The organism is Aquibacillus koreensis (assembly GCF_025154055.1).
GTDB classification, from domain to species: domain Bacteria; phylum Bacillota; class Bacilli; order Bacillales; family Amphibacillaceae; genus Aquibacillus_C; species Aquibacillus_C koreensis.
The window spans coordinates 1-57,671 of the sequence record NZ_JAOALK010000056.1 but is presented as its reverse complement, the minus strand read 5'-3'; the positions used below and the strand labels follow the sequence as shown (position 1 = coordinate 57,671).

Genomic DNA, 57,671 nt, shown 5'->3' with positions numbered 1-57,671 from the left:
ACTGATAAGATGGAAGCACTCAAGATGTTATTATCTGGAACGAAATGTAAATTTTTGCAATTAAATCCAAAAGAACATGACGAGATGACATCTGTGATTTCGCATTTTCCGCATTTAATCGCTTCTTCTCTTGTGCACCAAGCAAAAACATGGCAGCAAACACACGCATACATACCAAAGCTTGCAGCTGGTGGGTTTAGAGATATCACCCGAATTGCATCCAGTAATCCTGCTATGTGGCAGGACATCTTTTTTCAAAATAGTAAAAAGATGCAGAAGTTATTAGAGGATTGGATCGAAGAAATGCAAGCGTTAAAAAATTTATTAGAAACAAATGATAAGGTTTCGATGTATCATTATTTAGAACAGGCGAAGGAATATCGCGATGGTCTAGATACGAAGAAGAAGGGGGCAATTCCTGCATTCTATGATCTCTATGTGGATATTGCTGACCAACCTGGTGCTTTGCTTAAAGTGATAGAGTTACTTGCAAATAAAGAAATTAGTATTAATAACATTGAAATATTAGAGATAAGAGAAGGTATAACTGGTGTTTTACGTTTAAGCTTTCAAAGCAAGAGGGATCAAGCAGCAGGTTATGAAATCTTAACAAAACAAGGATATGAAACGATGATTGAGGAGTAAAGGGGGTAACTAGTTACGATGAGTGAAAAGCTATTAGAATCTAAACAAACAGTTATTAAAGGGGAGTTACAGGTACCTGGAGATAAATCAATTTCACACCGTTCTATTATTTTTGGCTCGCTCGCCCAAGGGAAGACAGTTGTTACCAATTTTTTAGATGGTGAAGATTGTATGCGTACCATTGCTGCTTTTCAAGCGATGGGTGTATCGATTGAGAAGCATGGCCAAACAGTGGTTATTGAGGGGAATGGTGTGGAAAATTTACAGGAGCCTATTGAACCAATTAACTTAGGCAATTCTGGTACAACTGCTCGTCTACTATTAGGTGTTCTAGCTGGTTTACCGCATCATTTCACTTTATTTGGTGACGAATCCCTGACAAATAGACCGATGGACAGAGTAGTAATTCCTTTGCGACAAATGGGTGCTATGATTGACGGTCGAGAAAATGGAAAGTATTTACCTCTAGCAATGCGTGGTGGGAATTTATCCAGCATAGCATTCGAAACGCCTGTAAAGAGTGCCCAAGTGAAATCGGGAGTATTATTAGCAGGCTTGTTAGCAGAAGGTGAAACAACAGTAACAGAAAAAACAACAACAAGAGACCATACCGAGAATATGCTACAAGCTTTTGGTGGGAAAATAGACACGAATAACGGAAAGATTAGTATAACTGGTAAACAACAATTACAAGGAACAGAGATTCATGTGCCGGGAGATATATCTTCAGCTGCATTTTTCTTAGTTGCGAGTACCATTGTGTCTGGTAGTGAATTGACGATTAAAGATGTTGGTTTAAATCCAACTCGTACGGGGATTATTGATGTTTTAAAACAAATGGACGTTGATATTACTGTTGTGGAAGAGCGAACTATTGGAGGTGAACCAGTAGGCTCTATTACAGTAAGATCCTCTACTCCAAAGGGTATTATCATTGATGGAGAGATTATTCCTAGAATCATAGATGAGATTCCAATTATCGCTTTGTTAGCCACACAAGCAAATGGAAAAACAATTATACGAGACGCCGAAGAACTTCGATATAAAGAATCAGACAGAATTGCTTCTGTGGTAAACACGTTACAAGCCCTAGGTGCGGATATAGAAGCTACAAAAGATGGAATGATCATACATGGTAATCGTACATTATCAGGAGGTAAAGTTGACTCTTATGGTGACCACCGTATTGGAATGATGATTGCGATCGCTTCTTTAATAACAGAACAAGCAGTTACACTAGTTAATCCTGCCTGTATATCCATTTCTTACCCTAGTTTTTTTGAACATCTAAAAAAAGTATCTAGATAACTATCATAGATTCTTAAGTACCTTCATACCTTGTACAAATCCCAAGAGGAGTGGATTAGGTATGGAGGTATATTATTTTTCAAGTGACCATGTATATGAAGAAGGACAATGGACGGCCAAAGATATATTTGTATATGATAAAAAATTCACAACAACGCTAAATAGTAAAGAACGAGCAAAAGAGATGGACGTAAGATCTTTTTGGATTGGGCCAGGAAAAGTCTATCTAGATCTAGCTGAACCGGTGTACGATCAAAGTATCATTGAAAATACGATAACAAAGTATGTTCACCGCGGTTGTTCTTTATTAATATGTCAATTACCTTTAAATACAAACCACAGGTTTATCGAAAAATTTCAAGCGTTTAAAGAAAAACTCGCTTCTGTTTCACCTATCGATTTTATGATTGCCCCTCGAATTCCCGCATCAAGATTATCTACAGAACAAATTAAATTTTTTGGTCGAGAAAAAGTGCCTTTTATTCTAATTGATGAGCCAGATGAAAAAAGCTTGAAAAAGGTTAAATGGAGTTGGATACAGCAAACACAAAGCTTTTCTAAAACACCAATCAAGTATATGTCTGATCAATACAAGAAAAACTTTAAAGTTTGGGACAAAGTATGCAAGAAATATAGTATTGAAACATTTTATGATGAGCTAACAATCGAGCCACTCTCAAAAGAAATTTTACGTTTAACAGGTATTTCCCCGCATAAAGGAGAATTCTTACATCAAGGTTGTGCTGATTATAATTTATTTGACCTTTCTAGTATCCCATCAATTGAAGATCGATCAAATTTCAGATATCATAAAGCTATTCCAGTGATCGTTGTATCGAATGGTGTAGTAATAAAAACAAGTAATGTAGTGCAAGCAGATGCGGCTAAAGGAGAGTACACTACAGTTACTATTCCCAAGCACTTCTTGTAGTAGAAAGGGTGGCATGAATGGAAGAAATATACGAAGCAATTACGCTAATGGAACAAGATAAAACAGAAGAAGCAATTGGAGCTTTAGAAAAATTTTTACCAAAGGCAAGCGATGAGGAAAAGTTCACTGTAGCAGAATTATATATGCAGTGGGGCATGTTAGAGGAAGCGAAAATGGTCTTACTTCAGTTAATACAACAATTTCCAAATGAGTCTGAACTACAGTTAATGTTGGCAGAGATCCATATAGATCTAGAGGAAGATGAAGAAGCGATTGACCTATTAGCTGCTATTAAGCCTACTGATGAAGGTTACTTAGGGGCATTAATTCAATTGGCTGATTTATATCAAGCACAAGGACTGTACGAAGTTGCAGAACAAAAGTTATTAGACGCAAAGCATTTTGATCCGATGGAGCCACTAGTTGACTTTGCACTAGGGGAATTAGCATTTTCAAACGGAGAATATCAAAAGGCAATTCCTTATTATGAAAAAGTTATGGAGTCCCAACAGTTTGTCTCTGAAGTTGAAATTAGTGTACGTCTTGCAGAGGCATATGCTGCTACAGGGGAGTTTGAAAAAGCCCTAGATTATTATCAATCAACAGAAAGTGATGACCCAGAAAACCTATTTCGTTATGGATTCATTGCCTTTCGTGCTGATCGTATGGATATTGCGATTAAAGTGTGGGAGCAACTTTTAGAACTGGATCCACAATTTCAATCCGTTTATTTGTATCTTGCACGCGCTTATGAGGAAGAGGGTATGATTCAGGAAGCGTACGATACTGCTTTAAAAGGGTTAAAAGTGGATGAATTTAATAAGGAGTTATTTTTTACTGCTGGTAAGCTAGCTAATCGAATCGGCAATAAATTAGATAGCTACCGTTATGTAAAAGAGGCCGTCGCAATTGATCCTGGCTATAAAGAGGCCGTCCTATTTTTAGTTGAGAATTATAAACAAGACAATGATGCACTGGCCATCATTGATTTGTTAACCCATATAAATGAGATTGGCGAAGAAGATGACTATTATAAATGGGAGTTAGCACGAGCATATAATGAAATAGAATCATATGATGATGCATTAAACTTCTATGATGATGCATATAATACTTTCAAAGGTGATTTAGACTTTCTTTCAGAATATGGATATTTCCTTGTAGAAGAAGGGAGGATCAGTAAGGCAATAGAAGTTTTTTCAAAATACCTCACGATCGAACCTACAGATGTGGTGATTGAGGAATACCTCGGTCGGTTAAAACAAAATGAGGACAGCTTATAAAGAGGGTCTCTTTAAATAGGAGGGGACAAAGTTGAGTACGTCTGTTTCCATAAAGGATAAAAAAGAGTTTATAAGATGGTTTTTAAGTAATTATCAGTTGAAAAGAAGAGAAAGTGTATGGATTCTTAATTATTTAATAAATCATGATTCCTTGTTGAAAAAAGTTCACTTTGTAAGGGAAGCTCGTTATTGTCCACGTGGCATAGTTATTTCTACCCATTGTTCAAAGGATGTACCTTTTCGTTTTTATAAAAATCATATTGTCACAACAGATGCAGAGAAATCTTTTCACGATATTCGTTTAAATAGAAATGATCCTATTTATATACAACTAAGCTTTAAAAATTCTGTCCAATGTGCATCTTACGTAGCTGTCTTAGAGGATAACCCATTTTTGCCAGAAGATTTTTTTATTACAAATAAAGAAAAGCGGATTGCAAAAAGTGTGTTAGAAATCTCGCTATTTGAATATCAAAAAGAACGACTTCAAAACAAAATCGATGATGCCTTAGATCATCGAGACAAAGAGGCATTTAAAAAGTACTCTGAAGAACTATATCATTTAGAGCAGCACTTTGAAACTAGCAGAGAAAACACAAAATTAAATCAATAATATAATGGAATAAAGGTTTTAGTTATATAAAATGAGCGAATTTCCCTTATAAGGTGAAATTCGCTTTTTGTTATGATAAATTTAGTAGAACAAGAGAAATTGGAAGGCAGGTTTATTATACATGCAATGGACTAAAACAGATATAAATCAATACAAGGAAGTAACAGAATATGTGGACACGCTACTAGTCCCTTTATTGCCCATCAGCTTTCAAATGGATAGCAAAATAGAAAAAATAGTATTTCAAGGCGAATTGGTAAAAATATTTGCAAATGAATTAGAGAAGCGTTTTAAAGGTAGAATATTATTAACACCAGTTTTTACATATCTATCCGATGAAGAAATAAGTCAAGAGGCGAAAAGATTAAACAAATGGGTAGATTACGCCAAAGAAAATCCTTTTACACATATATTCTTTTTAACTTTCGATTCGAAGTGGAAGAAATGTGAACAGGAACTAAATGGAAACTTGTTATGGTTTCCTTCGATACAAAGTGGCGATTTGCAATCTGATCAAATTAGAGCACTAATTAAAGACCAAGTAAATGAGGTAATGGACTTAATTCGGTCGTATTGGTAAACAAAATAGTATGTTAAGTATTTAATTTATTGACCGAGCTTCTCGTTTGCGCTATCATGGTAATGTCCTAGTATACTGTGAGAGAATTTACCATGAAGTAATAACCACAAGCACAGAGGGGGGTAAAGGATGAGTGAAAAAAGAAATCAAGTATCCCGACGTCAATTTTTGAATTATACACTTACTGGTGTTGGGGGGTTTATGGCGGCTGGGATGCTTGCTCCGATGGTTCGATTTGCTATCGATCCAGTACTACAGCCACAGGGTAAAGGAGAATTTACAGCTGTAGCTCAAGTAGATGAAATAACAAGTGAACCACAGCGTGTTGATTGGACCATTGATCAAGTAGACGCATGGTATGAATCAGAAGTAACAAAAAGTGCATGGGTATATAAACAGGAAGATGGAAGTATTGTAGCACTTTCTCCGGTTTGTAAACATTTAGGTTGTGTAGTAGCATGGGCTGGAAACGATGACTATCCAGATCAATTCTTTTGTCCATGTCATGATGGAAGGTACTATAAAGATGGTGAAAATGTACCTGGAACTCCACCTAACGCAGCTCTAGATAGGTTCCAACAACGCATTGAAGATGGAACATTGTACCTAGGAAAAGCAATACCGAGAGAGGAGGCATAAAATATGATGCAAAAAATTTATGATTGGATTGATGAGCGTGTTGATATCACACCATTGTGGAGAGACATTGCTGATCATGAAGTTCCAGAACACGTAAACCCGGCCCATCATTTTTCTGCATTTGTATACTGTTTCGGTGGCTTAACATTCTTTGTAACCGTTATTCAAGTGCTCTCAGGTATGTTTCTAACTATGTATTATGTGCCTGATATTGAAAATGCATGGAGATCCGTTTACTACTTACAAACGGAAGTTGCCCATGGTCAAATTGTACGAGGTATGCACCACTGGGGTGCAAGTGTTGTAATAGTAATGTTGTTTCTACATACGTTACGTGTATTTTTCCAAGGAGCTTACAAAAAACCACGTGAACTAAACTGGATGGTGGGTGTATTAATTTTCTTCGTCATGCTTGGTTTAGGTTTAACAGGTTACTTGTTACCTTGGGATAATAAAGCATACTTTGCTACTTTGGTAACATTGGAGATTGCAGAAGGTGTGCCATTTATTGGTGAGGCAACCAAAACGTTGTTAGCAGGTGATCCGGAAATTGTTGGTGCGCAAACCTTAACAAGGTTCTTTGCAATCCACGTCTTCTTCTTACCAGCGGCTCTGTTTGGGTTAATGGCTGCTCACTTTATTATGATCCGTAAGCAAGGTATTTCAGGACCGCTTTAAGATTTAACTGATGAAAAAGGAGGGAAAGCTGTGAAAAAGGGTAAGGGAATGCAGTTTGTCGGCGATTCAAGGATTACTGCCGATAAAAAGAAGTTTATACCTAAAGATTATTCTGAGTACCCTGGTAAAACTGAAGCATTTTGGCCGAACTTTCTCTTAAAAGAGTGGTTAGTTGGTGCAGTCTTTCTAGTTGGATTTTTGTGCTTAACTATTGCACACCCAGCTCCATTAGAAGGACCTGCTGATCCTACGGACGCTGCTTATTTACCATTACCAGACTGGTATTTCTTATTCTTATATCAATTACTAAAGTATCAATTTGCAGGTGGAGATTTCTTTGTTTTAGGTGCTATTGTAATTCCAGGTTTAGCTTTTGGTGGACTTTTCCTAGCTCCATTCCTAGATAAGGGATCAAATAGAAGACCTGTTAAACGTCCTATTACAACATCGTTGATGATTTTAGGTGTTATTTCTGTATTTTGGTTAACGTATGAAGCTGCGGCTCATGTTGATTGGGAAGCAAAGGCAGCTGCAAATAAACCAATTCCACCAGGATCTATTCAAGTGGACACAGAAAGCGATGGTTACGCTGTCTACGAAGCAAACAGTTGTATCCAATGTCATGGTGGCAACCTTGAAGGTGCGTCTGGACCTTCTTTAATAGGCATTGACTATTCGGTTGATGAGATTAAAGATATTGCTGTAAATGGTATTGGTGACATGCCAGCTGGCCAGTTTGATGGAACTGAGGAAGAATTACAACAACTAGCAGAATTTATAGTTGCTGAAAATGAAGATCATTAATAAAGATGCCCCTCACCTCACAGGTGAGGGGTTATTCTATTATTGGAAAAATAGCGTTTCTAAACTATGGAACACTGATAGCGTGCATCATTTCTTAGTCATAGTAAATATAGGTGATTTAAAGTATAATGCCTAATATATCCAATAAACCCTCTTTGAAAGGAAAATGAACGTGATACATAGACTTAGACAACTATTAGTGAGTCGAGAATTTCTTATCCTGTTATTTTTAATAAACCTTGCTGGTACGATTTATGGGTACATTTGGTATGAATGGCAATTAGTAATAACGCCCGCGAAATTCTTGATATTTGTACCCGATAGCCCTACTGCTAGCTTATTTTTTACCATCTTTCTATTATTTTTTATCTTTCGTAAAAATGTCCCGTATATTGAGGCTTTAGCAATTGTTACCTTATTTAAATACGGTGTGTGGGCTGTTGTTATGAACATACTAACCCTTATTATAAACGGCTCCTTGTCTCCAACAGGTTATATGTTGATTGCTTCTCATGGTGCTATGGCAATTCAAGGCTTGCTATATGCTCCTTATTATAAAATAAAAATGAGGCATTTAGTTGTTGCTGGGATTTGGACATTACATAATGATGTGATTGATTATGTGTTTGAAATGATGCCGATTTATTCTACATTAACCACGTATATGAATGAGATTGGTTACTTTACTTTTTGGTTAAGTATTTTGTCCCTCGCAATTGCATATTTCCTTACAGTCAAAAGGAATAGTACGATTCACTATAATTTTTGAGATTTGGTCTAAACTTGTCTCCTCATTCATACATTTGTAAGAGAATGAATGGAAGAGGGGATCTCTATGGAACAAAAAAAGCATTATATTATTATTAGCATATTCATAATAGGGATACTATGGAGCATAGAGTCTCAATTTTTACATAGTACAACGGTAAGTGCACATCATTCTGATATTTCACAAACCATATATCAATATGATAGGTACGTGACCGAAGAACGATTTCAACAAGCTTATACGCTTTTATCAAATCATGAACATGAATTAAGCACATTATTTGAAAGATTAGATGACGATGTGAAGAGCGAATTGAATCAGTTAGTAACAAATAACTTAAATGTTGTCCGTGAACAATCATTCTCTAACCAGTATAAAAGCAGACAAGCGCAGACACTATTGTTAGCAGTGGATGCTATAGAAAATGCTAAAAATCCTCTATGGATGACGTGGAAATATAGGCTGCAAACAACATTAAATGAATATGTTGAAGCGGAAGAAGTATCAAAAGATCAAATCGATCAAGTAATAGAGGAATGGGAGATTATGAAGCCGGCATTACATGTCGCTTTAGAACCGGATCAATTTTCAGAGCTTACAGCTTCTTTTCAAACATTATCGGAATACGATCGTCTTTCAGGTGGGTCAGATGAATTAAAAACAGTATTTTACCAAACCCAACTTATTGAAAAACTAAGTGCAAGCAGCAAGGGTCGTCTGAATTTCATATGGCTTCTTTCTGTAGTAGGTGGTTGTATTACTGTTACATTATCTTATGTGACTTGGAAAAAGTATAAAGGGGAAAAGCAAAACGAACAAATGACAAATTAGTTGACTAACTTATATTTTTTGACTAAAATTGACCTTAGATAGACAAGGAATTTTAGATGGAGGAATGCACATGTTTGGTGGATTAGGTGGTTATCTTATCTACATCGCTCTATTGATGATTATCCCATTATGGGCACAGTCAAGGGTAAAAAGCACATACAAAAAATATGCAAAGGTTGCCACTTCTTCTTATATGACTGGTGCACAAGTCGCTAGGAAAATTCTTGATGATAATGGGCTATTTAGCGTAACAATAGAAGAAACAAAAGGAACGCTGTCCGATCATTATGACCCTAGAAAAAAAGTGGTGCGTTTATCGACTGATAATTATCATGGTCATTCTATGGCTGCTGCAGCAATTGCAGCTCATGAAGTAGGGCATGCGATACAGGATGCAGAAGCTTATTCATTTTTACGTTTTCGACATGCACTTTTCCCAATCGCTAGCTTAGGGGATAAGATGTCCTTTATCTTAATTATTGCTGGAGCGATAATGGGATTAATGAATTTAGTGTTAATCGGTGTGGTCTTCATGGCTTTTGCCGTATTATTCCAATTAGTCACATTGCCTGTTGAGTTTGATGCATCTAATCGGGCGATGGGCCAATTAGTTTCTAGTGGTGTCATTCGAAATAATGAGGAAAGACAAACGAAGAAAGTATTAAATGCTGCAGCTTTAACTTATGTAGCAGCTGCTATGGTTGCCGTTGCTGAGTTAATTAGATTCGTTCTGATGTTTGTAGCTAGTGAGGATTAAAATAACAAAAAAGAGCTATCTCTATTGAGATAGCTCTTTTGTTATTTGTTAATAAACATGATAGTTACTCTGATAATGGTTTTTTATTTTCATCTAACGTAAATCCTTCTCCTAGAACATCATGAACGGAAGATACAGCCACAAATGCATGTGGATCTATGCTACTAATAATACTTTTTAAACGTACAATTTCATTTCTTCCTACCACACAGTACAGTACATCTCTTTTTTCTCCTGTATAGCTTCCTCTTCCTTGCAAGACGGTAACGCCACGGTCCATGTCTTTCATAATCTTCTTAGCAATTAGATCACTTTGTGTTGAAATTATAGTAGCACCACGTGCTGAATAGGCTCCTTCTTGGATAAAGTCAATTACCCTAGCAGCAATGTAGACTGCTACAAGCGTGTACATACCTTCTACTAATTCTAAGTACAAAATGACGGAAGAAGCGATAACAACGGCATCAAATAAAAACATTGTTTTCCCCATACTCCATCCTACATATTTATGCACGATTCTTGCGATGATATCTACTCCCCCAGTTGTGCCTCCGAATTTAAAGATAATCCCAAGGCCAACACCAATAGATACACCAGCAAACAATGCTACTAGCGTCATATCTGATTGCATATGTAACTGAAACTGATGTATTTGGAAAATATATAAAAATAAGGAAACAGAGAGCGTGCCAATCAATGTGTAGTAAAATGTTGTCTTCCCTAATAGTCGCCAACCAATTATGAAAGTAGGAATGTTCAACACAATATTTGTAATAGCTGGATCCCAGTTTAAAATGAAATATAATAATAACGTAATACCAGTAAATCCGCCTTCGCCTAGATTGTTTTGCATATTAAAATGAACAATACCAAATGAGAACATAGCAGAACCTATTAAAATGAAAATAATGTTTTTTATCCGTAGTCCAAACAACATACCATCACCTTTACCTTTCTTTACCGTTACTTATTATAATCAACCTAGGATTTTCTAACAATCAAAAATTACTAAAACAACAATTTTAGTTTGTGTTAAAATACAAAATAACTTCCATCGCAGTTGATCCATACTGTGCAGTAACTATCCTACCCGCTAATCTATGGTCGATTTTGGCGGCTATTAGATCCGTTATTTGTCCGAAATCTTCGTTTATATTATTTTAGCGGCTACCAGATCCCTTATTTGCCCTTATTTCATTGATTACCTGGGCATTTTGCTAAAATAACGTACTGTATAGCCGCTTAGATTTTAAATTGGCCTAAAATAGGAAAATAAGATCCCTCATAGCCGCTCAGAAATCTAAGAGAATCTTGGCGGTCATGAGATCCCTTATTTTTGCAAAAATCCAAGATTTCCAAGTTTTCGCGGTCACCAGATCCGTTATTTGCCCTTATTTCATTGATTTCGATAACATTTTATTAAAATAGCGTAGTATGACCGTTCAGATTCAAAATTGGTCAAAAACAGGGAAATAAGGTCTCTCAAGGCCGCTTGCGTTATATGACTCTATTTTTGCGTTACGACGCAGTATATGCATAATACGCAATAGATGAAGTTTTGGTATGCAGAGTAATATTTTGCGTCTAGTATAGGATTTATAATTTGTCAAAATTTCTACTTTTAGCTAACATGAGAAGTGGTAATGTCGGCAAAATAAAGGAGTATATGACATGAACGATAAAAAATTATACAATACAAGAGAAATGCAAAGAAGAGTGGACGATTATATTTCTCAGTTTAAAGAAGGATATTTCTCACCTTTATCTATGTTAGCTAGATTTACCGAAGAAGTGGGGGAGCTCGCACGAGAAGTGAACCATCAGTATGGAGAGAAACCTAAAAAAGCTTCAGAAGAAGAAAACACCATAGAGGATGAACTTGGTGATTTATTATTTGTCGCGATGTCTTTCGCAAATTCATTAGATATTGATATTGCGCAAGCATTTGATAAATCCATGTCTAAAATTGAAACAAGAGATAAAAATCGTTGGACAAGAAAGACTGATTTGGAGGATGATAAGAATGACTGATACGATTAAAGTGATAGTTGCAGGACCAAGAGGGAGAATGGGTAGTGAGGCTTTACGCATGATTGAAAAGGAAGATAACCTAGAATTGGTGGCATGTATCGATCATAAGCATGATGGAAAGAAACTAAGCGAGTTAGACGGATTACCAGCATTTGACGTTACGATATACGCGGATATAAATACTTGTTTTGAATCCGTACAAGCGGACGTACTGGTTGATTTAACTACACCAGAGGTAGGATATTTACATACAAAGACAGCATTAGAATATGGTATTCGTCCAGTTGTTGGTACAACAGGCTTTACGAATGAGCAGTTGGAGGAGTTAACGGATCTAGCAGAAGAAAAAGGGTTAGGTACTGTGATTGCACCAAACTTTGCTGTAGGTGCCGTATTAATGATGCAATTTGCAAAAATGGCAGCGAAGTATTTTCCGGATGTAGAAATTATCGAAAAACACCATGATCAAAAACTAGATGCACCTTCAGGAACTGCTGTAAAGACAGCACAACTTATCCAAGATGTACGTGAGAGTAAGAAGCAAGGTCATCCAAACGAAAAAGAAACAATTCAAGGTGCTCGTGGAGCAGATATGGATGGGATGAAAATCCATAGTGTAAGACTACCAGGTTTAGTTGCTCACCAAGAGGTGATCTTTGGTTCTTCTGGTCAAAATTTAACGATCAAACATGATTCATTTGATCGTGCATCATTTATGTCGGGTGTTAAATTAGCAGTGGAACAGGTTATGAAATTAGATTTACTCGTTTATGGCTTGGAAAATTTACTGGACTAAGGGGAGAAGAACATGAATATTGCATTAATTGCTCATGATAAAAAGAAACCAGATATGATTAATTTTGCTATTGCATATACCGAAATCTTAAAGGGTCATCGTTTGTTTGCGACAGGTACTACTGGGAAGAAGATTAGTGAGGCGACAGGTTTAAATATACATCGTTTTCGATCAGGTCCACTTGGTGGAGATCAACAGATTGGTGCACTAATTGCTACAAATGAAATGGACTTAATCATCTTCTTAAGAGATCCATTAACTGCCCAACCACATGAACCAGATATTATTGCTTTAATGAGATTGTGTGATGTCTATCAAGTACCTCTAGCCACTAATTTAGGTGGAGCAGAAATCTTAATTAGAGCATTAGATGAAGGTTATTTTAATTGGCGAGATATTCTAAAAGAAAATGAAAAAAACGATAAAGGAAATGAATGATGAAAAAAATTGGAATTACCTGTTATCCAACTGTTGGGGGATCAGGTGTTATTGCTACAGAATTAGGAAAGCTATTAGCTAAGAAAGGACATCAAATTCATTTTATTACTTCTAGCGTTCCGTTTCGATTAAATAATGTATATTCAAACATCTTTTTCCATGAAGTTGAAGTAAATCATTATCCAGTTTTTCAATATCCTCCATATGATTTAGCATTAGCAAATAAGATGGCTGAAGTGATCGACACACATGAATTGGATATATTACATGTACATTATGCGATGCCGCATGCAGTCTGTGCTATTTTGGCCAAAGAAATGGCTCAACGTGATGTGAAAATAGTAACGACTCTACATGGGACAGACATTACTGTATTAGGAATTGATACAAGCTTAAAAAAGATGATTAAGCATGGAATTGAAAAATCCGATGCAGTAACAGCTGTTTCTAACAGTTTGGTAGGTCAAACAAAAGATATGCTTCAAGTGGATAAAGAGTTGGAAGTCATTTATAACTTTGTTGATGAAACAGAGTACTTTTATAAAAAAAATCACCTATTAAAACAACAATATAAAATTGAAGAGCATGAAAAGGTATTAGTTCATATATCAAATTTTAGAAAAGTAAAACGGGTGCAAGATGTTATTTATGCTTTTGAAAAGATCGAAAAGGAGATTCCTTCTAAGTTATTGCTAATTGGAGATGGACCGGAATACTCGGAGATGTTCCAATTAGTAAGGGATTTAAAGATCGAAAATAAAGTTCTATTTTTAGGAAAACAAAAGAATATAGCAGAGCTGTTATCTATATCTGATTTAATGCTTCTTTTATCAGAGAAAGAGAGCTTTGGTCTCGTTTTATTAGAAGCAATGGCATGTGGTGTACCATGCATTGGAACAAATGTTGGAGGAATACCTGAAGTAATAGAAGATAACAAAAATGGCTTTATTGTCGATTTAGGGGATATTGAGATGATTGTTGAAAGAGCTATTCATCTATTATCAAATCAACAAATTTGGTCTGCGTTTTCCAAAGATGCATTGAATCGTGTGAAAGATAATTTTAGTGCTCAGATGATAGTAAATCAATATGTGGATTTATATGATAAAACATTAGCTGGTGATTAATATGCAGGATCCGTTTGTACACGCAAAACAAATTCTAAAGACATTAGAACAGAATGGCCATAAGGCGTACATAGTAGGTGGAGCGGTTCGTGATCAATTTCTTGATCGTGAGATAGGAGATATTGATATTACGACCTCTGCAATCCCTAATGAAGTACAATCATTATTTGAAAAGGTGATACCGGTCGGGATCGAACACGGAACGGTAGTCGTAAGGTATAAAAATGAGTCTTATGAAGTAACAACATTTCGCGTGGAAGGAAATTATACTGATTTTCGTCATCCAGATCATGTGACATTTGTTGATCGAATTGAAGATGATTTAGCAAGGCGTGATTTTACGATCAATGCGATGGCTATGGATATTAATAATCATATAATTGATCCCTTCGATGGACAGGTAGATATAAATTCTAAAGTTATTCGTACAGTGGGAAATCCTGATGATCGATTTCAAGAAGATCCCCTAAGAATGCTTCGAGCATTACGTTTTTCTAGTCAACTCGGCTTTTCCATTGAGACAACAACACAAGCATCCCTAATGAAAAATATCCATTGGGTAGAACAATTAGCGACGGAACGTGTTGGAATAGAGATACAAAAGTTGTTTGCCGGTGACTTTTTTCAATCGGTTGTTTCTGTATTATTTCTAACAAAAGTAAGTCGTTATCTTCCAGTGTTGAAAGAGAATGACCATTTATTTGATGTTATAAAGCATATAAAAGAACCACTATTGGATATAAGTGAAATAATAGCCGTGTTTCACATTGCGAAGCCTGAGATACCTATTGAAACATGGGTAAGTCAATGGAAGCTATCCAATAAAACAAAAGGTGATATCAAAAACTTAGTAGGTGCATCGCAACAATATCGTGAAAGTAAGTTAACAAATTGGTTAGTTTATACTTTACCTGAACACCTTATTGATGGCTTTGTTCGAATAATAGACGTTCATATGGCAGTTAAGCTCGATAGTTCTAAGATTATGATCGTGAAACAGTCGCTTCCTATTCAGAAAAGACAAGACCTCGCTATAAATGGTCAAGAGCTTGTTCAGTTATTTCCAGACCGTAAAAAGGGTCCTTGGATTAATCAATATTTTTTTCAATTAGAAAAGGATGTCGTAGATGGAAAAGTACAGAATCAAAAAATAGAATTAAGTGAGTGGATTATGAAATGGAATCGACCAGGCAGCATTTAATCGAGTTATTACAGGAGAACGAACAATGTTATATTTCGGGACAGGAGCTTTCTACTAAGCTTCACATATCGCGCACGGCAGTATGGAAGCATATGAAAGAGCTTGAAAAAGACGGCTATGTCATTGATGCCAAACCACGAAAAGGATATAAGATTACTTCTGCACCAAATAAAATGAGTCAGAACACATTACAATGGGGTCTTCAAACCGAGTGGTTAGGTAAGAGTATTGTACATAAACCAACGATTGCATCCACACAAACCTTAGCAAAACAACTTGCAGCAACAGGCGCTGAACATGGCACAATAGTAATTGCTGATGAACAAACGGCTGGTCGAGGTAGAATGCAAAGAACATGGCATTCAAGAAAAGGTGAAGGAATTTGGATGAGCTTAATTTTAAGACCTGAGATCTTACCGAATAAGGCACCTCAGATAACCTTATTAGTAGCCACCGTAATAGCGGAGGTTCTAAGTAATTTTAATGTAAAGCCTTTGATTAAATGGCCCAATGATATATTAATTAATGATAAAAAGGTTTCCGGAATCCTTACTGAAATGCAAGCAGAGCAAGATCAAATAGAATTTATGGTGATTGGGATTGGACTCAATGTAAACCAATCAAAGGATATGTTCCCAGCGGATTTAAAGCCAATTGCAACATCATTGAAAATTCAATCCGGGCAAAAACTTGATCCAATTGTAATGACGCAACAAATATTGATGAAGTTTGAGGATGTTTATGAAAAATACATCAGTCACGGGTTTGACGTGCTTAAAGGGAACTGGTTAAAGTATGGATACAAATTAGGAGAGAAAGTTTATATCCAAACGGCTAAAAGACAATGGTATGGCGTTATTGAAGGAATAGAACCTGATGGAGCGCTGCGTATCAAAAATGATGATGGAAGTGTAGAAACCTTATATTCTGCTGAAATAAAGTGGTAAGGGGGATATTAATCCTATGAAAAACAGATTTGAATTACAAGAAATGAAGCAAAAAGGTGATAAGATAACAATGGTGACAGCTTACGATTATCCATCTGCGAAACTTGTGGAACAAGCTAGTGTTGACACAATTTTAGTGGGTGATTCTTTAGGTATGGTCGTACTAGGGTATGACTCTACGATACAAGTAACTGTTGACGATATGATCCACCATGCAAAAGCAGTAAAACGAGGTGCTCCAAACACGTTCACTGTTGTGGACATGCCGTTTATGTCTTATCATATCTCGCTTGAAAATGCATTGGAGAATGCGATGAAAATTTTTCAACAATCTGGAGCAAATGCATTAAAAGTTGAAGGTGCTTCCAGAGAGATTTTGACGCTTACAGAACGATTGACTGATGCCGGCATACCAGTTGTGGCGCATTTAGGTCTTACACCACAGTCCGTAAATGTACTAGGCGGATATAAAGTCCAGGGTAAAAATAAAGAAGCTGCTGAGAAGTTATTGACAGATTCAAAGAGATTAGAACAGAGTGGTGCTATTGCCTTAGTCTTAGAATGTATCCCGAAAGAACTTGCAGAAATCATTACTGCTTCATTAGAGATTCCGACGATTGGTATTGGAGCAGGGGCAGACTGTGACGGTCAAGTACTAGTGTACCATGATTTGCTACTTTACGGAGTAGAACGCTTACCTAAATTTGTAAAAGCCTATGGTCACGCGAATGATGGTTTTCTACAATCCTTAGAGAGTTTTGTTAAAGAGGTAAAGCGAAAAGAATTTCCAGGCGTAGAACATACATACACGATGAACTCTGATGTCTTAGCGGAGTTGAAGCAGGAGGATGAAGAATGGACATCGTAAGATCCGTTGCAGAAATGCAAAAAACTGCGAAGGAATGGAAAAGATCTGGAAAATCTGTTGGTTTTGTCCCAACCATGGGTTTTTTACATGAAGGACATGAAAGTTTAATGCAACAAGCACGTAGCAAACATGATCTAGTAGTTGTCAGTATATTTGTCAATCCATTGCAATTTGGCCCAAATGAAGACTTCGAACGTTATCCGAGGGATGAAGCTCACGATCGATTGGTTGCTGAGCGTAATCAAGTTGATCTACTTTTCATCCCTACTGTAGAAGAGATGTACCCTACCCATCAATCGATCGATATGCAGGTAACACAGAGAGTTAATGTTCTATGTGGCCGAACACGAGAAGGACACTTTTCAGGTGTTGTTACAGTGCTTACAAAACTATTTCATATTTGTTTACCTGATACGGTTTATTTTGGGTTGAAAGATGCACAACAAGTAGCTGTGGTTGATGCTCTAATTAATGACTTAAATTTCCCAGTAGAGTTACAACCTGTCGCTACGGTAAGAGAAGATGATGGACTTGCTAAAAGTAGTCGTAATGTGTATCTCTCAGAGCAGGAAAGAACGGAAGCACCTTATATATATAAAGCTTTACAAGATGCCAAAAAAATGGTTGTTGACGGGGAAAAAAATCCTGTTATTATTGTTAGAGAAGTAGAGCAATTTATTAATAAACATACAAATGGTAAAATAGATTATGTTGAATTATTAAGCTATCCAGACTTAACAACGATGAAAGTCATTAACCAACAGGTAATACTTGCTACTGTCGTTCAGTTCAAGCATGCAAGGTTAATTGATAATATAATTATACCACTGGCTTAATTTCTCAATAGATAATAGGGGGAACATGTTATGCTACGGACTATGATGAAAGCAAAACTTCATCGTGCTCGTGTAACCGAAGCAAACCTAAACTATGTTGGTAGTGTTACAATTGATGAGGAAATATTGGAACAAGTAGGTATACTGCCACATGAAAAAGTGCAGATCGTTAATAATAACAATGGTGCTAGATTGGAAACTTATGTGATTCCAGGTGAAAGGGGAAGCAAAGTTATCTGTCTGAATGGTGCTGCAGCAAGGTTAGTTCAAAAGGATGATATTGTTATTATTGTTTCCTATGCTATTATTTCAGAAGATGAACTAACATCATTCAAACCAAAAGTGGCGATCATGAATGAAGATAATGATATTGTTGAGCTAATCGACCAAGAACCGCCTTTAACCGTGCTTTAGTTTTTTGAGCATGTAAAAATAATAGAAGGAATGCATATAATATCTTACTTTTAACTCTTATCAATCATGGTTTGATAAGAGTTTTTGCATAAAATTTTGGTTAGCATTATTTAGTGAGCTAGCTAGATTTGCTAAGTTGTTACTTACTATTTGTTAATGGAGATGAAATTTTGAGAAAATTTGTTGTAGTTGATTTAGAGACAACTGGACATACCCCCTCAAAAGGGGACAAAATTATAGAAATAGGGATTGTTGTCGTAGAAGATGGAGAAATCAAAGAAAAGTATAATTCTCTTATCAATCCCAATGTAGAAATCCCTGTGTTTATCTCGAAGTTAACAGGGATTAATGACGATGATGTCAAAGGTGCGCCAACATTCGCACAAGTTGCTAACGAAATTATTCCCTTTTTTGAGCACGCCTATATTGTTGCTCATAATGTACCATTTGATTTAGGGTTTTTAAATTATGAATTACAATCGGCCGGATTTAAAGCAATTCATGCTGCAGTAATCGACACAGTAGAGCTTGCTCGAATATTATTACCCCAGGCACCTGGTTTTAAGCTAGGTCAATTATCCGAGTATTTATCGATAAAGCATCATGATCCGCATCGTGCGCTTTCTGACGCTTATGTTACAGCTAAATTACTACAACATTTATTTAATAAATTACATACACTTCCTTATGAAACGCTACATCAACTGCAACAAATGGAAACTGGTTTAAAAAGTGATTTACGTGTCATTTTAGAAGAGCAGATGGAGAAAAGATCTTTTGAAGATCAGTTTCGAGATGATCTAGAGATTTTTAGAGGAATTGCAATAAAGAAGGATGAGCAGAAACAACATAATAAACAAGCCCCTGGTATTTCGTATGGTGAATTACTCGATACTATCTATCCAAACGGACAAAGTCTTAGTCAATTAATGAAGTCCTATGAGTATCGTGAAGGCCAACGAGAAATGTCCGAGTTGATCTATGATGCATTTCAGATGAATCAACATGCATTAATTGAAGCGGAGACTGGAACAGGTAAATCGCTCGCATATTTAATACCTGCCATATATGAAGCAATAACTAATAGGGAAAGACTTGTTATTAGTACACATTTAACGCAGTTGCAAACGCAATTATTAGAAAAGGAAATTCCTTTGTTAAAACGTATTTTAGCCTTTGATTTTGATATGTGCTTATTAAAAGGAAAACAACATTATATAAGCCTTAGTAAGTTTGAAAAAGAGTTATTTTCTTCAGGCCAAGATAATTATGATATAACCTTAACAAAAGCGATTCTTCTTATTTGGCTTACGGAAACGAATACAGGTGATATAGATGAGGTGCAGCTACCATCTAGTGGGCAACAATTTTTCAAGCGAATTTCAGCAGAAGCAGAAGGGGCGGTTGACCCTTTTTCACCATGGTTCTCAAGGTCTTTTTTTCAACGTGTCAGAAATAACGCACAACGAGCAAATATCATTATAACGAATCACTCATTGTTGTGTACAGATTTGACTAGTGAATATAACTTATTGCCATCCTATACAAAAGTGATCATTGATGAGGCACACCATTTGGAAGCCACCGCTGCGAAGCATTTGGGATTGAAATTAGATTATATTAATATCCAGTTTATGTTAAATCGAATTGGAACCATTTCGAATAGTGATTGGTTAGGTAAAATCAATAAGAACTATCCAATGATTGATAAGATTGTATCAGATTACAATTGGGATAAATGGTGGCAAAACGCGAAGAATGAAGTAGATGATTTGTTTCGATTTTTGTTTAGTTATGTAGTGGAACAACATAAGAATGATGTTTCTGTTAATGACATTGGACGACTACAATATCGCATGGTAGAGGACAAGGAACCTTCAGATAAATGGAATGCGATCAAGGAAATGGTTACGCGATTATCATTTAATTTAAGGGACCTTATTCATATTTTATCTACGATAAAGCAAACGCTAAGTAACATAGAGGATCAAGTTGACGAGTTAGACGTTACACAAACGCATATAGAACAATTGCAGATTGTCATTGATGATTTAGAACAATTATTTCTCCAAAGGGATGAATCTAAAGTCAAGTGGATCGAGATCGAAGCATATGGAGCAAGAAATGCCGTATATCTCTTCAGTGAGCCAGTAGATGTATCATCGATCCTTTTTGAGCAATTATTTTCTAAAAAAAAGAGTGTCATCTTAACAAGTGCTACACTAACAATGAAAAACTCTTTTCGCTTTGTTCGTGAACGACTAGGACTGGCGGATGTTGATGTTTTAGAAAAGAAAATTGAATCACCTTATGCTTACGAATCACAAGTTCAACTAATGATACCAAACGATTTTCCGGATTTTAAGTATGGAAACCAAGATGACTTTATTTATGCGACGTGTGAGGCTATTCTATCGCTAGCGCATATTTCTAATGGACGGATGCTTGTTTTATTTACTTCCTACGATATGCTGAAAAAATCATACAACCTTTTAAGAGAAATTATGGATGAAGATGATTTTATGATAATTGCACAAGGTGTCTCTAGTGGGAGCAGATCGCGTCTAAAGAAAAACTTTCAAGCATTTGAGAAAGCGATTTTATTAGGCACAAGTTCCTTTTGGGAAGGTGTTGATATCCCTGGTAGTGATCTTTCTTGTTTAATGATTGTCCGTTTACCATTTCAACCACCCGATCATCCTATTTATGAAGCCAAGTCAAGTCATATTAAGGAGATAGGAAAAAATCCTTTTATGGAATTAGCATTACCAAACGCTGTTATACGGTTTAAACAAGGGTTTGGTCGGTTAATTCGATCAAGCACAGATCGTGGTGTTGTTTTCATTTGTGATGATAGAATTATGAAAGCAAGGTATGGGAAATATTTTGTTGATTCCATTCCAAAAGTACCTGTTCATTACATGAATACAAAAAAAATTATGGGACATGTAGAAGATTGGCTATGATACGTTTCGCATTTTTACATACTCTATAACTAGCTTGTTTTAGGGGTGATGTAGTTGAAGCAAAAAGTATTTATTTGGATAGGTATTTTCCTCTGGATTTCTGCAGGTATCAACATAGTGAATGCAGAGTCGATCAATTTATTAGAAGAAGGAGAGCTTTACGTCGCTTTCCTAAACCTGCCCGATGGAGAAGCAACGTTAATTAAAACGAGTAATGACCGGAATTACCTAATTAATACAGGGTCTAATGAGAGTGAGGAAAAGCTATTATTTCAACTAAAAGAATTAGAAATTAAACAATTAGACGGGTTGATCCTTACTGGTCAAACCAATGATTATTGTGGTAATGCACATCGTTTAATTGAACGATACCATATAAATAAAACGTATTATAGCAGTGACTTGAGTAGTACCTGTAAAGAACAATTAACTAGTACTTCACGCGTACAGTGGAAAAGTGGAGAAGTAATAAGCTTAGACGAACATTTGACTGTTCAAGTTCTAGCGGTAGGACCTAAAGGTGATATGAGCCTAGGCATTAGTTATGGTGAAAATTCGATTATGTATCTCAGTATAAGTGATGTGGAAAATGAGAAAGAGATCTTGGATACTGGATTTAAGTCCAATATATTAAAAATTGGAAACTATGCAAAAGGCAAAAGTCCAAGCCTTTCTTTTCTTGAAAAAATTGATCCGCATATGAGTATTGTTTTTAATAGCAAGGGTTATACACCAAATGAAGGTTTAATTGAACGATTAAATGAGTCCTGGGTTGACGTTTATTATTTGAAACAGGCAGGAACAACGATTATCCGAATGGATTTACATGAGTACGAAATTTTGTCATAATTAATATCCATGGGCCTTTTGGTTCATGGATTATCATGTGTTTTTTTGGCAAAATAATAAAGATAAAATGTGTTTATACCGATAATAAAAAAAGCCTGTGTGATATAATAACACACAGGTAAAATAAAATATGGGTTAGGATTATTGTTGAAAAAAATACTAATGTCCATCAAAATATAAATTGAACTATCTATCGTCATTGAGCAAACATTCTTTTCAACGTGCTCTTAGTATTCGTACATATAATGCAGTCTATGTGTTACAAATATTGAGAACTCAACCAAAAAATAAGGAGGCATTTGATATATGACTAATAAAATTGAAACTTTATCAACAATTAAGATTCAACATGCTGACGATTTATATAAAATTGTAGATAGTTTAAACCGTACATTAAAAGAGGATGATCTCATGTTTGGTTTATCACTGGATGAGGAAAATAATGAAAAAGCAATCTTTACGATATACCGTACCTAATTGGTTAAAGTTGTCGATCTTAGTCATATGCATTATTTTTATTGCAGTCATTAGCTATAGTATTTATCTTTATAGTACTGTACAGGAAAATAAAAAAGATGGTTTTAGTGCATCCATTCAATTAGCACAAAGTGAAACTGAAATAAAGAATATAAAGGAAGTAACGAGGTTTCATGGGGATATCTTTTATCATGTGGTTACTGGCGAATCAGGAGATGGGGAACCAGCAGTTGCCTTTGTCCCTGTAGAAGAGAATGTAGATGAGCAAAGTGACGTTTTATTTTTTTTATTAAACGATACAATCACGAGGGATCAAGTAATGTCCGAATGGCGACAAAGCTGTGTTTCGTGTGAACTTCACGGAATTAATTTGGGGTTATACAGTGATGAACCTGTTTGGGAAGTTAAATACATAAATAAGGCAGATCGTTATGTATTTCAATATTTTCCACTTGATGGAAGTGAAACATTTGGTGTTGAATTACGTCGATCTATTTATTAAGGGAAAGGTGATTATATGGAATTAGCAAATAGGGTAAAAACGTTAACGCCTTCTTCAACTTTAGCTATCACAGCAAAAGCGAAGGAATTAAAAGCAGCTGGTCACGATGTTATTGGACTCGCTGCGGGGGAACCAGATTTTAATACGCCAGAACACATTCTGGATGCTGCGACAAAAGCCATGCACGAGGGATTTACAAAATATACCCCAGCAGGTGGTACAGTAGATCTAAAGAAAGCTATCATTAAAAAAATGAAACAAGATCAAGGATTAGATTATGATGCGGATCAAGTTATTGTTACTACAGGAGCAAAACATGCATTGTACACACTTTTTCAAGTCTTACTAAATCCAGGAGATGAAGTTATTGTTCCTACACCATACTGGGTTAGTTATCCAGAGCAAATTAAGCTTGCCGAAGGTCAACCGATCTTTGTGGATGCAGTGGAAGAAAATGAGTTTAAGTTAACACCAGAACAGTTAGAAAATGCAATCACGCCGAATACAAAAGCTGTAATTATTAATTCACCTAGTAATCCAACAGGTGTTATGTATTCTAAAGAAGAATTACAAGCGATAGGAGAAGTGTGCGTTCAACATGATATAGTCATCGTTTCTGATGAAATTTATGAAAAACTCATTTATACCGAATTACCACACGTCTCCATGGCTGAAATTTCGCCTGAGCTAAAAGAACAAACGGTTATTATTAATGGCGTATCAAAATCTCATTCCATGACAGGTTGGCGAATCGGTTATGCGATTGGAAATAAACAAATTATAAAAGCCATGACTAGCTTGGCGTCCCATTCCACATCTAATCCAACGTCGATTGCACAATATGCAGCATCCGCAGCATATAACAATTCTCAGGAGCAAGTAGATGTTATGCGCGAAGCTTTCAAAGATAGATTAGAAAAACTTTACACTTGGATTACAGACATTCCTGGTGTGGAATGCGTGAAACCAAAAGGAGCATTCTATCTATTCCCTAATGTTAGTGAAGCAGTTAAGTTAAATGGATTTGATAATGTAGATGAGTGGATTAAAGCTTTGCTAGAAGAAGAAAAGGTTGCACTCGTACCTGGCTCAGGTTTCGGCTCACCAAATAATGTTCGTTTATCGTACGCCATTTCGCTTGATCAATTAGAAGAAGCAGCAAAGAGAATTAAACGTTTTGTAATCAATCATCAATAAGAGTTTTACGGAGGTTATGACAGTGAAAACAACAATAGATCAAGTTTCAAAGTATGTAGGAGAAGAAGTAACTATAGGAGCCTGGCTAAGTAACAAAAGATCAAGTGGTAAGATTGCCTTCTTGCAGTTACGTGATGGTTCAGGTTTTATCCAAGGTGTCGTAGTAAAAGCAGAAGTATCTGAAGAAACGTTCCAAACTGCAAAAAATCTGACACAAGAATCATCTTTATATGTTACAGGTACAGTTGTAGAAGATACACGCTCACCATTTGGATATGAACTTCAAGTTAAATCAGTGGAACTCATTCATGAATCAGTTGATTTCCCGATCACACCAAAAGAACACGGTACAGAGTTTTTGATGGACCACCGTCATTTATGGTTACGTTCTAAAAAACAACACGCAATTATGAAGATACGAAATGAAATTATTCGAGCTACGTATAACTTTTTCAACGAGAGTGGTTATGTGAAAATAGACCCACCAATTCTTACTGGTTCTGCTGCAGAAGGTACGACAGAGCTATTCCATACAAAATACTTTGATGAGGAAGCATTTCTATCTCAAAGTGGGCAATTGTACATGGAGGCGGCTGCAATGGCGTTTGGAAAGGTGTTTTCCTTTGGCCCTACTTTCCGTGCAGAAAAATCTAAAACAAGAAGGCACTTAATTGAGTTTTGGATGATAGAACCTGAGATGGCTTTCATGGATCATGAGGATAGTTTACAAGTACAAGAACAGTACGTTAGTTATCTGGTACAATCTGTATTGGATAATTGTAAATTAGAGTTAACTACATTAGAAAGAGATATATCCAAGCTAGATAAAATAAAAGCACCGTTCCCTCGTATTACTTATGATGAAGCAATTGACTTGTTAAAAGAAAAAGGCTTTACGGATGTAGAATGGGGAGAAGACTTTGGTGCTCCGCATGAAACTGCAATAGCGGAAAGCTTTGAAAAGCCAGTCTTTATCACACATTATCCTGCAGAGATCAAAGCGTTTTATATGAAACCTGATCCGAATAGACCAGAAGTGGTGTTATGTGCGGATTTAATCGCTCCGGAAGGCTATGGAGAAATGATAGGTGGATCACAAAGAATTGATGATCTTGAATTAATGGAACAACGCTATAAAGAGCATAACCTTACAGGTGATGCTTATCAGTGGTATTTAGAACTACGTAAATATGGTAGTGTTCCACATTCAGGTTTTGGATTAGGACTCGAAAGAACTGTTGCATGGATATCAGGTGTGGAACATGTTAGAGAAACGATTCCATTCCCACGTTTATTAAATCGTCTATATCCTTAATGGATAATTGAATAGCATACCAAGTGGCATATGAATAACAATTCGTATGCCACTTTCTATTGATATGTTATTTTAAAGTTTTTTCTGAAAAATGTTAAGACGTAGTATCCATATACTGCGCAGTAGCTTTCCGACCCGCTCCACAAGTGAAACTGGCTCCCTTTCCGCGGGCACGGCCTCAGCTAACTCAGGAGCAAAGTGCGCTCCTGAGTGGATCTTCGGCTCGTGCTGTTCCCGCAGGAGTGTCGCCAATTTCACTTGTTCCGCTAGTAACAGTAACAAAACCTTTTTATCTGCTAATTTTAAGTGTAAGTCCTAACAACTGTAAGTAAAGCACATAAAATTGTAGTTCTTTCTCTTAAGAAGAGGGATGAAACATAGATTCCATTAGGCTAGTGGAGGAAATACACGGAGACTCCTGTGGGACAGCGAAGACGTTGAGACCCCACAGAGAGCGAACTTTGCGAGCGAGGAGGCTCAGCGCGAGCCCACGGAAAGCGAAGTGTATTTCCGGAACGGTAAAGCAGTATTGTAATTTTTAGTGTTGCGTAGTATGGATCTACTACGAATGAATTGCAAGTAATTTTTGTGGTATTTTGTCTAAAAACTGCAGTTGTTATAATTTGTATTTATAATTGAAAACGCTATTCATGCTATAATGATTGTTGAGGTGAAAGTCATTGAATAACCAAAAATCTTACCAGTCATTTTTAAAGGATCAACTAATCATTCCTTCTATACTTCTTAAAGACTACGTGAATCTTGGGTTGAATGAACAAGAAGTTATGATTATACTTCAAATTCATCGGTTTTATATGGAAGGAAACCATTTTCCTACTCCGGACGAATTAGCAGATTATGTTACGATCTCTGCACAAGATTGTTCACAGATCTTACGTAAGTTAATTCAAAAAAACATATTACAAATCGAACAAAATCATAATGAAATGAACGTATTAAATGAGCAGTATTCGTTAGAGCCATTATGGGTCAATTTATATACAGAAAAAGTCATCCAACAAGATAAATCAATATCAGAAGAACAAACAAATATTTTTATTTTATTTGAGCAAGAGTTTGGTCGCCCGTTGTCACCATTTGAAATTGAGACTGTTAACATATGGATTGATGAGGAGGAACAGTCCCCTTCATTGATCAAAGCTGCACTTCGCGAAGCGGTACTCATGGGCAAGTTAAATTACCGTTACATCGACCGTATTTTAAGAGAATGGAAAAGAAAAGGTATTCGAACGGTAGAACAAGCTAGAAATCATAGTAAATCATTTCATGCAAACCAAACAAAGCAAGAAAACCAGAAGCAAGAAGAACCTAAACGAGATGTATCTCTATATTATAATTGGTTGGAGGATTAGTAGGGGGGACGATTATGCTTAACAAAACGCAAATAAGATACTGTTTAGACGTTATGAAGGAAATGTTTCCTGATGCTGAATGTGAATTAGTTCATAAAAATCCATTCGAATTAGTCATTGCAGTTGCTTTGTCTGCACAATGTACGGATGCGTTAGTAAATAAGGTGACAAAAAACCTATTTCAAAAGTATCAAACACCTGAAGATTATCTGGCAGTTTCCTTAGAGGAATTACAACAGGATATAAAATCAATTGGACTGTATCGTAACAAAGCAAAAAATATACGTAAGCTCTGTCAAATGCTAATTGATGAGTACGGTGGAGAGGTGCCATCTTCTAAAGTAGAGTTAGAAAAATTGGCCGGTGTAGGTAGAAAAACGGCAAATGTTGTGGCTTCGGTAGCTTTTAATGTTCCTGCAATTGCTGTCGATACGCATGTCGAGCGGGTATCGAAGCGTCTAGGAATCTGTAAATGGAAAGATTCCGTTCTTGAAGTTGAAAAGACGCTAATGCGAAAAATACCAGAGGATGAGTGGAGTGATACTCACCATCGGATGATTTTTTTTGGAAGATATCATTGTAAAGCCAAAAATCCTAACTGTGGAGAGTGCAAGCTTTTAGATATATGTAGAGAGGGTAAGAAAAGAATGAAAGCTATGGAGAAGGAACTGCATGTTTGAGTCTGGGTTTAACCATATACAAAACTGGAATAAGCTTTCAACTGAACTAGCAGATTTATACAGTCAAAGAAAAGGGCAACAGGCTATGAAACAAATGGACGAACAGATCGCGAATTTTAAACAAGCCTTATATTTGGTTAACGGTTTTAGTTGGTCTGAAAACTGCAATTTTAAAGAGGACATAGCAACTTTTAAGTATAAGCCGTTTAATATAGTAGAGCGGATAGAATTCATTCATAATTTTACGCAACAATATCATAGCTACATTCAGTTAAATGAATTATATAAAGAACTTGAAAAAATTTATGCTAAAGCAATGATTTTGGAAAGCAAGTAATAGATGGTTGTAAGATCTTTAATACTTCTCTACTAAAACGCAAAAAAGTCTTGAGGAAATTAATTCACTCAAGACTTTTTTGTTTATTTAAGCAACAATCTTGTTTATTAATTCATTTTTGGACATATGACGGAAAGGTAAGCTAGCTTCAGGTTGCTCTGTTGAGTCATCTGAACCAGGGATAATATCATCTAGAATATCACCTTCATCCTCATTTTCTCCATCATCATTATCAGGTGGATTTTGTTGATCATCTTCATTACCACCATTACCGTCATCCGGATTTTCGTTACCATCTCCGTTGCCATTGCCATTACCATTGTCGCCGTTCCCGTTCCCATTCCCATTTCCATTTCCGTTTCCTGGTTGCTGTCCCTCACCGTTCTGTTCGTCTTCATTTTCTTGCTCTTCTTCAGGTTCTTCTTCTTGTTCTTCTGGGACCTCAACAGTTACGTAAACAGGTTCACTAATATTCTCTTCATTTGCATCACTTACAACAAAGACTTCAATTGTGTAAGTGGCACCTTTATCCACATTTCCGATTTCTACTTGCATATCTTTTGTTGTCGTTAATGTAGTAAGTGAACTAGAATCAACTTGACCAGCATTTACTTCGAAAGACACAGGTCGTTCGCTATCTGTATCATACTCCCATGTAACATTAATGACCTCGTTTTCTTCATCATAAGTGGCTTCTAGAGCTGTTACTGGATCCAATTGATCGTATTTCTCCGATGATTCTTTAGGTTCGTGTCCTTTTACAAATAGTTCTGTTATTTTCTCAGAATCAGGTGTGTATTCACTAGGAAGTTTAGCAGGGTTAGATCCTTTTTCTACCGTTACTTCCACAACGGAACTCGGTTTTACAAAATCCGGTGTCTCGATATTTTGAGAAATATGTTCCATTGTATGTTTAAATAGAAGCTTTGAAATATCTGCACCATCAGTTGGGATTATTTTATTTTTTCCATAACCAGTCCAAGCAGCAATCGTATAATTCGTTGTATATCCGCTCATCCAGTAATCAGGGCTACCGGTTTCAACGCCTTCTAAGTTTGTTGATCCAGTCTTACCTGCGATAGGTAGACCAGATACGTTAGCGACTGACCCGGTACCTTGAGATGTCATGGCTGTTTTTAGCATATCTGTAACCATATAAGCAGTATGATCGGCCATTACAGCTTTAGGTTCAGGTTTTAAATCTTCCTCACGATTATTCCCAAATACAACTTTTGTTACTGCGTATGGCTCGTTATAAATCCCCTCATTTCCAAACGGGCGATAAGCACCTGCAAGTGTAAGAGGAGTGACTTCAGTTGCTGCACCACCAATTGCATCAGTAAGCATAAATCCTTCATCTGAAAACTCTATACCAAGGTTTTCAGCAAATTTTTGTGCATTACTAAAGCCGACTTCCTCAAGCGTTTTTACAGCTGGTACGTTAATGGATTTAGCTAAAGCTGTGCGCATGGTTACCCAACCAAAGTAATTCGCGTACGCATTACCAATGGTAACCCCATTATTTTCATATGGCTCATCTTTAAGTTGAGTATAGGTAGACCAATTTAAATATTCAATTGCAGGACCATAATCAATGATCGGTTTGAATGTAGACCCCGGCTGGTTACCACCTTGAGTAGCATAGTTAAAACCAGTATCATGGTTACGTCCGCCACCAATAGCGCGAATTGCACCAGTTTTTGTATCTAATACAGTTAAAGCAGCCTGCAAATCTTCATCAGGGAATCGGATAGGGCTATCCTCACTTCCAGACAATAAAAACTCTACATGTTTTTGTGCATCTTGATCAAGTGTGGTGTACACTTCAACACCTTCATTATAGATATTAATGCCTAACTTTTCATCTACCTCTTTTTGAACTTGTTGTAGAAAGGCAGAATATGTTGATTGATCCGGATTTCCATCTGTAAGTAAAGAAGCTACATCTACTTGTCTTGCTTCATCTGCTTCTTCTTCAGAAATTTTGTCGTGCATTACCATTAGATTTAACACTGTGTTCATCCGTTCCTTAGCTAAGTCAGGATTTACAAAAGGATCGTATGCTGAAGGACGTTGTGGTAGTCCCGCTAATAGTGCAATTTCAGGTAAGGTTAACTCATTTAAATCTGTTTTTCCAAAATAAACTTCTGCTGCAGTTGCGACACCATAAGCACCAGCGCCGTAATATATTTTGTTTAAGTACATTTCTAGAATAGCTTCTTTTGAATACTCACTATCTAGTTTAATAGCTAACCATTGTTCTTGTACCTTTCTCTCTAACTTCTTATCCGTGGAAAGAAAGAATCCTTTTACTACTTGTTGTGTAATTGTACTAGCACCCTCGGCTCCAAAGCCATCCGTAACATTGGCAATCACAGCACCACCAATTCGTTTTAAATCAATTCCCATGTGATCAAAAAAGCGAACGTCTTCTGTAGCTAATACTGCATCTTCTAATTTTTGAGGAATGTCATTATAACTAATTTTCGTTCGTTTCTCTGTTCCGAGATCTGCAATAAGTTCTTTATCTTTATCGTAAACTTTTGTAGATGCAGGAACAGACAATAGAGACTTGTCTAAGTCCGGAGCACCTGATATATAAAATGCGAACACCCCACCTACACCTAATCCACCAACTATACAGACGATAAGTAGTGATAATAATACCTTTTTCCAAATGGGTTTTTTTTGTGATTTTTTTTGTTCTTGAAGTTGTTTTCTTCTTGCTGTACGAGATTGGCGATCGTTTGCCATAACTCATCTTCCTCCGTTCTAGAAATAAAGTTGGTCAATCACCTTCAGATAATCTACTCTTGCTTGGTAACTAAAAGGTATCTTTATTCCAACTTCTTTTATTTTATTATAGGGTATGGATTTTTTTCCTCCATTAAATTGACTGTTCCAAAAAGAAAAAAGTTTCACTGCTGGGAAAAAATATGTTTCATCATGAAACGCAAAGCGTATGATTAAAAAGCAAATGCCACCTTGTTCACAAACAGATTGCATATGTTCTACTTGATGGTCATGTATATTTGCTAAGGGGAAAGATGTTTTGTTTTTTGTTTCTTTTGCTTCAAAATCGATATATTTTCCTTGATATATCCCATTGTAATCCGTTGTAGATGCTTGTTTAAAGTAACCCTCTTTAATTACAGCAGCACTACGCTTTGGATAGTCTACTTTTACTATTTGAACAGGTGTCGGTTTTTTATGGATAACGGCTTTATTAGAATGAAGATAAAAAGTATTTGTTTCATTAATATCTTCTTCTAAAGTCATGCCTCGCTTACTAAAGCTTGTCTTTTCTTTATTCATTTGGTTGACCTGTCTGGAAGGTTTCTTCCCATTTGGATAGTTCATCTCTATTCCCCCTACTGATGACAGTATCATACTAAACCTCTATTATAAATGATAAAAACAATTATGAGAATAAATACTTTCTTCTCGATTGCTAACACTATACTTTATTAGGTTATTAGGGGTGGTATGATGCATAAATTAAATAAATCCGAAATGGAATATATTCGTTATATAAATAAAAAGACTAGAAAAGCAAATAAAGACAACATTTCCCGTACGATGACCTACCAAAATTTCTATCGAAAATTTCCAGAAATAAAATGGGCTTTTTTGGCTAGTATGGTCTCCCGTAATGCTGGCTGGAATATGACTGATTTAATGGCTGAACCATTTCTAGACCTTTTACCTAATAGAACGAGAAAACAGCTATTTTCAACTTATGAACGAGCTAATTGGTTAATCTTCTCTGATGCATATCCACAATTGATGTTATACCAGATTTCAACTTATTTGAATAGACCCATGTTTCATCTATTACCTTACTTTGATGTATCTACGTTTATGATAAAGGAATGGTGTCACTTTTGGCAAAAACGAGATAAGGAAAGGTTAATAGTTGCACTTATTATAAACGAACAGAATGTCATAGTGACACCTGTAACGAAACAACCATTTTATAAATGGCATGTTTTTATGAACTGGCCTTATTTACTTCAAGACTTTTTTCATATGAGTACCGTGTTATTCCCTACAAGAAGTGGAGAAATCTGCGCAATGGATGTACATGATTTTTCCAATACAACAAAAAGAATTACATTAGGGAAAAGATTAGCTCATTTATTATTTCGTCCAGATAAATTTGATCAATTTTATGATTTTGCACTGAATACAGAGCATACAGGTTCACGACGTGATTATGGTAGATATTTAAAAAACGCTTTTGGTAATCACTTAACGCCTATGTTACGAAGCGTTTATCCTATTATTAATCATCAGGATAATATTCGCTATGACTGGTTTTTTTATGGGGGGATTAAAGAAAAATGGTGGCAAGATGAGAAAGCTTCTTTTAATCAGACGAAGTGGGAAAGTTATTGTAGGAAAAGGGAAATGATGCTTGGGTTTGAACATATAAAGCAGAGTATTAGGCGGTTTTAGAAAACAAAACAAGGACCTTTGCTATAACTTATATAACAAAGGTCCTTGTTTCCTATTATACAGAAGGACGGTCTGGTCCTTCTAATTTCTTGTCTCCATACCCAGCTTTTTTCTCTTCTTGTTGATTCACGTTATTCTTTTTATCATTTCGTTTTGCTCGTTTGTTACTCATTCTGCATCCCTCCTTCAATCTATAGTTTGAAACAAAGTAGCGAAAAAAATACGGCACTATTTCACTAATAATGTATGTTTTCTTCTAGTTTTGTCGCCTGTGCAGGTGTTGCTTTAAGGAAGGAGAATATAGAAGTAACGAAGGAAACAAAAAGGAGGATCTCAATGAGTCTTGCGTTAAAGCAATCTTACCGAAGCAATGAAACGATATCAAAACACGAATTCGAAAAGCGTTATTTTGATTTAATGGATCAACTTCGGATCATTGATCAAAAGCTTTCAACAAAGACGGATGCCTATGTACTAAATATTGCTGCTAAACGACAACATACGATTGTTAAGTTGCATCATGATATAGAAGAGTTACAAAATAAAGTCATTAAAGAGAAACAAGAAGAAAGCCATAAGGGTGCTCAAAAAAAGAGAGTTAGTTTACCGAGTTTAAAGTGGTTTAAAAACATGCAATTATCCCGCAAATAAGGTAAAGTAAAAATGGAAAGGCGGGATAGAAGGATGGATTTACATCACGTGACTTCAAACTTAAAAATAACTTTGGAGCAATTAAAAGAACATTATCTTACACATGAGAAACCAGAAAAGAAAAAAGATATGGATTTCTTTTTATATGTAAAGGATAAAACGTCACCAACTTTTGAATTACTAAAAGAATGGGAGGCAGAAGCTTTGGTCTTTGCTAAAGATCGTAGTGTTCAAGTCCACCCTAATCAAATTACCTCAACGAAAGAAAACATGGAGTTATTGTTAATGCATAGTTATTATGTAGATGTTAATCGAAAAAGATATATGAATTTAAATAAATCCGTACACTATGTTTTTGATTTACTATTGCAAGACATACATAAATAATTTATGTATGTTTTTCTATATTGTTAGATATGCTATTGGTGAAAGATGATATGGTCCATTGCCTTATTGTAAAAAAACCTAAGTTTCAAGATAAGCCTAGAAGAATCCATTCTTTAGGTTTTTTCTAGATTAAAAAGGGTGTTGAAAATGAATGATAATGAATTGATGCTTCGAGCCAAAAAGGCAAGAGAAAAAGCATATGTACCCTATTCGAAATTTCAAGTAGGAGCAGCCCTATTAACTAAATCCGGCAAAGTGTATGAAGGGTGTAATATTGAAAATGCTGCTTATCCTGTTAGCCTTTGTGCCGAACGTGTTGCTATCTTTAAAGCAATCTCTGATGGAGAAACAGCCTTTGATCAGTTGGCTGTGGTGGCGGATACGGAACGACCTGTTCCACCATGTGGATCATGTAGACAGGTAATGAGCGAATTTTTTGATAAAGGTATGCTAATACATACTGGTAACCTTAAAGATGACAGGAAAACAATCACAATGGAAGAATTACTACCATTTTCTTTTAATTCGAGTGATCTATCTCATAAATAGGCAAAAATTTAACAAAACTAGGTTTGTGTCTCAGACATGTCTCCACATCTACACATAGGATACTATTGTAGATAAACTTAAAGAGAAGAAAGGAGATCTTTATGAGACATCATCACAAACCCTTTGGAATGAACTGTGGATGCCCTGAAGAAACAGTGGTGTATCCAACAAATTATAATCAAGTAGATACGTGCAGTGAGAATACGGTGAAGCACGTTCATCCATCTCACACGAATGTAGTAAACCATCACCTTCAGAAAAACGTTCATGTCTATCCACATTCAACTTCTTTTGCAAATGAAGTAGACAGTGTAAATGTGTATGGAGGATCTTTTCAAGTTCCTACGCCACCAAGACCAAATTTTCCGGTAGCAGGAGCTCCAGTACCTCCAACAGGTCCTGTACCAGGAGCACCAGGTGTACCAGGTTTCCCGGGTGGATTTCGCCGTAGAAGATAATAAAGCTTAACAAAAAAAGGATTGGGATCCAGTATCCCAATCCTTTTTCAATATTATTTTAGATTTTCATTCACATTAGATATAAAATACGTAGTAACTATAGTAGCCGCTAATCTATGGTCGATTTTGGCGGTTATGAGATCGGTTATTTGTCCGAAATCTTCGTTTATATTATTTTAGCGGCTACCAGATCCCTTATTTGCCCTGATTTCATTGATTACGTGGGCATTTTGCTAAAATAGCGTACTGTATAACCGCTTAGATTTTAAATTGGCCTAAAATAGGAAATTAAGGTACCTCATAGCCGCTCGGAAATCTAAGGAAATCTTGGCGGTCATGAGATCCCTTATTTTGCAAAAATCCAAGATTTCCAAGTTTTCGCGGTCACCAGATCCGTTATTTGCCGTAATTTCATTGATTTCGATAGCATTTTGTTAAAATAGCGTATCGTATGACCGCTCAGATTCAAGATTGGTCAAAAACAGGGAAATAAGGTCTCTCATGGCCGCTTGCATTGTAGGAACTTATTATTTTTGCTTTACGTCGCAGTTTATACATATTGTGTCATAAGCATAAAGTAAGTTTTATCTTCATTTTTTGATATACTATGACTAGTAATAGTTATAATAAAGGATGTATACATATGAAAGTTTTAACGGTAACAGGATATAAGCCAATAGAAATGAATATTTTTAAAGCCAATGATCATAAGATAGATTTTATAAAGCAAGCCATTAAAAAACGTCTCATTCAATACGTGGAGGAGGGGTTAGAATGGGTTTTGATGTCTGGTCAAATGGGAGTTGAGTTATGGACAAGTGAAGTTATTATGGAATTAAAAGAAAACTATGATATTAAATTTGGACTAATTCCACCGTTTGAAAACCAAGATAAAAATTGGCCGGAACCTTACCAAATGTTGTTGGAAGAGGCCTCGATGTTTGCAGATTTTCACCAAACCCTTTATAAGGATGAATATAAAGGTCCATACCAATTTAAAGCAAGAGATAAATGGTTAATAGAAAAAAGTGATGCTTGTTTAATATTATTGGATGAGGAGTTTCCCGGAAGTACACGTTTCTTTCTTGATGAAGCTAAAAGGGCTGGTCAGAAAAAACACTATCCAATTTTAACAATTACTCCTCTTGATTTGGAGGATGCAGTTCAAGAAATTCAAAATGATCAATTTGAACATTAGAACATTGACATTTTGTGCATAATTTGAAAAAATAAAGGATAAGTTGTGCGAAATATGAGGTGAATAATGAGATGACATTAGAAAGTGTTCAATTAACTGCTAAAGATATATTAGAAAAGAATTTTAAGACATCTATGCGAGGGTATAATCAAGAAGAGGTAGATGAGTTTTTAGACACTGTTATTCAAGACTATGAGACATTGAATCAAGAAATTGAACGTCTTAAATTAGAAAATGAACGGTTGAAGAAACAACCGGAGCAACCAAGGACAAGACCAACTGCATCGACGCATCAAGTGAATTATGATGTGTTAAAAAGATTATCTAATTTAGAAAAGGCTGTATTCGGAAAGAAATATGCTGATTCCTAAATTTAGTAATAATTACTGAAATTACTAGTGCCATGCACCATGAATTTGTGGTATTATTACATCATTGACTTGTAAGACAGAAGTTATTACAATGAATAATGGATAAAATGAATGTTTTGGTAATCGCTGCGCTACCTATTAGCGTAGAGGAAAGTCCATGCTCACACAGGCTGCGATGCTTGTAGTGTTCGTGCTTGACGAATTCATAAGTCAAGGTAACCTTTATGGTTAACGGCAGGGAAAATACCTAAGTCTTCGGATATGGTATGAATACCTTGAAAGTGCCACAGTGACGTAGTCAGGTCGGAAACGATCCTGAGTGGAACGGGTAAACCCCACGAGTGAGCAACCCAAATATTGGTAGGGGCATCCTTGATTAGGGAATTGAACCGAAAAAGGGACAAGCTTAGCTTGTAGATAGATGATTACTACTTGCGTACGAGGCTGACCACCGTTTGCAGTGCAATAGTACAAAACATGGCTTATAAAACATTCATTTGGTCTATAATATAAAGAGATAACCCTTTCTAAATGGATATGAATTAGAAAGGGTTTTTTATTTTAGTTTAGAAGGGAAATTACATATGAAGAATGTGACATTAATAGCGACCGCTGCAATGGGCCTCGAGTCCATTGTTGCTAGTGAAGTACGGGATCTAGGATACGAGGATGTAACTGTAGAAAATGGGAAGGTGATCTTTCAAGCAGATGTATCTGCTATACCACGCTGCAATCTATGGCTTCGAAGTGCAGATAGAGTTAAGATATTAGTTGGACAATTTGAAGTAAAGACGTTTGACGAATTGTTTGAAAAGACGAAGGCGTTAGACTGGCATGCGTATATTCCAGAAGATGGTGAGTTTCCGGTAATTGGTAAGTCCGTCAAATCTACACTTTATAGTGTCCCAGATTGTCAAGCAATCGTTAAAAAAGCTGTTGTTGAAAAATTAAAACAAAAGCATGGAATTGCATCATGGTTAGAGGAATCTGGAGATCTGTATCGAATTGAGATAGCAATTCTTAAAGATGTTGCAACGCTCACGCTTGATGCTTCAGGTGCTGGATTACATAAAAGAGGCTATCGTATTGGACAAGGAGAGGCTCCTTTAAAAGAAACGTTAGCAGCAGCATTAATTAAATTGACGAATTGGCAGCCTGATCGTCCATTTGTGGATCCATTTTGTGGCTCAGGGACAATTCCAATTGAAGCAGCGTTAATCGGACAAAACATTGCACCAGGTTTTAATCGAGAATTTTCTTCTGAAAATTGGCCTTGGATTGGCGCTAAAGTCTGGGAAAAAGCACTAGAAGAGGCAGAGGATCTTGCTAATTATGATCAGCCACTAGATATTACGGGGTCTGATATTGATCATAAGATGGTGGAAATAGCGAAGGATAATGCGATTGAAGCCGGTTTAGGTGACTTAGTTACTTGGAAGCAAATGCAAGCAAATGATTTTCATCCTAAAAAGGACAATGGCTACGTAGTCGGCAATCCGCCTTATGGAGAACGTATAGGTGACAAAGCACAAGTAGAGCAAATGTATAGAGACTTGGGTAAGGCACTTGCTGACTATCCATCGTGGAGTGCGTATATCTTAACATCCAACGAAAATTTTGAAACTTTATTCGGTAGAAAAGCGACAAAGAAGAGAAAGTTATTTAATGGGTTTATTAAAACCGACTATTATCAATATTTTGGTAGGAGGATTTAATGAAATAAAATAAATATAAGGGAGCTGGATGAATTGGAAAAGATGGAGAAAGAGTTTCTTCAACTCTTAAAAGATCAAAGTGCTTATGAGGAAGCGCTAGCTTTAATTTTTTGGGATTTAAGAACGAAAATTCCTAAAAATGGTGTAGATCAACGGTCGGAAGTAATTGGCTTCTTATCACAAAAAATCCACCAAATATCAACATCGGATCAAATGAAAAAGTATATTGATGGGCTGAAAAATACAAGTCAGAACGAGATAGTCCGGAAGTCGGCTTTAGACTGTGAAGAAGAATATGAACGCAAAAGTAAAATTCCGGATGAAGAATACAAAGAATATATTATGTTACAGTCAAAATCTGAATCTGTCTGGCAAGAAGCAAGAGAAAAAGGAGATTTCTCATTATTACAACCTTATCTTGAACAGTTGGTGGCGTATAATAAGAAGTTTGCTGAGTATTGGGGCTATGAAAAAAATCGTTATGATGCTTTGCTACATACGTATGAACCAGGTATGACAACAGAGTTGTTGGATCAAGTCTTTTCAGAAGTTAGGAAAGAATTAACGACACTTGTAGAAAAAATAAATCAATCCAATGTAACAATTGATCCATCTTTAATGAAGCAACATTTCCCAAAAGACAAACAGGAACAGTTTAGTCAAGAAATTTTGAAAAGAATGGGCTATGATTTTAATGCAGGACGTTTAGATGAAACCATTCATCCGTTTGCTATTTCGTTAAACCAAGGAGATGTTCGTGTTACAACTCGTTATGATGAAGAGGATTTCCGAATGGCGATCTTTGGTACGATTCATGAAGGTGGACATGCATTATATGAACAAAATATATCTAAGGATCTAGCACAGACTCCTTTATCATCAGGCACATCTATGGGAATTCATGAATCGCAATCACTTTTCTGGGAGAACTTTATATCCAGAAGTGAAGAATTCTGGGAGAATCATTATGATTTATTTAAATCGATTGCACCTAAGTCGTTTGAACATATTGAATTGAAGGATTTCTATAAGGCTATTAATGAAGTAAAGCCGTCTTATATCAGAATTGAAGCGGATGAATTAACGTACTGTTTACACATTATGATTCGCTATGAACTAGAGAAAGCCTTGATAAACGATGAAATTGAAGTGAAAGACTTACCTGAATTATGGAATCAGAAGATGGAAGATTATCTAGGAATTAGACCGACTTCTGACAAAGAGGGAGTATTACAAGATATTCACTGGTCTGCAGGTAACTTTGGTTACTTCCCATCGTATGCTTTAGGTTATATGTATGCAGCTCAATTCTATCATGTAATGAAAAAGGACCTTGATGTTAATACCATTATTAAGGATGGAAATTTTGTTGCAATTAAAGAATGGTTAAGCACCCATATACACCAGTATGGAAGGAAGAAAAAGCCGCTTGAGTTGCTAAAAGATATTACTGGTGAATCTTTAGAACCGAGATATCTTGTTGCGTATTTAAAAGAGAAGTATTCAAAGATCTATAACATCTAATTTGCATAATGAAAATAAAAAAGGAAGATTAGTTGCAAGCAACTAATCTTCCTTTTTTATTCATAACTTTTTTTGAAAAGGGATTAATAGACTTTGTCGCCATTAAAGATGGAATTTTTAACAACAACATAATCTACCGTACGAATAGCTTCTAATTTATTGCCGCCAGCATACGAAATAGAAGATTGAAGGTCTTGTTCCATCTCAACCAAGGTATCTTGTAAAGACCCTTTATGCTCGACAATCATTTTTTTACCTTCTACATTTTTCTTTTCGCCTTTTTGAAATTCGGAAGCTGAACCAAAGTATTCTTTATATAGCTTTCCGTCTTTTTCAATTGTTTCACCTGGAGATTCCTCGTGACCTGCAAATAATGAACCGATCATAACCATGTATGCACCAAAACGAACAGATTTTGCTATATCGCCGTGTGTACGAATTCCCCCATCAGCAATAATGGGCTTAGTTGCTGCTTTTGCGCACCAACGTAGTGCTGCTAATTGCCAGCCTCCAGTTCCGAAGCCAGTTTTTATTTTGGTGATACAAACCTTACCCGGTCCAATTCCTACTTTTGTTGCATCAGCGCCAGCATGTTCAAGTTCTCTAACAGCCTCAGGTGTTCCGACGTTACCTGCAATAACAAAAGTTTCTGGTAAATGTTTTTTTATGTGTTTAATCATGTTAATTACGGCATTAGAATGACCGTGTGCGATATCAATGGTGATATAGTCTGGTATCAGATTCTCTTTAGTCAATTCTTCAACAAAGCTATATTCCTCTTCTTTAACACCAACACTAATCGAAGAAATTAAGTTCCGTGATGCCATATCTTTGATAAATGCACTACGTTTCTCGGGTTCAAATCGGTGCATGATATAAAAATAGTTATTCTCCGCTAAATAAATAGCAATTTTCTCATCTATTATCGTCTGCATATTTGCAGGTACTACCGGTAGTTTAAATGTGTGCTTACCAAATGTTACGGATGTATCACATTCTGAGCGACTGTTTACTATACATTTTGCAGGAATTAATTGAATATCTTCGTAATCAAACACATTTTCCATGATGTTCACTCCTAAATACGAATATTAAAGTTAAGTTATTTAAAAACGTTCGACCATTTGATAATTTACACCATTATTACCTATATGTCAAAGTATTTCATAGATTTTTTAGAAAATAGGTACATTATTGTGTCAAATTATAAGAAAGAAAGGGGGGAGGCAAGCTAGGAAGTAAGCATATTATAAAGCTGGTATTAGATGGAAAGGATCTGATAGGAGGAAGCTACGTGAAAAAATGGCTAGGAAGACCTAGCCATTTTAGTTTAGTGTCTGATCAACATATCAAATCCAGGGGATCCTGGAGGCGAATGTTGAATAATGTCGATGAAAGGAATCGTGTAAGCAAATAGGATTAAAGCTACAGTAATTCCAATCCATAATTTCCAGTTCTCCAAAAATTTTGGTGTTGGTTCGGCATTTTCGGATACCTCAGAGATAGGAAATTCTTCTTCCCCTTTTGGAGCAGCATAGATCATATAAAGGAATATATACACCATTAGGATGATTCCTATGAATAGGATAGAACCACCAATCGCTTGCGCTAATTGATAGCCAATCCATTCTGTTGCTTGCTCACTTCCTCCATATGTTGAGTAAGAGGAACGTCTTGGTGCTCCAAGTAGACCTGCAATATGCATGGAACCTGACATGATTAACATACCAAATGCCCAAACGACCGTTTGGATCATACCGAGCGTATTAATCTTCTTTGTTAGCCTACGGCCAGTTAGAACTGGTATTAACCAATAGGAAATACCAAAGAACGTTAGGATTACGGTTGTTCCTACAGTTAGATGGAAGTGTCCCGTTACCCAAATGGTATTATGAACTACTTGGTTCATTTGATTTGATGCATTAATAATTCCACCAGTACCCGCTGGAATAAAGGCTAACATACCTACCATTGGTGCAAAAAAGCGGACATCTTTCCACGGTAAACCTTTTAGCCAACCAAATAACCCTGTGTATCCTTTACTTCTTCCAGTAATTTCAAAAGTTGCAAACATAGAAAATGCAGTTAGTAAAGAAGGTATAATTACCATAAATGTTAAGACAACTTGGATGAATTTCCATGTAGCATCAATTCCTGGTTCAGTAAGTTGGTGGTGAAAACCTACTGGAATTGAAAACATTAAGAACAATACAAATGAAAGCCTTGCAAGCGAATCACTAAATATCTTCCCGCCAATAATCTTTGGAATAATTGCATACCAAGCCATGTAAGCAGGTAATAACCAGAAATAAACAAGTGGATGGCCAAAGTACCAAAATAATGTTCGACTAACTAACACATTAATCGTGTCAACCATTCCTAATGACCATGGAATAAATTGAATAAGAACTGTGGCAGCTACACCCAATGTTGCGATAAACCAAAGAAGCATATTGATGACAACCATAAAGGCTAGTAACGGTGATTTTTCACCTTTATTTTTCTTTTTCCATACATACAATTGTCTAAAGTTAGTGAAACAACCAATCCAACTTCCAACGACAACTAGTGCTAATCCTATGTAGAAGGTAGGATATGCTTTCAAAGGTGCGTAAAACGTGTAAAGGACACTTGCTTTACCTAGTAAAATCGTAACGGCTGTTGTCACAGTACCAAACAGCATAATCCAAAAACCAAACCAAGCACTATCTCTTTGTTTATCTGTCATCCCAACAGTTTTACTCATTAATGCAAATTGGAAACCAATGATAAAGAAAGTAGTTAAGACAAGTGCAAGAATTACGCCATGTACCGTTAAAATTTGATAATAACCTATTCCGAATGGAAGTGTTAGTGTACCCGAACGTACGAGAGTCTGTAAAAGTCCCATCAATCCGCCAATAAATAATGATATAAATGCTACCCACATATGAGCCATTACAAGACTTGAATCATGTTTGTTCATGCCTGTTTTATTTGTAATCATGGTTGATACACCTCCACAGTAGCGGCCATTATATGGTGACCTGTGCCACAGTATTCATTACAAAGTAGCGTATATGTTCCAGGCTTCTTAAATGTTGTTTCCAAGGAGCTAATATAACCAGGTTCTACCATCATATTGACATTAGTTCCAGCAAGTTGAAAGCCATGTATAACATCGGTAGTTGTCACTTGAAAGACGACAGTAGAGTCAACAGGAATTCTTACTGTTCTTATCGCCTTGCCATCCTCGTCTGTGCCTAAGTTATAATTAAAAGCGGAAGCAATGACACTGACGAGATATTGATCTTCTCCTACTTGACGCAAACCAAGATTTTCGTCCATAAACGATTCGTGCGCTTGCACATTTTGTGGATCAATCGTTGCCAAATGACTTGGCGGATGTGTACCTTTGTAGAATGCTCCTACTCCCAATACGACAAGAAATAGGATGAGTGAGCCTATTCCGAAGATGAGCCAAATTTTTTCATACTTATGTAAGTGCATATTCTATCCCTCCCCAATTTTTGTTTAACGAGCTACAAATATAAAGTAAACAATAAACCAACTGATTAGGATAAATAGTCCTAACCCCATAACTGCGATAAATGTTCCCTTTAATTCGGGTTGCTCTTCTTCCTTCGGTGCCTGTTTCTTTTTCATTTGTAATGAACTTTTTGACATCCCTTTCACCCCTTATTGTGCTTTGAAAAGATTAACCTTCATATTTAATGTTACATGAAAAAAAAGCAATTTTGGCTTGACTACAGAACGATTCACAAACTGTTCAAAAACGCTTTTCAAGCTTGATATATAAACTTTTTTAACGTTTATGTTAACAAAATCTGTGGCGAATGTGTGACGTCAACAGGGAATTATTGGAAGTGACAGATCGATCATACTGAAGAGTGTTTAAAATAAATAAATAATATGCGCACTTGTACATCTGTTTCTAGAAATGTTTTTCATATATACTAGAGTAAATAAAAAAGCATAAAAGTAAGTTTGCTGTTCAACTAGGAGATGGAGGTTTTAAATTGTATTTACCAAGTTTTTCATTAGACGGAAAGTTAGCGGTTGTAACGGGTGCAACAAAAGGAATAGGAAGAGCTATTGCTTTAGGATATGCCGAGGCTGGAGCCGACGTCGTGTTAATAGCAAGAACACTAGAAGATTTAGAGAAAGTTAAAAAAGAAGTAGAGGCTTTGGGTAGACAAGCTTTTACGATTTGTAACGATATAAAAGACTATAAGAAGATTATTGCCAAAGTAGATGAACTACTTGGGGAGCGTCCGATTGATATATGGGTGAACAATGCGGGGGTCAATATTCGAAGTCAAGCCTTAGATGTTACGGAAGAAGAATGGATGCACATTGTTGATGTGAATATGAAGAGTGCATTTTTCTTAGCACAGGCTGCTGCTAAAAAGATGAAGGGGAATAACAAAGGCAAAATTATTAATGTTTCATCTGTAGGCGGACATATGGCTTTACGTACAGGTGTTGTCTATGCGATGACGAAAAGCGCCATTATTCAAATGACCAAAAATCTAGCAATGGAGTTGGGGAAATATAGCATCAATGTGAATGCGATAGGGCCATGGTATTTCCCGACTGCATTAACAGAAACGTTATTAAAAGACGAGGCCTATGTAAATGATATATTAGATCGCACACCATTAAATAGAATTGGTAAGTTAGAAGAATTAGTTGGTACAGCAGTGTATTTTGCGTCTGATGCAAGCAACTATACAACAGGGCAGACTTTATTTGTTGATGGTGGAATGACTATTTACGGCTTTTAAAAGGTGACCAAAGGACCTAGATGTTGCCAGATCTATCAAAGCATTCTATTGATAGGGTAAAAAATAAAGATGCTTAGGGGAATGACTTGTGAAAGATTCATTGTTTATAATAATTTCATCCTTATTTGCTTGTGCTTTATTATATATACTTACACAACAAGTAGAAGTCAATTACTTGTGGCAAACGTTGTTCAAAGTTTTTGTGTTTTTGCTAGTTCCATTGTTTTACTATTTAAAAGTAAGAAGCTTACCAATAAAGAAAGTGTTTAACTTTAGCATTCACCCACCATCAAAAATTGCTTGGATCTTTGCGTTAACTACTTTCTCCATCATCTTGATTGCCTATTTTACACTCGGTCGTTTTGTTGACTTTAATGCGATTGCAAATGAAATGACATCCAAGTCTAATATAACACCAAGTAATTTTATTTTTGTAGGGCTTTACATAACATTTGGAAATTCGTTTCTAGAAGAGTGGTTTTTTAGAGGGTTCATATTTAAGAATTTACTTAACTTTAAATATAAGAGAACAGCATATGTCTTTTCATCTATACTTTTTGCGGTCTATCATATATCCATATTTCAGACATGGTTTAACCCATGGTTAATCCTTTTGTGTTTAATTGCTCTATTTTCAGTGGGATTAATTTTTAATTGGTTGAACACAAAGAATGCAGGATTTATTAATTCTTGGCTAGTACATATTTTTGCAGATGCAGCTATTATTATAGTAGGTCTAATTATGTTTAATATGATTTAACATATAGTCTTTGTTGCATAGGGATTACTTATCAAACATAAATTAATTGTAAGTAAGATTTTGAGATTAGTTAGGACGGAGCAACGATAGAGTTGCATCTACTATAAACTTTATTGTATTGTTCGGGTGATAATATTAAATTACAAAAAACTTGAGATACTAGTTTCGGATTCGTGTTGGTATCAACGACGAAATTTGGAAAACTAAAGGGAGCATACGATGGAAAGCTGGTTAACATCTATTATAAATGAGTATGGATATATGGGGATTATGTTCTTAATTGCATTTGAAAATATTTTTCCTCCTATACCTTCAGAAGTTATCTTAACATTTACTGGTTTTATGACTACAACAACTAACCTTACTATTATAGGTGCTGTCCTGTCATCGACAGCAGGCTCTTTGCTAGGAGCCATTATATTATATTTAATAGGGTTTCAACTAGGTATAGAAAAACTAGAAAAGATTGTAGATCGCTGGGGGCGTATTTTAAGGTTAACAAAAAAAGATTTATACAGGGCTGATCGTTGGTTTGAGAAATACGGTGCTTGGACGGTCCTTTTTTGTAGATTTATTCCAGTAATACGTAGTTTAATTTCCATCCCTGCTGGTATAACAAAAATGAATATAGGTATATTTCTTCTTTTTACTACATGCGGCACGCTTATCTGGAATGTAGTCTTGATTTACTTAGGTGCTTCGGTTGGTGCTTCTTGGGAGGAAATCGTAGAGTACTTAGAAATATATGAAAATGTAGTTTATGTGGTTTTATTTATATTGGTAATTATAGGCTACCTCTTGTTTAGGGGAAAGAAAAAGTAATTATTTATCTACGCTTGGTGCTAAGAACTGTATCCTATACGATTTAGAGAGGTTGTCAAATTGGCAATCTTTTTATTTTGATTTAAACAGTGATGAAAGGGCTGATCGTTACACTGTTAATGGTGTTTATTTCCCACCCAGATCAGTTTGAGAATATACAATAAAAACAGTAGTCACAAGAGACTCTAAAATGCCATTCATATTATAGTTTTTAATAGGTCATACTAAGATAAAAAAAGGTGTCGGTAATATGTCCTATATTTGTTCAGTCGGAACAAGCATCCCTTCGTTTAATTTAAAACAAGAAGAAATACAGTCTTTTATAAAAGGTATATTTCAACGTCCAATGCATGAAATGGAACGGTTGCTCCCTGTCTTTGAAAATGCTTCTGTCTCTAATCGTCAATTTGTTGTGGATAAAGATTGGTTTGCAGAAGACCACTCTTTTAAAGAGAGAAATGAATTATATCAAATGAAAGCAATTGAGCATAGTGTGGACGCGATTGATCAGTGTCTAGCGGAACCAGATTTTCTAAAAAATCCAATTCCGTATGAAGCTATTGATGCAATTATTTTTGTTTCTAGTACAGGTGTCTCCACTCCATCTATTGATGCTTATATTATGAACGAAAGAAGTTTTCGAGATGATGTTATCCGTATGCCGTTATGGGGCCTTGGTTGTGCCGGGGGAGCAAGTGGCTTGGCAAGGGCTAATGAATGGCTTTCGTTTAATCCAAAAGGATCGGTATTAGTTGTAGGTATAGAACTCTGTGGTTTAACATTCCAAAAGAATGATCATAAAAAAAGTAATTTTATTGGAACTGCATTATTTGGTGATGGAATCTCTGCCGCATTAGTACTAGGTGAATCTTCTCCTTTTTTACGAGAAAGGAAGAAAGCTTGTCCTGTAATGGCGAAATCTAGTTCTAGATTAAAGAAAAATGCGGTAGATGTAATGGGATGGGATATTACGGATAATGGTTTTGAGGTTGTTTTTGCAAAAAGTATCCCAACGTTAGTTGAAAATTTTTGGAACGACCATGTGCACTCATTTTTAGATCAATTGGGTTGGTCGAAACAAGAATTGTCATTTTTAGTTGCACATCCGGGAGGTAAAAAAGTCTTGCAATCAATTGAAGCGGTATTAGACGTGTCACAAAAAGAATTAAAATATTCCTATCAGGTGCTAAAAAACCATGGCAATATGTCCTCCGTTACAGTGTTCTACATTTTAAAAGAATGGATGAAAGAGGACCTAAAGGGCGGAGAACGAAGCTTACTTTCTGCGCTTGGACCAGGTTTTAGCTCAGAATTATTAAGTTTGGAGTGGATGTAATGGCAACGTGGTTGTTTCTTCTATTTTTATTTTTAATCGGACAGAGGATTGTCGAGTTAATTATAGCAAATCGAAATGAGAAATGGATGAAAAAGCAGGGTGCATATGAAATTGGTGCTGATCACTACAAATGGTTTGTGGTTACCCATTCTATGTTTTTGGTGTTTTTATTGATAGAAAGTATCTACTCACCTATATCTTTATCATTTAGTGATGCATTGCTTTTTATATTTTTGTTCGTCTTTCTCACTACACAGTTGTTTCGAGTTTGGTGTATTTATTCTTTGGGAAAGTTCTGGAACACCAAAATAATCGTTTTGCCCGGTTCAAACTTAGTAAGTCGCGGTCCATATCGATGGATTAAACATCCGAACTATCTGATTGTAGGGATCGAATTGTTTGTCATCCCACTTCTTTTTCAAGCTTATTTGACAGCATTATTGTTCCCAATCTTACATTTACTTTTATTACGAGTGAGAATACCAATGGAAGAAAAGGCGTTATTTGATGTGACAATTTCGGATTAAAGAACACGCGTGTTTGGGGTCGACAAACGAATGTTCGTACTTTATAATAAGGGTAATTCGACAAAAGATGCATTACTTTTTATTTTTTAGTAGCAAAGGTGGCTTTTATATGGACAGGCACGATCAATTAGCCAACTATATAGAAGATTTATGGGCAAAAGGATTTAAGCTAACCGACGAGGAAATTCGATTTATCTACTTTGGCAAAAGGTACACAGCGGCCCCAGATTGGAAAATTAAGATGGCTTTAAAGCTTACACTACAAATCCAATTAAGCTTTGACCGAAGTTTTTACATAAGTCTTTTAGAATTGTTAAATAAGGATTCCATCCAAACAAATGCAGAAGCCAGAGAGATACTAAGAGACAAAGGGTTTGTTTAACCGAAATTATTTGTCTCTTTGTTGAATGGCATTTCTAGCAAGTTTATCCGCATTTTTATTTTGTTTTTCTGGAATCCACTTAATAAAGAAATATGGAAAGTCCTTAGCATTTCTTTGAACCATCTCCAATAATGGTAAGAATTTACTGTTTTTTGTAAATTCTTTCTCAATCACGTCTACAACTAATTTTGAATCACTCCGTACAGAAACAATCTCATTAGGAAACTGTTCTTTACATATTTCTAGTGCCTTTATAACAGCCCAAAACTCTGCTTCGTGGTTAGATAAATTACCTAGAAAATATTGATATTCATATTGTTCTGAACCTTTTTTTATGTAAATTCCTGCACCGCTGGGACCTGGGTCACCGCTCGCTGCTCCATCTGTATAAATTTCAATCATGCTTATTACCTCTTTCGTAAGCGTATAGAAAGAGGGCAAGAATGCCCTCTATTAAGAGTTTTCATTAACCTTCATTCGTTTTGCTAAGTACAAGAAAGGTGTATCTATTGCAGCAACTATAAACTTAATAATATAAGTTGTAAAGAATAATTGAATCCATATTTCGAATGGATATACAAAGAAGAATGCAATAAAACAGAAAATAAAACTGTCTAACAATTGACTTATCATTGTACTTGCATTATTTCGAATCCATAAGTGTTTTTCGCTCGGTAAGGCTCGTTTAATTTTAGAATAAATCCAAACATCAAAATATTGGCTTATAATGTAGGCTGTTAGACTTCCAATTGCTACGTTAGGTATGAGATCAAACAAGGTTGTCAATGATTCTTGGGCGAAGTCATCAGCATGTGGTGTAAACTGTAAGGCGATCTGCATCATTATTGTCATTGCAATTAATGTAGCAAACCCCATCCATACTGCTTTTTTTGCTTCCTTCTTTCCGTACTTCTCATTGAGAATGTCGGTAGCAAGAAACGCTGTGCCATAAATAATATTTCCAAGCGTTGCCGTCAAACCAAATAATTCTACAGTTTTAAGCACTTGGATATTTGCAACAACCGTAGACATTCCAATCCAAACAAATAAACCTGGCTTACCGAAGAAGCGGTACATGATAATTAAAAGACTAAAATTTACTAACGCGAACAAGATCCATAATAATTCATTAATCAAAAATATTCCTCCTTAGTTTTGATATCGCGGGAGTTCTCGAACCGCGGGTGTTTTCACCACAATGAATAGTATGACATAAAATTACAGCTTATAACAAGAAAAGGCGGTGATCAGGTAGGATCACCGCCCATTTATTTTTATATTATTTTTTTGTTACGTTCGCTGCTTGAGGTCCACGATCTCCATCTACAATTTCGAAAGTAACTTCTTGACCTTCTTCAAGTGTTTTGAAACCTTCTTCTTGGATAGCGGAAAAGTGTACGAATACATCATTTCCTTCTTCATGTTGGATAAATCCATATCCTTTTTCTGCGTTAAACCATTTTACTACACCATTTTGCATGTAAATAATCCTCCTAAACACTTTCACGTAATACGTGTTAATACAAACAAGATGACGGTAAATAAAAAAGGCAGCTTTCTTTAGAAGCGTAGGATCATAATTCATCCACTTCTAAAGAAGCTACCTGTCATTAATGAATCCAAACATCTTCTTTGCTTGAGTCAAATATAGCTTATTTTAGATTGCTAGTCAAGAAATTGGAAGTGAAAAGAAACGAAGGAATTCCATGGTTTTTCGGCCATATGCTCCTTTATTCGACATTCTATTACTCTACTAAACTGTTGATGAAATTCAGACTACCTACAACATCAATACCATAAGTTATGTCGCAGTATTCATATAATGTGCAGTTATATTTATTTGATTTTGTTAAACAGGTGTGTGCTATAACGCCGCTTCGTCAGAATACGTCGCTTTCCGAGGAGGAATCACGAAAAATCCCAAAACCAGATTTTTCTAAGTTCAGATTCCTCTTGCGGGCACGGCCTCAGCTAACTCAGTCACAAAGTGCGTTCCTGAGTGGATCTTCGGCTCGCGCTGTTCCCGCACGCAGAATAAGGAATGCTTCAGACCGAGGAGTGTCGCCAATTTCACTTGTTTCGCTAGTAACTGCATCTTGTATATGTATTGCCTAGTGATACAAGTGAAGTTGAAATATTACTAACAAAAATCGCAAGATGAACTTGTTTTTTAGATTTATATAAAGCTAGCGGAGTGTATTTCCGGAACGGTAGAGCAGTATTATCATCTTTAGTTACTGCACAGTATGGATCAAATACGAAATGACAAGGCACTAAAGTTTACGAAATTAGTCAATAAAAATATACTATAGGAGACAATAAAGGTTGAAAATGAAAGAGGGGTTGTTTGTGTCTATTTTGATTGGATTAACTGGTTGGGGAGATCATGACAGCTTATATATGGAAAAAGGTGCTACCCGCAGGAAATTAGAAGTTTATAGTTCCCATTTTCCTGTAGTAGAAGTAGACTCGGCTTTTTATGCCATCCAAACCCCATCCAACTATGAAAAATGGGTAAGTCAAACCCCTAAAGATTTCTCTTTTGTCATTAAGGCACATCAATCAATGACTGGCCATGACAGAAGTACAATGACAAATCAACAAGCTAAAGAATTGTTTAAAGCATACATAGATTCAATTCAGCCAGTGATCCAAGCGAAAAAGCTAAATGCCATTCTTTTTCAATTTCCACCATGGTTTGATCTAAATCAAAAACATATTCAAAAATTAAGAAAGATAAAAAGTTTAATGCCCGACTTACCATTAGCGTTAGAATTTAGAAATCAGAGTTGGTTCAAAGACGAAAACCGAAGTGCTACGCTACAATTCATGAAAGAAGAAGGATGGATTCACAGTATTTGTGACGAACCACAGGCGGAAGAAGGATCTGTTCCACTGGTATTAGAGTCAACCAGTGATTTAAAAACATTAGTTCGTTTTCATGGTAGAAATGTACATGGATGGAATCGCAATGGTCGTGATGATTGGCGAGAAGTTCGTTTTCTTTATGATTATAATGAAACAGAATTAAAAGAGTGGGTCTCAAATATAAAACAATTGCAGAAAGATACGAAAGAAATTACGGTCTTATTTAATAATAATTCTGGTGGGCATGCTGCAGGGAATGCCAAACAGTTGATAGAACTTTTAAATATCACATATGATAATTTGAACCCAAAACAAATGGATATATTTCATTTTTAGGAGAGTGTGTAATGACTACAGTACTAGATCAGATAAAGGCATATGTTTTTCAATTATTTCATGAAGATGCAACTGGTCATGATTTTGAACATATGAAAAGGGTGGCCACGATGGCTAGAAAACTAGCAGAGGAGGAAGGAGCAGATTCATTTATCGCTGAAGCGGCAGGATGGCTACATGATGTAGGTGATAGAAAGTTGTTCCGAGATCCAGATTTGGCTCTGCAGAAATTAACTGATTTCTTATCTCAGATAGACCTATCAGAAGAACAATTTGAATTAATAGACTTAGCTATGAAAGACGTTTCGTTTAGCAAAGGGAAGGTTCCAGAAACTTTGGAGGGGAAAATTGTTCAAGATGCAGATCGTTTAGATGCAATTGGAGCTATTGGGATAGCCAGAACATTTGCATATGGAGGTAGTAAAGGAACGCCACTATTTAGCGAAGATCAAAAAGTGACAAATACATCGGTTCAACATTTTTATGATAAGTTATTACATTTAAGAGGTAAGATGAATACGAACGCTGCGAAAAAAATTGCAACGAAGAGACATCAATATATGGAAGCTTTTTTAGAGTGTTTTTATGATGAGTGGTATATGGACAGGAAGGAAGGCAGATAAACAAAGCGATTAAAGGACAGTTAATCTTTTGAGCGTAAAGATTAACTGTCCTATCACTTTAACCTACAAATCAAAGTCCTAATTTTCGGGAACTCTTTTTTACATTTATTTTTCAACGACTACTCTTTTTGCTCCTAGGTATCGTTGTTTCCAATAGGAATTATTCATATCACTTACTTCTACTCCTCTGGATTCTCCAGCATGGATAAACTGCCCATTACCGACATAAATCCCCATATGGGAGGGTCCGGCTTTGTATGTTGAATAAAATACAAAGTCTCCTACGGAAAGATTTTCTACAGGTTTGGTCATATTCCATATGTCCGTTACTGTCCTTGGAAGTTTTATATCTACTTGATTGAAAACATATTGAATAAATCCACTACAATCAAACCCTCCAGGTGATTCACCACCCCATAAATAAGGTGTACCTATAAACTGTTTTGCTGTACTAATTAAATTAGAAGTACTGTAATTTTGTTGACTTTTCACTTTTTCCACTTTTTTTGTTTCATTTTTGGCAGTATCTTCCGTTTTCTCTTGTTGTTCTACATTTTCTTTTGGAGCCTGTTGTTGTGTATTTGATTTATTCGTAGTTGTCTCTGCTTTATAGATCGCATCTATGGTTTTTTCATTCACTTCCTTTTCTACAGCTAACCCATGATCTTGTTGAAAAGCTTTGAGTGCTTGATCCGTCATAGGGCCATAAATACCATCAATATCCTCTTTGTAATATCCAAAGTAATGTAATGCGTTTTGAATGACCTCAATATCTTCTCCAGTATCTCCAGGGTGGTAGGTAGTTTCTATGTTTCGAAGAGGTTCTAAGTATTTCGCCCGTTCTACGACCATAATTTTAGTTATGGTTTGTTCATCTGCTTTTCCATTTACACTCAACTGATGTACTTTTTGGAATTGTTTTAAAGCATATTCGGTTAACACACCGAATTCACCGTCAATGGATTTGTCATAGTAGGATAGCGTGTTTAGTTTATGTTGGAGTACTCTGACAGCATCGTTATGTTGCCCATATTCGAGCATACTGGATTCTTCTAATACTTCATTCTGCAACATTGGATATGCATCTACATAAAAGGAGAATGGTTGGCTAAGTACAAATCCATAAGCCATTGAATGCTTTACGACTTGTTGTACATTTCCGTTAGTAAGCATGTAAAAAGCTCCCCTTTCCTTTCCATTTGTGTTCTCTTATCAAGGTTTATGTTTTTTATTTTAGAATATACCGGAATTTAGTAAACGAAATATTTTTGTAATATGTTACAATAACAGTACCTACTTTATGATTGGTTTAGGATTTTGTTAGTTAAATAGATATAAAGAACAAAACCAAACCGAACACATGTGAGTAAATAGATATGTGCTTTTACAAACAAAATGATGAAAAAAATAGGGAAACAAATAAAGGTTATTGTTATCATTTTATTCTTTTCATTTCTTCCTTATGTAGAAATAACAAAACCGTTTCACGGTATTATGCTTAATCAAGCTAAAGGTTATGAAGATATACTGCAGCTACAAACGCTCACGAATGCTGATCTGTTATATCGTATAATAGTGATCCCGGAGCGTATAAATGATCCAAAATCCTTAAGTAATATGGTAGAAAGAATCAATCGAATAGACCGACCAATATTAGAAATGTTAGAAGAACAAGGAATTATCGTTCGACTTTTCGAAGGTAAATTAACGGACGAGCCACTTTTGTACTATTTAAAATGGGATAATCCTCGTGGTTGGGAAACAAAGGTAACTTGGGAAGAAGTTCCAGGTTCTGGTGGTAGTTGGTTAATATCAGCTAAAATAGGTGCAAGCATGCCTGGAAGTGGACATGGTTCTATTAATTTAGAATTACATGAAATTGGACATACCGTTTATCGTTTATTAATGACAGATCCTAGCTATATTGTCGACATACAACATGTATGGAATCAAGAAGTCAACATCATGTTCCCAGAAAATGAGTACTTTCAAACATATGCCACTGAGTATTTCTCGGAAATGTTTGCTTATTATTATATGAATGAACAATCTCGTGATCTAGTAAAAGAAAAAACACCGTTAACGTATGAATTGTTCAATCGTTTTAAAACGTTAAATACTAACAATATTAATAGATATTTTTAAATGTAAAAAGGGGAGTACGATTATGGTGACAGGTGAACAAGCCTATTTAGATCTATGTAGAACGGTTTTGGAAAACGGTAACAAGAAAGAAGACCGTACGAATACAGGTACATTTTCTGTATTTGGACACCAAATGCGATTTGATTTGTCAGAAGGATTTCCGCTTCTAACTACGAAACGTGTTCCTTTTCGCTTAATTGCAAGTGAATTATTATGGTTCATCAAAGGTGATACAAATATAAAATATTTGTTGAAATATAATAATAATATTTGGAACGAATGGGCGTTTAAAAAATGGGTAGAAAGTGAAGAGTATAATGGACCTGATATGACTGACTTTAGCAATAGAAGTCAGATTGACACAGCATTTCATGCATTATATAAGGAAGAAATGGAGAAATTCAAGGAAAGAGTTTTAGTTGATGACGCTTTTGCTGAGAAATATGGTAATTTAGGCTCCGTCTATGGGCAACAGTGGCGTGCCTGGAAAACTTCTCAGGGGGAGACTATTGATCAATTAAAACAAGTCATCGAAGCTATTAAGCATAATCCGGATTCAAGAAGACACATGGTGACGGCATGGAACCCAGAAGATGTACCAAGTAATATGGCTTTACCACCATGTCACACCATGTTCCAATTTTATGTTGCTAATGGCAAACTGTCTTGTCAACTTTATCAACGAAGTGGAGATGTATTTTTAGGTGTGCCATTTAATATTGCTAGTTACGCATTGTTAACACATTTAATTGCACATGAATGTAATTTAGAGGTAGGAGAGTTTATTCACACATTAGGTGATGCACATATTTATTCGAATCACTTGGAACAAGTGAACACGCAATTAGGACGAGAGCCAATGCCTTTCCCTACCCTTAAATTAAGTAAAGACGTAACATCCGTATTTGACTTTGAGATGGAAGACATGGAAATTGAAAACTATGCTTCACATCCTGCAATAAAAGCACCAGTTGCTGTTTAACTAAGAGGAGGTAACATATGATTTCTTTGCTCTTTGCAATGGATCAAAATCGTGTCATTGGTTATAAAAATGATCTGCCTTGGAGGCTTCCAAATGATTTGAAGTTTTTTAAAAATTTAACAACATCAAATAATGTGATCATGGGCAGAAAAACATTCGACTCTATGAATGGACCACTACCTAACAGAGAGAACATTGTTATTACGAGAGATGAGTCTTTTCAACAGGAGGGTTGTGAAGTAATCCACTCCATTGACACTATTGTGGAATGGGACAAGCAGAATCCTGAGAAAGAGTTTTTCGTGATTGGTGGAGGGAATATTTTTGAACAAATTCTTCCTTATGCTGATAGAATGTATATGACTTATATAGAGGAATCGTTTCCTGGAGATACGTATTTTCCTGCATATAACGAAAAGAAATGGACAATCACAAATAAAGAAAAAGGCACAAAAGATGAAAAAAACCCATATGATTACTACTTTATTCAATATGATCGGGTTTAGCTAGCAGAAAGAGATGCAAGTTCAAATGCATCTCTTTTGTGCGCTTGGCAGCGCATCGGACTAATGGGTGAAAGTCCCAAACACACCGTAGTGGCGGAAGTGTATAGCTGACAGGTAGTGCATTGTCCGTGAGGAAGTGTGCGGAGGACCTGAAGGCAAAACCTGGAACAGGCGACAATTCAACCGTGTTGGCTGGTAGAGTCGGATAACCCTGCAAAAGAAGGGAGTGTCCTATTCCACAAGAGGACTCTGCTAGTTATGAGGACTGGATTCAGGTGAAAGCCCGGTGACGTGACCCAAGGAGATCTCATCGTCTCCACATTGTGGTAACCTTCAATCAAGTCTGGGATGGACAAGATGAAGTTATGGGTGGTAAGAAGTCAGAGCAGGGGATAGTAGTGATCAAGCTTACTGGAAAAGTCGCAAAGGTAAGTGACTTAGTACTTTGTTACTGAGAGGAGCCCTCTAACCTAAAAGGTAGGGACTTTATGCGAAGCCCGTCTGTCCGTGGAAGAAAAACCGAGTTATCTTAGAATATGTCATGTCCATACAGAAACCGATAGGACAAATCCGTAGATTCGGGGTCGAACAGAAGGGTAGACCGTATGGGGCGTAGTACTTGTGAAACTGCTGATATTGCCGAAGTTGGGCTAGTCAATCAACAGAATGAAAGGAAAGAAACGGAACATGAACGGAAAAGAAGACAAACAAGGTTTTCGTGAGGGAGCAAAGACCCCACAAAAGAGAAAGTGGTATAGTCTCATAGATAAAATATGGGTAATGCCAAACATGGAGGAAGCCTTTAAAGAGGTTAAAAGGAACCGTGGAGCCGCAGGGGTAGATGGAATAACAGTTAAGGCTTTTGAATTTGGAGTGGAGGATAATGTACAAATCCTTCAACGTGAATTACAAGAAAAGACATACAAGCCGAGACCAGTTAAACGTGTATATATTCCGAAGGCTGATGGTTCAAAACGACCTCTAGGTATCCCAACCGTGAGAGACCGAGTAGTACAGGCTTCTGTACGTAGAATAATAGAACCAATCTTTGAAGCTAAATTTCTTGATTGTAGTTTTGGCTTTAGACCGAATCGAAGTGCACATATGGCATTAGATAAAGTCCGAAAGGATTTAATGGATGGTTATGTGTATGTAATTGATGCAGACCTAAAATCATACTTTGATACAATTCCGCATGATAAACTAATGTCGTTGGTTAGAGAAGAAATAGTGGATGGAAGTGTTATTGGATTACTCGAGAGTTTCCTCCAAGCAGGAGTTATGGAGGGTGGCAGTTTCCACTTAAACGAAAAAGGATCTCCACAGGGTGGTGTCATCAGTCCGCTACTTGCGAACGTATATTTGCATCCGTTGGATGAACTTATGACAGAGAGAGGGCATCGCATTACAAGATATGCAGATGACTTTGTCATCTGTTGTAAATCACAAAAGGGTGCTGAGCGAGTACTCAAGTCAGTTACTCGATTCCTTGAAGAAAAGCTTGGGCTTATAGTTCACCCGGAAAAGACTAAGATTGTAAATAATATGAAAGAAACATTTGTCTTTCTTGGACATGAATTTAAGAAGGGTTACTGGGTTAAGCCTTCAGAAAAGTCAATAGAGAAGTTTAAGACTAAAATCAAGGAAATTACAAAACGAAACCAAACGATTAATATTAGAGTTTTGGTAAAAGAGAAACTAAACCCTTATCTACGTGGATGGGGAAACTATTTTGGACACTGGCATACAAAGACAATGTTTACTGAATTTGATAAGTGGATTAGAAGAAGATTGCGGTCAGTACAACTTAGGAGTTGGCGGAAAATAAGAAAGCTACATAGGGAATTACGTAGAAGAAAATGGGAAGGAGAACTTCCACGCTTACGAATGTACGCTTGGAGAAGTTCGAAATGCACACCAGTGCATACAGCACTTTCCAATAAATGGTTTAGAGAAATAGGTCTCGTATTTCTTGTGGATATTTACAATGAACATCATCCCCAACGGGGATAATCGCGGAGGAGCCGTATGCGAAGACCCGCACGTACGGATCTGTGAGAGGCGCATGAATAAAATTCATGCGCCTACTCTATT

At 36.1% G+C, this 57,671-nt stretch carries 62 protein-coding genes and 1 other RNA gene (1 of these 63 running past the window's edge); 52 read left to right on the top strand and 11 right to left on the bottom strand.

The features are described from left to right. From NYQ66_RS16680 to NYQ66_RS16625, 12 genes are all read left to right on the top strand, one after another. On the top strand, window positions 1-645 hold the 3' portion of the coding sequence (locus tag NYQ66_RS16680; RefSeq protein ID WP_259871076.1) for a prephenate dehydrogenase. It extends 456 nt beyond the left edge of the window; 645 of the gene's 1,101 nt are visible here — the last part of the coding sequence; its start codon lies beyond the left edge, outside the window; the stop codon is at window positions 643-645. 18 nt (window positions 646-663) lie between these two features. Continuing rightward, the gene (aroA, locus tag NYQ66_RS16675) at window positions 664-1,953 is read left to right on the top strand and encodes a 3-phosphoshikimate 1-carboxyvinyltransferase (protein ID WP_259871074.1); all 1,290 of its coding nucleotides are present in this window, start codon (window positions 664-666) and stop codon (window positions 1,951-1,953) included. Between the two features lie 61 nt (window positions 1,954-2,014). Next, window positions 2,015-2,884, top strand: coding sequence for a hypothetical protein (locus NYQ66_RS16670; RefSeq protein ID WP_259871072.1), 870 nt, complete (start codon window positions 2,015-2,017; stop codon window positions 2,882-2,884). A 17-nt stretch (window positions 2,885-2,901) separates the two neighbouring features. Continuing rightward, a complete protein-coding gene (locus NYQ66_RS16665) occupies window positions 2,902-4,167 on the top strand; it encodes a tetratricopeptide repeat protein (RefSeq protein WP_259871071.1) in 1,266 nt (421 codons plus the stop codon). 31 nt (window positions 4,168-4,198) lie between these two features. Further along, window positions 4,199-4,780: a ReoY family proteolytic degradation factor gene (locus NYQ66_RS16660; protein WP_259871070.1), complete on the top strand. Its 582-nt coding sequence runs from the start codon at window positions 4,199-4,201 to the stop codon at window positions 4,778-4,780. 121 nt (window positions 4,781-4,901) lie between these two features. Beyond that, a complete protein-coding gene (locus NYQ66_RS16655; RefSeq protein WP_259871068.1) occupies window positions 4,902-5,360 on the top strand; it encodes a YpiF family protein in 459 nt (152 codons plus the stop codon). A gap of 129 nt (window positions 5,361-5,489) precedes the next feature. Then, complete coding sequence (locus tag NYQ66_RS16650) at window positions 5,490-5,999, top strand: ubiquinol-cytochrome c reductase iron-sulfur subunit (protein ID WP_259871067.1); 510 nt, start codon at window positions 5,490-5,492, stop codon at window positions 5,997-5,999. A gap of 3 nt (window positions 6,000-6,002) precedes the next feature. Next, window positions 6,003-6,677 (top strand): menaquinol-cytochrome c reductase cytochrome b subunit, encoded by a 675-nt coding sequence (gene qcrB, locus NYQ66_RS16645; protein WP_259871063.1) that lies wholly within the window; start codon window positions 6,003-6,005, stop codon window positions 6,675-6,677. 30 nt (window positions 6,678-6,707) lie between these two features. Then, window positions 6,708-7,481: a menaquinol-cytochrome c reductase cytochrome b/c subunit gene (locus tag NYQ66_RS16640; protein WP_259871060.1), complete on the top strand. Its 774-nt coding sequence runs from the start codon at window positions 6,708-6,710 to the stop codon at window positions 7,479-7,481. A gap of 166 nt (window positions 7,482-7,647) precedes the next feature. Then, window positions 7,648-8,250: a lipoprotein heptaprenylglyceryl N-acetyltransferase LhaT gene (gene lhaT, locus NYQ66_RS16635; RefSeq protein WP_259871057.1), complete on the top strand. Its 603-nt coding sequence runs from the start codon at window positions 7,648-7,650 to the stop codon at window positions 8,248-8,250. A gap of 66 nt (window positions 8,251-8,316) precedes the next feature. Continuing rightward, window positions 8,317-9,081, top strand: coding sequence for a sporulation protein YpjB (locus NYQ66_RS16630; protein ID WP_259871054.1), 765 nt, complete (start codon window positions 8,317-8,319; stop codon window positions 9,079-9,081). A gap of 70 nt (window positions 9,082-9,151) precedes the next feature. Further along, entirely contained in the window at window positions 9,152-9,838 is a 687-nt protein-coding gene (locus NYQ66_RS16625) for a zinc metallopeptidase (protein WP_259871051.1), read from the top strand. A gap of 64 nt (window positions 9,839-9,902) precedes the next feature. Here the strand turns inward: NYQ66_RS16625 and NYQ66_RS16620 are convergent, their stop codons facing one another. Beyond that, entirely contained in the window at window positions 9,903-10,775 is an 873-nt protein-coding gene (locus tag NYQ66_RS16620; RefSeq protein WP_259871048.1) for a YitT family protein, read from the bottom strand. Between the two features lie 734 nt (window positions 10,776-11,509). Between NYQ66_RS16620 and NYQ66_RS16615 the strand changes: the two genes are divergently transcribed. From NYQ66_RS16615 to NYQ66_RS16530, 18 genes are all read left to right on the top strand, one after another. Next, window positions 11,510-11,869, top strand: a complete 360-nt coding sequence (locus NYQ66_RS16615) for a nucleotide pyrophosphohydrolase (RefSeq protein ID WP_259871045.1) — start codon at window positions 11,510-11,512, stop codon at window positions 11,867-11,869. After that, entirely contained in the window at window positions 11,862-12,665 is an 804-nt protein-coding gene (gene dapB, locus NYQ66_RS16610; RefSeq protein WP_259871043.1) for a 4-hydroxy-tetrahydrodipicolinate reductase, read from the top strand. Before NYQ66_RS16615 ends, dapB begins: the two co-directional genes overlap by 8 nt. Before the next feature lie 12 nt (window positions 12,666-12,677). Further along, window positions 12,678-13,103: a methylglyoxal synthase gene (mgsA, locus tag NYQ66_RS16605; RefSeq protein WP_259871042.1), complete on the top strand. Its 426-nt coding sequence runs from the start codon at window positions 12,678-12,680 to the stop codon at window positions 13,101-13,103. Next, a complete protein-coding gene (gene bshA / locus NYQ66_RS16600; protein WP_259871040.1) occupies window positions 13,103-14,230 on the top strand; it encodes an N-acetyl-alpha-D-glucosaminyl L-malate synthase BshA in 1,128 nt (375 codons plus the stop codon). The genes mgsA and bshA overlap by 1 nt, the downstream gene beginning before the upstream one ends. A 1-nt stretch (window position 14,231) precedes the next feature. Then, window positions 14,232-15,431, top strand: coding sequence for a CCA tRNA nucleotidyltransferase (locus NYQ66_RS16595; RefSeq protein WP_259871039.1), 1,200 nt, complete (start codon window positions 14,232-14,234; stop codon window positions 15,429-15,431). Further along, window positions 15,407-16,378 (top strand): biotin--[acetyl-CoA-carboxylase] ligase, encoded by a 972-nt coding sequence (locus tag NYQ66_RS16590; RefSeq protein WP_259871037.1) that lies wholly within the window; start codon window positions 15,407-15,409, stop codon window positions 16,376-16,378. The genes NYQ66_RS16595 and NYQ66_RS16590 overlap by 25 nt, the downstream gene beginning before the upstream one ends. Window positions 16,379-16,394: 16 nt before the next feature. Next, window positions 16,395-17,246, top strand: a complete 852-nt coding sequence (gene panB / locus NYQ66_RS16585) for a 3-methyl-2-oxobutanoate hydroxymethyltransferase (protein WP_259871035.1) — start codon at window positions 16,395-16,397, stop codon at window positions 17,244-17,246. Continuing rightward, window positions 17,234-18,082 carry a pantoate--beta-alanine ligase gene (gene panC / locus NYQ66_RS16580; protein ID WP_259871032.1) on the top strand — a complete coding sequence of 283 codons (849 nt, stop codon included), beginning with the start codon at window positions 17,234-17,236 and terminating at the stop codon, window positions 18,080-18,082. Before panB ends, panC begins: the two co-directional genes overlap by 13 nt. Before the next feature lie 30 nt (window positions 18,083-18,112). After that, complete coding sequence (gene panD / locus NYQ66_RS16575; RefSeq protein ID WP_259871029.1) at window positions 18,113-18,496, top strand: aspartate 1-decarboxylase; 384 nt, start codon at window positions 18,113-18,115, stop codon at window positions 18,494-18,496. Window positions 18,497-18,666: 170 nt separating this feature from the next. Then, window positions 18,667-21,462: an ATP-dependent DNA helicase DinG gene (gene dinG / locus NYQ66_RS16570; protein ID WP_259871027.1), complete on the top strand. Its 2,796-nt coding sequence runs from the start codon at window positions 18,667-18,669 to the stop codon at window positions 21,460-21,462. Between the two features lie 54 nt (window positions 21,463-21,516). Next, on the top strand, window positions 21,517-22,311 hold the full coding sequence (locus NYQ66_RS16565) for a ComEC/Rec2 family competence protein (protein ID WP_259871026.1): 795 nt from the start codon (window positions 21,517-21,519) through the stop codon (window positions 22,309-22,311). A 306-nt stretch (window positions 22,312-22,617) separates the two neighbouring features. Then, window positions 22,618-22,788, top strand: a complete 171-nt coding sequence (locus NYQ66_RS16560) for a YpmA family protein (RefSeq protein WP_259871024.1) — start codon at window positions 22,618-22,620, stop codon at window positions 22,786-22,788. Then, window positions 22,754-23,290, top strand: a complete 537-nt coding sequence (locus tag NYQ66_RS16555) for a cell wall elongation regulator TseB-like domain-containing protein (RefSeq protein ID WP_259871023.1) — start codon at window positions 22,754-22,756, stop codon at window positions 23,288-23,290. Before NYQ66_RS16560 ends, NYQ66_RS16555 begins: the two co-directional genes overlap by 35 nt. A gap of 15 nt (window positions 23,291-23,305) precedes the next feature. Next, a complete protein-coding gene (locus NYQ66_RS16550) occupies window positions 23,306-24,487 on the top strand; it encodes a pyridoxal phosphate-dependent aminotransferase (protein ID WP_259871020.1) in 1,182 nt (393 codons plus the stop codon). Between the two features lie 22 nt (window positions 24,488-24,509). Beyond that, window positions 24,510-25,802: an asparagine--tRNA ligase gene (asnS, locus tag NYQ66_RS16545; protein ID WP_259871019.1), complete on the top strand. Its 1,293-nt coding sequence runs from the start codon at window positions 24,510-24,512 to the stop codon at window positions 25,800-25,802. 680 nt (window positions 25,803-26,482) lie between these two features. Further along, entirely contained in the window at window positions 26,483-27,175 is a 693-nt protein-coding gene (locus NYQ66_RS16540) for a DnaD domain-containing protein (protein WP_259871017.1), read from the top strand. A 14-nt stretch (window positions 27,176-27,189) separates the two neighbouring features. Next, window positions 27,190-27,855, top strand: coding sequence for an endonuclease III (nth, locus tag NYQ66_RS16535; protein WP_259871014.1), 666 nt, complete (start codon window positions 27,190-27,192; stop codon window positions 27,853-27,855). Then, window positions 27,848-28,192 carry a YpoC family protein gene (locus tag NYQ66_RS16530; protein WP_259871013.1) on the top strand — a complete coding sequence of 115 codons (345 nt, stop codon included), beginning with the start codon at window positions 27,848-27,850 and terminating at the stop codon, window positions 28,190-28,192. The genes nth and NYQ66_RS16530 overlap by 8 nt, the downstream gene beginning before the upstream one ends. An 87-nt stretch (window positions 28,193-28,279) precedes the next feature. Here the strand turns inward: NYQ66_RS16530 and NYQ66_RS16525 are convergent, their stop codons facing one another. Together NYQ66_RS16525 and recU are read right to left on the bottom strand one after the other, a co-directional pair. Beyond that, window positions 28,280-30,946 carry a transglycosylase domain-containing protein gene (locus NYQ66_RS16525; protein WP_259871011.1) on the bottom strand — a complete coding sequence of 889 codons (2,667 nt, stop codon included), beginning with the start codon at window positions 30,944-30,946 and terminating at the stop codon, window positions 28,280-28,282. Between the two features lie 18 nt (window positions 30,947-30,964). Further along, entirely contained in the window at window positions 30,965-31,552 is a 588-nt protein-coding gene (gene recU / locus NYQ66_RS16520; protein WP_259871008.1) for a Holliday junction resolvase RecU, read from the bottom strand. A 129-nt stretch (window positions 31,553-31,681) separates the two neighbouring features. Here recU and NYQ66_RS16515 point away from each other — a divergent pair, with 129 nt between their 5' ends. The 10 genes from NYQ66_RS16515 (at window position 31,682) to NYQ66_RS16470 (ending at window position 39,503) form a co-directional block, all read left to right on the top strand. Beyond that, window positions 31,682-32,650 (top strand): DUF2515 domain-containing protein, encoded by a 969-nt coding sequence (locus NYQ66_RS16515; protein ID WP_259871005.1) that lies wholly within the window; start codon window positions 31,682-31,684, stop codon window positions 32,648-32,650. Window positions 32,651-32,986: 336 nt separating this feature from the next. After that, window positions 32,987-33,301 (top strand): hypothetical protein, encoded by a 315-nt coding sequence (locus NYQ66_RS16510; protein WP_259871003.1) that lies wholly within the window; start codon window positions 32,987-32,989, stop codon window positions 33,299-33,301. Between the two features lie 33 nt (window positions 33,302-33,334). After that, window positions 33,335-33,688 carry a YppE family protein gene (locus NYQ66_RS16505; RefSeq protein WP_259871000.1) on the top strand — a complete coding sequence of 118 codons (354 nt, stop codon included), beginning with the start codon at window positions 33,335-33,337 and terminating at the stop codon, window positions 33,686-33,688. 147 nt (window positions 33,689-33,835) lie between these two features. Next, the gene (locus tag NYQ66_RS16500) at window positions 33,836-34,237 is read left to right on the top strand and encodes a cytidine deaminase (RefSeq protein ID WP_259870997.1); all 402 of its coding nucleotides are present in this window, start codon (window positions 33,836-33,838) and stop codon (window positions 34,235-34,237) included. 101 nt (window positions 34,238-34,338) lie between these two features. Further along, a complete protein-coding gene (locus NYQ66_RS16495; protein ID WP_259870996.1) occupies window positions 34,339-34,695 on the top strand; it encodes a spore coat protein in 357 nt (118 codons plus the stop codon). A 643-nt stretch (window positions 34,696-35,338) separates the two neighbouring features. Beyond that, complete coding sequence (locus NYQ66_RS16490) at window positions 35,339-35,893, top strand: SLOG family protein (RefSeq protein WP_259870993.1); 555 nt, start codon at window positions 35,339-35,341, stop codon at window positions 35,891-35,893. Window positions 35,894-35,964: 71 nt separating this feature from the next. Then, the gene (gpsB, locus tag NYQ66_RS16485) at window positions 35,965-36,264 is read left to right on the top strand and encodes a cell division regulator GpsB (protein WP_259870991.1); all 300 of its coding nucleotides are present in this window, start codon (window positions 35,965-35,967) and stop codon (window positions 36,262-36,264) included. Window positions 36,265-36,375: 111 nt separating this feature from the next. Next, window positions 36,376-36,754, top strand: an RNA gene (gene rnpB, locus NYQ66_RS16480) — RNase P RNA component class B. Between the two features lie 94 nt (window positions 36,755-36,848). Then, window positions 36,849-37,979 (top strand): THUMP domain-containing class I SAM-dependent RNA methyltransferase, encoded by a 1,131-nt coding sequence (locus NYQ66_RS16475; RefSeq protein WP_259870989.1) that lies wholly within the window; start codon window positions 36,849-36,851, stop codon window positions 37,977-37,979. A 42-nt stretch (window positions 37,980-38,021) separates the two neighbouring features. Then, on the top strand, window positions 38,022-39,503 hold the full coding sequence (locus NYQ66_RS16470) for a carboxypeptidase M32 (RefSeq protein ID WP_259871515.1): 1,482 nt from the start codon (window positions 38,022-38,024) through the stop codon (window positions 39,501-39,503). An 83-nt stretch (window positions 39,504-39,586) separates the two neighbouring features. Here NYQ66_RS16470 and guaC read toward each other — a convergent pair whose 3' ends face one another. The 4 genes from guaC to NYQ66_RS16450 form a co-directional block, all read right to left on the bottom strand. Further along, a complete protein-coding gene (guaC, locus tag NYQ66_RS16465) occupies window positions 39,587-40,570 on the bottom strand; it encodes a GMP reductase (protein ID WP_259870988.1) in 984 nt (327 codons plus the stop codon). 263 nt (window positions 40,571-40,833) lie between these two features. Then, on the bottom strand, window positions 40,834-42,489 hold the full coding sequence (locus NYQ66_RS16460; protein WP_259870986.1) for a b(o/a)3-type cytochrome-c oxidase subunit 1: 1,656 nt from the start codon (window positions 42,487-42,489) through the stop codon (window positions 40,834-40,836). Further along, window positions 42,486-42,992, bottom strand: a complete 507-nt coding sequence (locus NYQ66_RS16455; protein ID WP_259870984.1) for a cytochrome c oxidase subunit II — start codon at window positions 42,990-42,992, stop codon at window positions 42,486-42,488. The genes NYQ66_RS16460 and NYQ66_RS16455 overlap by 4 nt, the downstream gene beginning before the upstream one ends. Before the next feature lie 24 nt (window positions 42,993-43,016). Next, window positions 43,017-43,169 (bottom strand): cytochrome c oxidase subunit 2A, encoded by a 153-nt coding sequence (locus NYQ66_RS16450; protein WP_259870983.1) that lies wholly within the window; start codon window positions 43,167-43,169, stop codon window positions 43,017-43,019. Between the two features lie 353 nt (window positions 43,170-43,522). Between NYQ66_RS16450 and NYQ66_RS16445 the strand changes: the two genes are divergently transcribed. From NYQ66_RS16445 to NYQ66_RS16420, 6 genes are all read left to right on the top strand, one after another. Then, complete coding sequence (locus NYQ66_RS16445) at window positions 43,523-44,290, top strand: SDR family NAD(P)-dependent oxidoreductase (protein WP_259870982.1); 768 nt, start codon at window positions 43,523-43,525, stop codon at window positions 44,288-44,290. 88 nt (window positions 44,291-44,378) lie between these two features. Next, the gene (locus NYQ66_RS16440; RefSeq protein WP_259870981.1) at window positions 44,379-45,050 is read left to right on the top strand and encodes a CPBP family intramembrane glutamic endopeptidase; all 672 of its coding nucleotides are present in this window, start codon (window positions 44,379-44,381) and stop codon (window positions 45,048-45,050) included. 219 nt (window positions 45,051-45,269) lie between these two features. Beyond that, a complete protein-coding gene (locus tag NYQ66_RS16435) occupies window positions 45,270-45,872 on the top strand; it encodes a DedA family protein (protein ID WP_259870979.1) in 603 nt (200 codons plus the stop codon). Window positions 45,873-46,122: 250 nt separating this feature from the next. Next, window positions 46,123-47,208: a type III polyketide synthase gene (locus NYQ66_RS16430; protein WP_259870977.1), complete on the top strand. Its 1,086-nt coding sequence runs from the start codon at window positions 46,123-46,125 to the stop codon at window positions 47,206-47,208. Continuing rightward, the gene (locus NYQ66_RS16425; RefSeq protein WP_259870975.1) at window positions 47,208-47,735 is read left to right on the top strand and encodes an isoprenylcysteine carboxyl methyltransferase family protein; all 528 of its coding nucleotides are present in this window, start codon (window positions 47,208-47,210) and stop codon (window positions 47,733-47,735) included. Before NYQ66_RS16430 ends, NYQ66_RS16425 begins: the two co-directional genes overlap by 1 nt. 109 nt (window positions 47,736-47,844) lie before the next feature. Beyond that, window positions 47,845-48,117 carry a DUF6123 family protein gene (locus NYQ66_RS16420; protein WP_259870974.1) on the top strand — a complete coding sequence of 91 codons (273 nt, stop codon included), beginning with the start codon at window positions 47,845-47,847 and terminating at the stop codon, window positions 48,115-48,117. A gap of 6 nt (window positions 48,118-48,123) precedes the next feature. On the opposite strand, the gene NYQ66_RS16415 is transcribed toward NYQ66_RS16420, so the two are convergent. The 3 genes from NYQ66_RS16415 to NYQ66_RS16405 form a co-directional block, all read right to left on the bottom strand. Then, a complete protein-coding gene (locus NYQ66_RS16415; protein WP_259870972.1) occupies window positions 48,124-48,519 on the bottom strand; it encodes a ribonuclease HI family protein in 396 nt (131 codons plus the stop codon). Between the two features lie 51 nt (window positions 48,520-48,570). Beyond that, window positions 48,571-49,254: a queuosine precursor transporter gene (locus NYQ66_RS16410; RefSeq protein WP_259870970.1), complete on the bottom strand. Its 684-nt coding sequence runs from the start codon at window positions 49,252-49,254 to the stop codon at window positions 48,571-48,573. A gap of 142 nt (window positions 49,255-49,396) precedes the next feature. Further along, window positions 49,397-49,597 carry a cold-shock protein gene (locus NYQ66_RS16405; protein ID WP_259870968.1) on the bottom strand — a complete coding sequence of 67 codons (201 nt, stop codon included), beginning with the start codon at window positions 49,595-49,597 and terminating at the stop codon, window positions 49,397-49,399. 851 nt (window positions 49,598-50,448) lie between these two features. Here NYQ66_RS16405 and NYQ66_RS16400 point away from each other — a divergent pair. Both NYQ66_RS16400 and NYQ66_RS16395 read left to right on the top strand, forming a co-directional pair. Further along, the gene (locus NYQ66_RS16400; RefSeq protein WP_259871514.1) at window positions 50,449-51,321 is read left to right on the top strand and encodes a DUF72 domain-containing protein; all 873 of its coding nucleotides are present in this window, start codon (window positions 50,449-50,451) and stop codon (window positions 51,319-51,321) included. Window positions 51,322-51,332: 11 nt separating this feature from the next. Next, window positions 51,333-51,944 (top strand): HD domain-containing protein, encoded by a 612-nt coding sequence (locus tag NYQ66_RS16395; protein WP_259870966.1) that lies wholly within the window; start codon window positions 51,333-51,335, stop codon window positions 51,942-51,944. A gap of 105 nt (window positions 51,945-52,049) precedes the next feature. On the opposite strand, the gene NYQ66_RS16390 is transcribed toward NYQ66_RS16395, so the two are convergent. After that, on the bottom strand, window positions 52,050-53,117 hold the full coding sequence (locus NYQ66_RS16390) for a C40 family peptidase (protein WP_259870964.1): 1,068 nt from the start codon (window positions 53,115-53,117) through the stop codon (window positions 52,050-52,052). Between the two features lie 222 nt (window positions 53,118-53,339). Here NYQ66_RS16390 and NYQ66_RS16385 point away from each other — a divergent pair, with 222 nt between their 5' ends. From NYQ66_RS16385 to ltrA, 4 genes are all read left to right on the top strand, one after another. Beyond that, window positions 53,340-54,089, top strand: coding sequence for an anthrax toxin lethal factor-related metalloendopeptidase (locus NYQ66_RS16385; protein ID WP_259870962.1), 750 nt, complete (start codon window positions 53,340-53,342; stop codon window positions 54,087-54,089). Between the two features lie 22 nt (window positions 54,090-54,111). Next, complete coding sequence (locus NYQ66_RS16380) at window positions 54,112-55,071, top strand: thymidylate synthase (protein ID WP_259870959.1); 960 nt, start codon at window positions 54,112-54,114, stop codon at window positions 55,069-55,071. 17 nt (window positions 55,072-55,088) lie between these two features. Further along, complete coding sequence (locus NYQ66_RS16375; protein WP_259870956.1) at window positions 55,089-55,577, top strand: dihydrofolate reductase; 489 nt, start codon at window positions 55,089-55,091, stop codon at window positions 55,575-55,577. Window positions 55,578-56,264: 687 nt separating this feature from the next. Beyond that, the gene (gene ltrA / locus NYQ66_RS16370) at window positions 56,265-57,590 is read left to right on the top strand and encodes a group II intron reverse transcriptase/maturase (RefSeq protein WP_259867358.1); all 1,326 of its coding nucleotides are present in this window, start codon (window positions 56,265-56,267) and stop codon (window positions 57,588-57,590) included. Window positions 57,591-57,671: the final 81 nt, after the last annotated feature.

Coding starts and splice junctions, on each gene's coding strand:
- NYQ66_RS16550 (WP_259871020.1), top strand. CDS start 23,306: ATGGAATTAGCAAATAGGGTAAAAACGTTAACGCCTTCTTCAACTTTA.
- lhaT (WP_259871057.1), top strand. CDS start 7,648: ATGAACGTGATACATAGACTTAGACAACTATTAGTGAGTCGAGAATTT.
- ltrA (WP_259867358.1), top strand. CDS start 56,265: ATGAACGGAAAAGAAGACAAACAAGGTTTTCGTGAGGGAGCAAAGACC.
- NYQ66_RS16415 (WP_259870972.1), bottom strand. CDS start 48,519: ATGATTGAAATTTATACAGATGGAGCAGCGAGCGGTGACCCAGGTCCC.
- NYQ66_RS16555 (WP_259871023.1), top strand. CDS start 22,754: ATGAAAAAGCAATCTTTACGATATACCGTACCTAATTGGTTAAAGTTG.
- panC (WP_259871032.1), top strand. CDS start 17,234: ATGGACATCGTAAGATCCGTTGCAGAAATGCAAAAAACTGCGAAGGAA.
- NYQ66_RS16620 (WP_259871048.1), bottom strand. CDS start 10,775: ATGTTGTTTGGACTACGGATAAAAAACATTATTTTCATTTTAATAGGT.
- panD (WP_259871029.1), top strand. CDS start 18,113: ATGCTACGGACTATGATGAAAGCAAAACTTCATCGTGCTCGTGTAACC.
- NYQ66_RS16490 (WP_259870993.1), top strand. CDS start 35,339: ATGAAAGTTTTAACGGTAACAGGATATAAGCCAATAGAAATGAATATT.
- NYQ66_RS16670 (WP_259871072.1), top strand. CDS start 2,015: ATGGAGGTATATTATTTTTCAAGTGACCATGTATATGAAGAAGGACAA.
- NYQ66_RS16630 (WP_259871054.1), top strand. CDS start 8,317: ATGGAACAAAAAAAGCATTATATTATTATTAGCATATTCATAATAGGG.
- NYQ66_RS16515 (WP_259871005.1), top strand. CDS start 31,682: ATGCATAAATTAAATAAATCCGAAATGGAATATATTCGTTATATAAAT.
- NYQ66_RS16590 (WP_259871037.1), top strand. CDS start 15,407: ATGGAATCGACCAGGCAGCATTTAATCGAGTTATTACAGGAGAACGAA.
- bshA (WP_259871040.1), top strand. CDS start 13,103: ATGAAAAAAATTGGAATTACCTGTTATCCAACTGTTGGGGGATCAGGT.
- aroA (WP_259871074.1), top strand. CDS start 664: ATGAGTGAAAAGCTATTAGAATCTAAACAAACAGTTATTAAAGGGGAG.
- qcrB (WP_259871063.1), top strand. CDS start 6,003: ATGATGCAAAAAATTTATGATTGGATTGATGAGCGTGTTGATATCACA.
- NYQ66_RS16495 (WP_259870996.1), top strand. CDS start 34,339: ATGAGACATCATCACAAACCCTTTGGAATGAACTGTGGATGCCCTGAA.
- NYQ66_RS16470 (WP_259871515.1), top strand. CDS start 38,022: ATGGAGAAAGAGTTTCTTCAACTCTTAAAAGATCAAAGTGCTTATGAG.
- NYQ66_RS16400 (WP_259871514.1), top strand. CDS start 50,449: ATGAAAGAGGGGTTGTTTGTGTCTATTTTGATTGGATTAACTGGTTGG.
- NYQ66_RS16510 (WP_259871003.1), top strand. CDS start 32,987: ATGAGTCTTGCGTTAAAGCAATCTTACCGAAGCAATGAAACGATATCA.
- NYQ66_RS16655 (WP_259871068.1), top strand. CDS start 4,902: ATGCAATGGACTAAAACAGATATAAATCAATACAAGGAAGTAACAGAA.
- NYQ66_RS16500 (WP_259870997.1), top strand. CDS start 33,836: ATGAATGATAATGAATTGATGCTTCGAGCCAAAAAGGCAAGAGAAAAA.
- NYQ66_RS16505 (WP_259871000.1), top strand. CDS start 33,335: ATGGATTTACATCACGTGACTTCAAACTTAAAAATAACTTTGGAGCAA.
- NYQ66_RS16595 (WP_259871039.1), top strand. CDS start 14,232: ATGCAGGATCCGTTTGTACACGCAAAACAAATTCTAAAGACATTAGAA.
- NYQ66_RS16390 (WP_259870964.1), bottom strand. CDS start 53,117: ATGCTTACTAACGGAAATGTACAACAAGTCGTAAAGCATTCAATGGCT.
- guaC (WP_259870988.1), bottom strand. CDS start 40,570: ATGGAAAATGTGTTTGATTACGAAGATATTCAATTAATTCCTGCAAAA.
- recU (WP_259871008.1), bottom strand. CDS start 31,552: ATGAACTATCCAAATGGGAAGAAACCTTCCAGACAGGTCAACCAAATG.
- NYQ66_RS16560 (WP_259871024.1), top strand. CDS start 22,618: ATGACTAATAAAATTGAAACTTTATCAACAATTAAGATTCAACATGCT.
- NYQ66_RS16425 (WP_259870975.1), top strand. CDS start 47,208: ATGGCAACGTGGTTGTTTCTTCTATTTTTATTTTTAATCGGACAGAGG.
- nth (WP_259871014.1), top strand. CDS start 27,190: ATGCTTAACAAAACGCAAATAAGATACTGTTTAGACGTTATGAAGGAA.
- NYQ66_RS16430 (WP_259870977.1), top strand. CDS start 46,123: ATGTCCTATATTTGTTCAGTCGGAACAAGCATCCCTTCGTTTAATTTA.
- panB (WP_259871035.1), top strand. CDS start 16,395: ATGAAAAACAGATTTGAATTACAAGAAATGAAGCAAAAAGGTGATAAG.
- NYQ66_RS16530 (WP_259871013.1), top strand. CDS start 27,848: ATGTTTGAGTCTGGGTTTAACCATATACAAAACTGGAATAAGCTTTCA.
- NYQ66_RS16435 (WP_259870979.1), top strand. CDS start 45,270: ATGGAAAGCTGGTTAACATCTATTATAAATGAGTATGGATATATGGGG.
- gpsB (WP_259870991.1), top strand. CDS start 35,965: ATGACATTAGAAAGTGTTCAATTAACTGCTAAAGATATATTAGAAAAG.
- dapB (WP_259871043.1), top strand. CDS start 11,862: ATGACTGATACGATTAAAGTGATAGTTGCAGGACCAAGAGGGAGAATG.
- NYQ66_RS16615 (WP_259871045.1), top strand. CDS start 11,510: ATGAACGATAAAAAATTATACAATACAAGAGAAATGCAAAGAAGAGTG.
- NYQ66_RS16375 (WP_259870956.1), top strand. CDS start 55,089: ATGATTTCTTTGCTCTTTGCAATGGATCAAAATCGTGTCATTGGTTAT.
- mgsA (WP_259871042.1), top strand. CDS start 12,678: ATGAATATTGCATTAATTGCTCATGATAAAAAGAAACCAGATATGATT.
- NYQ66_RS16665 (WP_259871071.1), top strand. CDS start 2,902: ATGGAAGAAATATACGAAGCAATTACGCTAATGGAACAAGATAAAACA.
- NYQ66_RS16460 (WP_259870986.1), bottom strand. CDS start 42,489: ATGATTACAAATAAAACAGGCATGAACAAACATGATTCAAGTCTTGTA.
- NYQ66_RS16380 (WP_259870959.1), top strand. CDS start 54,112: ATGGTGACAGGTGAACAAGCCTATTTAGATCTATGTAGAACGGTTTTG.
- NYQ66_RS16395 (WP_259870966.1), top strand. CDS start 51,333: ATGACTACAGTACTAGATCAGATAAAGGCATATGTTTTTCAATTATTT.
- NYQ66_RS16525 (WP_259871011.1), bottom strand. CDS start 30,946: ATGGCAAACGATCGCCAATCTCGTACAGCAAGAAGAAAACAACTTCAA.
- NYQ66_RS16650 (WP_259871067.1), top strand. CDS start 5,490: ATGAGTGAAAAAAGAAATCAAGTATCCCGACGTCAATTTTTGAATTAT.
- NYQ66_RS16625 (WP_259871051.1), top strand. CDS start 9,152: ATGTTTGGTGGATTAGGTGGTTATCTTATCTACATCGCTCTATTGATG.
- NYQ66_RS16385 (WP_259870962.1), top strand. CDS start 53,340: ATGATGAAAAAAATAGGGAAACAAATAAAGGTTATTGTTATCATTTTA.
- NYQ66_RS16455 (WP_259870984.1), bottom strand. CDS start 42,992: ATGCACTTACATAAGTATGAAAAAATTTGGCTCATCTTCGGAATAGGC.
- NYQ66_RS16405 (WP_259870968.1), bottom strand. CDS start 49,597: ATGCAAAATGGTGTAGTAAAATGGTTTAACGCAGAAAAAGGATATGGA.
- NYQ66_RS16475 (WP_259870989.1), top strand. CDS start 36,849: ATGAAGAATGTGACATTAATAGCGACCGCTGCAATGGGCCTCGAGTCC.
- NYQ66_RS16420 (WP_259870974.1), top strand. CDS start 47,845: ATGGACAGGCACGATCAATTAGCCAACTATATAGAAGATTTATGGGCA.
- NYQ66_RS16450 (WP_259870983.1), bottom strand. CDS start 43,169: ATGTCAAAAAGTTCATTACAAATGAAAAAGAAACAGGCACCGAAGGAA.